This is a genomic window from Neisseria sp. CCUG17229, assembly GCF_047839235.1.
In the GTDB taxonomy this organism is placed as follows: domain Bacteria; phylum Pseudomonadota; class Gammaproteobacteria; order Burkholderiales; family Neisseriaceae; genus Neisseria; species Neisseria brasiliensis.
On record NZ_CP181247.1, the window covers coordinates 632,030 to 689,700 of the forward strand.

General features: G+C 49.7%; 47 protein-coding genes, 4 tRNA genes, 1 pseudogene and 1 riboswitch (2 of these 53 running past the window's edge). Of the genes and pseudogenes, 37 read left to right on the forward strand and 15 right to left on the reverse strand.

Annotated features, from left to right (window positions below; translation table 11 throughout):
- Both ACM67B_RS02965 and ACM67B_RS02970 read right to left on the reverse strand, forming a co-directional pair.
- On the reverse strand, positions 1-495 hold the start of the coding sequence (locus ACM67B_RS02965) for an NADH:ubiquinone reductase (Na(+)-transporting) subunit B (protein WP_416190090.1). Its footprint begins 738 nt before the window's first position; only the first 495 of its 1,233 coding nucleotides appear in the window; its start codon is at positions 493-495; its stop codon lies off the left edge, out of view.
- Between the two features lie 2 nt (positions 496-497).
- Positions 498-1,841: a Na(+)-translocating NADH-quinone reductase subunit A gene (locus ACM67B_RS02970; RefSeq protein WP_416190091.1), complete on the reverse strand. Its 1,344-nt coding sequence runs from the start codon at positions 1,839-1,841 to the stop codon at positions 498-500.
- 489 nt (positions 1,842-2,330) lie between these two features.
- Here ACM67B_RS02970 and ACM67B_RS02975 point away from each other — a divergent pair, with 489 nt between their 5' ends.
- On the forward strand, positions 2,331-3,170 hold the full coding sequence (locus ACM67B_RS02975; RefSeq protein ID WP_416190092.1) for an aldo/keto reductase: 840 nt from the start codon (positions 2,331-2,333) through the stop codon (positions 3,168-3,170).
- Between the two features lie 245 nt (positions 3,171-3,415).
- Here ACM67B_RS02975 and hisD read toward each other — a convergent pair whose 3' ends face one another.
- From hisD to ACM67B_RS02990, 3 genes are all read right to left on the reverse strand, one after another.
- Positions 3,416-4,708, reverse strand: a complete 1,293-nt coding sequence (gene hisD, locus ACM67B_RS02980) for a histidinol dehydrogenase (protein ID WP_416190093.1) — start codon at positions 4,706-4,708, stop codon at positions 3,416-3,418.
- Between the two features lie 76 nt (positions 4,709-4,784).
- On the reverse strand, positions 4,785-5,441 hold the full coding sequence (gene hisG, locus ACM67B_RS02985) for an ATP phosphoribosyltransferase (protein WP_416190094.1): 657 nt from the start codon (positions 5,439-5,441) through the stop codon (positions 4,785-4,787).
- A 74-nt stretch (positions 5,442-5,515) separates the two neighbouring features.
- Positions 5,516-6,190 carry an SCO family protein gene (locus tag ACM67B_RS02990; RefSeq protein ID WP_416190095.1) on the reverse strand — a complete coding sequence of 225 codons (675 nt, stop codon included), beginning with the start codon at positions 6,188-6,190 and terminating at the stop codon, positions 5,516-5,518.
- A gap of 273 nt (positions 6,191-6,463) precedes the next feature.
- Between ACM67B_RS02990 and ACM67B_RS02995 the strand changes: the two genes are divergently transcribed.
- The 12 genes from ACM67B_RS02995 to ACM67B_RS03050 all read left to right on the forward strand — a co-directional run bounded on the left by ACM67B_RS02995 (position 6,464) and on the right by ACM67B_RS03050 (position 20,415).
- Positions 6,464-6,548: transfer RNA gene (locus ACM67B_RS02995), tRNA-Leu, on the forward strand.
- Between the two features lie 544 nt (positions 6,549-7,092).
- Positions 7,093-8,877, forward strand: coding sequence for a biosynthetic-type acetolactate synthase large subunit (gene ilvB, locus ACM67B_RS03000; RefSeq protein WP_416190096.1), 1,785 nt, complete (start codon positions 7,093-7,095; stop codon positions 8,875-8,877).
- On the forward strand, positions 8,874-9,365 hold the full coding sequence (gene ilvN, locus ACM67B_RS03005) for an acetolactate synthase small subunit (RefSeq protein ID WP_095502013.1): 492 nt from the start codon (positions 8,874-8,876) through the stop codon (positions 9,363-9,365). The genes ilvB and ilvN overlap by 4 nt, the downstream gene beginning before the upstream one ends.
- 69 nt (positions 9,366-9,434) lie before the next feature.
- Positions 9,435-9,728 (forward strand): putative quinol monooxygenase, encoded by a 294-nt coding sequence (locus ACM67B_RS03010; protein ID WP_416190097.1) that lies wholly within the window; start codon positions 9,435-9,437, stop codon positions 9,726-9,728.
- 47 nt (positions 9,729-9,775) lie between these two features.
- Complete coding sequence (gene ilvC / locus ACM67B_RS03015; protein WP_095502015.1) at positions 9,776-10,789, forward strand: ketol-acid reductoisomerase; 1,014 nt, start codon at positions 9,776-9,778, stop codon at positions 10,787-10,789.
- Between the two features lie 464 nt (positions 10,790-11,253).
- On the forward strand, positions 11,254-13,515 hold the full coding sequence (locus tag ACM67B_RS03020; RefSeq protein ID WP_416190505.1) for a 4Fe-4S binding protein: 2,262 nt from the start codon (positions 11,254-11,256) through the stop codon (positions 13,513-13,515).
- A gap of 74 nt (positions 13,516-13,589) precedes the next feature.
- On the forward strand, positions 13,590-15,563 hold the full coding sequence (gene nosZ / locus ACM67B_RS03025; protein WP_416190098.1) for a TAT-dependent nitrous-oxide reductase: 1,974 nt from the start codon (positions 13,590-13,592) through the stop codon (positions 15,561-15,563).
- 153 nt (positions 15,564-15,716) lie between these two features.
- Positions 15,717-17,066: a nitrous oxide reductase family maturation protein NosD gene (locus ACM67B_RS03030; protein WP_416190099.1), complete on the forward strand. Its 1,350-nt coding sequence runs from the start codon at positions 15,717-15,719 to the stop codon at positions 17,064-17,066.
- Between the two features lie 61 nt (positions 17,067-17,127).
- Entirely contained in the window at positions 17,128-18,018 is an 891-nt protein-coding gene (locus ACM67B_RS03035) for an ABC transporter ATP-binding protein (protein WP_416190100.1), read from the forward strand.
- Positions 18,015-18,845 (forward strand): ABC transporter permease, encoded by an 831-nt coding sequence (locus ACM67B_RS03040; RefSeq protein WP_416190101.1) that lies wholly within the window; start codon positions 18,015-18,017, stop codon positions 18,843-18,845. The genes ACM67B_RS03035 and ACM67B_RS03040 overlap by 4 nt, the downstream gene beginning before the upstream one ends.
- Entirely contained in the window at positions 18,842-19,339 is a 498-nt protein-coding gene (locus ACM67B_RS03045) for a nitrous oxide reductase accessory protein NosL (RefSeq protein WP_416190102.1), read from the forward strand. Before ACM67B_RS03040 ends, ACM67B_RS03045 begins: the two co-directional genes overlap by 4 nt.
- 68 nt (positions 19,340-19,407) lie before the next feature.
- The gene (locus tag ACM67B_RS03050; RefSeq protein ID WP_416190103.1) at positions 19,408-20,415 is read left to right on the forward strand and encodes an FAD:protein FMN transferase; all 1,008 of its coding nucleotides are present in this window, start codon (positions 19,408-19,410) and stop codon (positions 20,413-20,415) included.
- Between the two features lie 199 nt (positions 20,416-20,614).
- On the opposite strand, the gene ACM67B_RS03055 is transcribed toward ACM67B_RS03050, so the two are convergent.
- A complete protein-coding gene (locus ACM67B_RS03055) occupies positions 20,615-21,952 on the reverse strand; it encodes a sodium-dependent transporter (protein ID WP_416190104.1) in 1,338 nt (445 codons plus the stop codon).
- Positions 21,953-22,269: 317 nt separating this feature from the next.
- On the opposite strand from ACM67B_RS03055, the gene ACM67B_RS03060 reads away from it, so the two are divergent.
- Positions 22,270-23,232, forward strand: a complete 963-nt coding sequence (locus ACM67B_RS03060; protein WP_416190105.1) for a calcium/sodium antiporter — start codon at positions 22,270-22,272, stop codon at positions 23,230-23,232.
- Positions 23,233-23,343: 111 nt separating this feature from the next.
- On the opposite strand, the gene ACM67B_RS03065 is transcribed toward ACM67B_RS03060, so the two are convergent.
- Positions 23,344-23,419 (reverse strand) — tRNA-Ile (locus ACM67B_RS03065).
- A 310-nt stretch (positions 23,420-23,729) separates the two neighbouring features.
- Between ACM67B_RS03065 and ubiD the strand changes: the two genes are divergently transcribed.
- The 6 genes from ubiD to ACM67B_RS03095 all read left to right on the forward strand — a co-directional run bounded on the left by ubiD (position 23,730) and on the right by ACM67B_RS03095 (position 31,827).
- Positions 23,730-25,208 carry a 4-hydroxy-3-polyprenylbenzoate decarboxylase gene (gene ubiD / locus ACM67B_RS03070; protein ID WP_416190106.1) on the forward strand — a complete coding sequence of 493 codons (1,479 nt, stop codon included), beginning with the start codon at positions 23,730-23,732 and terminating at the stop codon, positions 25,206-25,208.
- A 166-nt stretch (positions 25,209-25,374) separates the two neighbouring features.
- Entirely contained in the window at positions 25,375-26,526 is a 1,152-nt protein-coding gene (locus ACM67B_RS03075; RefSeq protein WP_416190107.1) for a quercetin 2,3-dioxygenase, read from the forward strand.
- 244 nt (positions 26,527-26,770) lie between these two features.
- Complete coding sequence (locus tag ACM67B_RS03080) at positions 26,771-28,225, forward strand: DASS family sodium-coupled anion symporter (protein ID WP_416190506.1); 1,455 nt, start codon at positions 26,771-26,773, stop codon at positions 28,223-28,225.
- A 128-nt stretch (positions 28,226-28,353) separates the two neighbouring features.
- Positions 28,354-29,646 (forward strand): PqiA/YebS family transporter subunit, encoded by a 1,293-nt coding sequence (locus tag ACM67B_RS03085; RefSeq protein WP_416190108.1) that lies wholly within the window; start codon positions 28,354-28,356, stop codon positions 29,644-29,646.
- Positions 29,636-31,312, forward strand: coding sequence for an intermembrane transport protein PqiB (pqiB, locus tag ACM67B_RS03090; RefSeq protein ID WP_416190109.1), 1,677 nt, complete (start codon positions 29,636-29,638; stop codon positions 31,310-31,312). Before ACM67B_RS03085 ends, pqiB begins: the two co-directional genes overlap by 11 nt.
- A complete protein-coding gene (locus tag ACM67B_RS03095) occupies positions 31,312-31,827 on the forward strand; it encodes a PqiC family protein (RefSeq protein WP_416190110.1) in 516 nt (171 codons plus the stop codon). The genes pqiB and ACM67B_RS03095 overlap by 1 nt, the downstream gene beginning before the upstream one ends.
- A gap of 49 nt (positions 31,828-31,876) precedes the next feature.
- On the opposite strand, the gene ACM67B_RS03100 is transcribed toward ACM67B_RS03095, so the two are convergent.
- Entirely contained in the window at positions 31,877-32,446 is a 570-nt protein-coding gene (locus tag ACM67B_RS03100; RefSeq protein ID WP_100564638.1) for a TIGR00645 family protein, read from the reverse strand.
- A gap of 179 nt (positions 32,447-32,625) precedes the next feature.
- On the opposite strand from ACM67B_RS03100, the gene ACM67B_RS03105 reads away from it, so the two are divergent.
- On the forward strand, positions 32,626-33,387 hold the full coding sequence (locus tag ACM67B_RS03105) for a sulfite exporter TauE/SafE family protein (RefSeq protein ID WP_416190111.1): 762 nt from the start codon (positions 32,626-32,628) through the stop codon (positions 33,385-33,387).
- A 64-nt stretch (positions 33,388-33,451) separates the two neighbouring features.
- Here the strand turns inward: ACM67B_RS03105 and ACM67B_RS03110 are convergent, their stop codons facing one another.
- The 3 genes from ACM67B_RS03110 to ACM67B_RS03120 form a co-directional block, all read right to left on the reverse strand.
- Positions 33,452-35,050, reverse strand: coding sequence for a peptide chain release factor 3 (locus ACM67B_RS03110; RefSeq protein WP_100564575.1), 1,599 nt, complete (start codon positions 35,048-35,050; stop codon positions 33,452-33,454).
- A 245-nt stretch (positions 35,051-35,295) separates the two neighbouring features.
- Complete coding sequence (locus ACM67B_RS03115; RefSeq protein WP_416190112.1) at positions 35,296-36,216, reverse strand: c-type cytochrome; 921 nt, start codon at positions 36,214-36,216, stop codon at positions 35,296-35,298.
- A gap of 245 nt (positions 36,217-36,461) precedes the next feature.
- Positions 36,462-37,910: an NAD-dependent succinate-semialdehyde dehydrogenase gene (locus tag ACM67B_RS03120; protein ID WP_416190113.1), complete on the reverse strand. Its 1,449-nt coding sequence runs from the start codon at positions 37,908-37,910 to the stop codon at positions 36,462-36,464.
- A 330-nt stretch (positions 37,911-38,240) separates the two neighbouring features.
- On the opposite strand from ACM67B_RS03120, the gene ACM67B_RS03125 reads away from it, so the two are divergent.
- The 15 genes from ACM67B_RS03125 (at position 38,241) to trhA (ending at position 53,827) form a co-directional block, all read left to right on the forward strand.
- Positions 38,241-40,712: a TonB-dependent hemoglobin/transferrin/lactoferrin family receptor gene (locus ACM67B_RS03125; RefSeq protein WP_416190114.1), complete on the forward strand. Its 2,472-nt coding sequence runs from the start codon at positions 38,241-38,243 to the stop codon at positions 40,710-40,712.
- Between the two features lie 78 nt (positions 40,713-40,790).
- The gene (locus tag ACM67B_RS03130) at positions 40,791-41,423 is read left to right on the forward strand and encodes a biliverdin-producing heme oxygenase (protein WP_416190115.1); all 633 of its coding nucleotides are present in this window, start codon (positions 40,791-40,793) and stop codon (positions 41,421-41,423) included.
- A gap of 174 nt (positions 41,424-41,597) precedes the next feature.
- A riboswitch (TPP riboswitch) is annotated at positions 41,598-41,691 on the forward strand.
- Between the two features lie 116 nt (positions 41,692-41,807).
- Positions 41,808-42,605 carry a hydroxyethylthiazole kinase gene (gene thiM, locus ACM67B_RS03135; protein ID WP_416190116.1) on the forward strand — a complete coding sequence of 266 codons (798 nt, stop codon included), beginning with the start codon at positions 41,808-41,810 and terminating at the stop codon, positions 42,603-42,605.
- Positions 42,606-42,691: 86 nt separating this feature from the next.
- Complete coding sequence (gene thiD, locus ACM67B_RS03140; RefSeq protein ID WP_416190117.1) at positions 42,692-43,498, forward strand: bifunctional hydroxymethylpyrimidine kinase/phosphomethylpyrimidine kinase; 807 nt, start codon at positions 42,692-42,694, stop codon at positions 43,496-43,498.
- A 481-nt stretch (positions 43,499-43,979) separates the two neighbouring features.
- A complete protein-coding gene (locus tag ACM67B_RS03145; protein ID WP_416190118.1) occupies positions 43,980-44,396 on the forward strand; it encodes an OsmC family protein in 417 nt (138 codons plus the stop codon).
- A gap of 416 nt (positions 44,397-44,812) precedes the next feature.
- Positions 44,813-45,559, forward strand: coding sequence for a GntR family transcriptional regulator (locus ACM67B_RS03150; protein WP_416190119.1), 747 nt, complete (start codon positions 44,813-44,815; stop codon positions 45,557-45,559).
- A gap of 58 nt (positions 45,560-45,617) precedes the next feature.
- Positions 45,618-46,520: a lysine exporter LysO family protein gene (locus ACM67B_RS03155; protein WP_416190120.1), complete on the forward strand. Its 903-nt coding sequence runs from the start codon at positions 45,618-45,620 to the stop codon at positions 46,518-46,520.
- A 79-nt stretch (positions 46,521-46,599) separates the two neighbouring features.
- Complete coding sequence (locus tag ACM67B_RS03160; RefSeq protein WP_095503034.1) at positions 46,600-47,379, forward strand: DeoR/GlpR family DNA-binding transcription regulator; 780 nt, start codon at positions 46,600-46,602, stop codon at positions 47,377-47,379.
- Between the two features lie 10 nt (positions 47,380-47,389).
- Positions 47,390-48,007, forward strand: a complete 618-nt coding sequence (locus tag ACM67B_RS03165) for a glutathione S-transferase (protein WP_416190121.1) — start codon at positions 47,390-47,392, stop codon at positions 48,005-48,007.
- 115 nt (positions 48,008-48,122) lie between these two features.
- Complete coding sequence (locus ACM67B_RS03170; RefSeq protein ID WP_416190122.1) at positions 48,123-49,814, forward strand: glutamine--tRNA ligase/YqeY domain fusion protein; 1,692 nt, start codon at positions 48,123-48,125, stop codon at positions 49,812-49,814.
- A 192-nt stretch (positions 49,815-50,006) separates the two neighbouring features.
- A complete protein-coding gene (gene rho / locus ACM67B_RS03175; protein ID WP_416190123.1) occupies positions 50,007-51,269 on the forward strand; it encodes a transcription termination factor Rho in 1,263 nt (420 codons plus the stop codon).
- 86 nt (positions 51,270-51,355) lie between these two features.
- Positions 51,356-52,714 carry a deoxyguanosinetriphosphate triphosphohydrolase gene (locus ACM67B_RS03180; RefSeq protein ID WP_416190124.1) on the forward strand — a complete coding sequence of 453 codons (1,359 nt, stop codon included), beginning with the start codon at positions 51,356-51,358 and terminating at the stop codon, positions 52,712-52,714.
- 133 nt (positions 52,715-52,847) lie between these two features.
- A tRNA-Arg gene (locus tag ACM67B_RS03185) sits at positions 52,848-52,924 on the forward strand.
- Between the two features lie 20 nt (positions 52,925-52,944).
- A tRNA-Glu gene (locus ACM67B_RS03190) sits at positions 52,945-53,019 on the forward strand.
- A 181-nt stretch (positions 53,020-53,200) separates the two neighbouring features.
- Positions 53,201-53,827 (forward strand): PAQR family membrane homeostasis protein TrhA, encoded by a 627-nt coding sequence (trhA, locus tag ACM67B_RS03195; RefSeq protein WP_416190125.1) that lies wholly within the window; start codon positions 53,201-53,203, stop codon positions 53,825-53,827.
- A 66-nt stretch (positions 53,828-53,893) separates the two neighbouring features.
- Here trhA and ACM67B_RS03200 read toward each other — a convergent pair whose 3' ends face one another.
- Positions 53,894-55,321: an alanine/glycine:cation symporter family protein gene (locus ACM67B_RS03200; protein WP_416190126.1), complete on the reverse strand. Its 1,428-nt coding sequence runs from the start codon at positions 55,319-55,321 to the stop codon at positions 53,894-53,896.
- A 412-nt stretch (positions 55,322-55,733) separates the two neighbouring features.
- On the opposite strand from ACM67B_RS03200, the gene ACM67B_RS03205 reads away from it, so the two are divergent.
- Positions 55,734-56,459 carry a YebC/PmpR family DNA-binding transcriptional regulator gene (locus ACM67B_RS03205; RefSeq protein WP_416190127.1) on the forward strand — a complete coding sequence of 242 codons (726 nt, stop codon included), beginning with the start codon at positions 55,734-55,736 and terminating at the stop codon, positions 56,457-56,459.
- 102 nt (positions 56,460-56,561) lie between these two features.
- Here ACM67B_RS03205 and ACM67B_RS03210 read toward each other — a convergent pair whose 3' ends face one another.
- The 3 genes and pseudogenes from ACM67B_RS03210 to ACM67B_RS03220 all read right to left on the reverse strand — a co-directional run.
- Positions 56,562-57,059: a disulfide bond formation protein B gene (locus tag ACM67B_RS03210; RefSeq protein WP_416190507.1), complete on the reverse strand. Its 498-nt coding sequence runs from the start codon at positions 57,057-57,059 to the stop codon at positions 56,562-56,564.
- 124 nt (positions 57,060-57,183) lie between these two features.
- Positions 57,184-57,340 (reverse strand): annotated as a pseudogene (locus ACM67B_RS03215) (lipoprotein signal peptidase).
- A gap of 7 nt (positions 57,341-57,347) precedes the next feature.
- A protein-coding gene (locus ACM67B_RS03220) for an AsmA family protein (RefSeq protein ID WP_416190508.1) crosses the window boundary here: on the reverse strand, positions 57,348-57,671 show its final stretch. Its footprint extends 1,722 nt past the window's final position; the window shows 324 of its 2,046 coding nt (coding positions 1,723-2,046); its start codon lies off the right edge, out of view; it ends in the stop codon at positions 57,348-57,350.

Here is a 57,671-nt window from a genome sequence, read left to right on the forward strand (position 1 = left end):
GATTAAGGCAAACAAAATCGAAGTCACGAAGAAACCTTCGTTGATTTCGTGTTTGCGGATCATGGCGAACAATACTTCCCAGAAACCGCCGACGATAAATACGGTGGCGTAAATCGGCACAAAGAAAATTGCACCGAAGAGCATTTTGCTCAACCAGCCCGCATCGGCTGCCATATTGATGCCTAAGGCATTGGCCAAGGCATAATGCCAATCATTGGCGATGCTTTGTTGCAATAATTCCGGTGTCAACACGCTGAATGCTTGCGCACCCACGTTGTACATGCCGTAGAACATGGCCGGAAACAGAGACAGCCATACCAAAGTCATCATGCGTTTGGAACTTAATTCATCGCGCACGTGGGTGATTTTACGGGTCACATCGCCGGTTGTATAAAGGATAGTGGACACTGCTTCATATAAAGCGTACCACTTTTCGTATTTCCCGCCCGAGTGGAAGGCGGGTTCGATTTTCTCTAAGAAATGTTTCAAGCCCATAATCAGCCTTCCTTCTCAATAGTGGTTAATACATTGCGCAGCAGTGTGCCGTATTCGTATTTACCCGGGCAAACAAAGCTGCACAAAGCCAAGTCTTCTTCATCCAATTCTAGGCAGCCCAGATTTTGCGCACTGTCAGTGTCGCCGACAATTAAATCACGCAAAAGCAGAGTAGGCAGAATATCCAGAGGCATGATGCGTTCGTAAGTGCCAATCGGTACCATCGAACGGTAGCCGCCGTTAAGTGCCGTATTGAAGTTGAATAATTTGCTTTTGAGGAAGTGGCCGAGAGTGGTACGTGTTATGGTAAATTTATTCGGTTGGGGCGTAATCCAGCCGAAGAATTCTTTCTCCCGGCCTTCTTCTAATACCGACACTTGATTGTGATAGCGGCCGAGATAGTCGTGTGGGCCGGTGGCAATGCCGCCGTTTAACACGGAGCCGGAAATCACGCGGTTGTCGCCATTCACCAATTCACCGGCTGTGAGTTGGGAAAGGTTGGCACCCAATACGGTACGCAACAGACGCGGTTTGTTGACTTGCGAACCGCCCAAAGCGACCACGCGTTCGGTATTCAGACGGCCTGTGGTAAACAATTGACCAATGGCAATCACATCTTGATAGTTGATGGTCCAAACGGTTTTGTTCGCGCCGACAGGCTCGATAAAGTGGATGTGTGTGCCGCTCAAGCCGGCCGGATGTGGGCCATCGAATTCGTGTACGGCGATATTGGCTGCGCTTTCAGACGGCACATTAGCACCGGCTGCTTTACACACATGCACCGTGCGCTCAGTCAATCGGCTTAATACACGCAAGCCGTTGGTGAAGTCAGCCGCTTTTTCAGCGATGATCACGGTTGGATCTGCAGCCAAAGGATTGGTGTCCATGGCGTTGACAAAAATCGCCGCAGGGTTGGCGTCAACTGCAGGTGTTTTGCTGAACGGGCGGGTACGCAATGCTGTCCACAAACCTGATTGGATCAGATTGGCGCGGACTTGCTCGCTGCTCAAACCCGACAAGGCTTCGGCAGAATATTGCTCGAAGGTGATTTCATCGTTGCCTGAAACAGAAATCACCACAGATTGCAAAACACGTTTCTCACCACGGTTGATCGCCGTGATGGTGCCTGAAGCCGGAGCGGTAAATACCACGCCCGGATTTTTCTTGTCTTCAAACAATACTTGGCCTTTTTTGACGACATCGCCTTCCTTGATTTTCATCGAGGGACGCATGCCGACATATTCTTCGCCAAGCAACGCGACTTCGGTAATGGCCGGACCATCATAGATGGTTTGCTCCGGTCGGCCTGCAATAGGCAGGTCTAAGCCTTTTTTTATCTTAATCATAGAGATGCGTTACTTCTTACTAGGTTAAAAAACTGGCAAGCCGATGGCGTTGAGTGTAACCACCGACGTCGGTATTTTGGAAAAAGACACATTTTTCTTCAAAATCAAATCAGTTTATTCGGTCATCAGCCTAATGGCTAATCTTTGTTTTTATTATTAAATAATGGACGATAGCTGATAGAGGTCGTCTGAAACCGAGTTTCAAAGAAAAAACGATTTAAAAATATTCAAATGGCTGAATAAATAAAATCTTTGGGATTTTAACAGGAATGGACGGATTTTTGTCACATTCCGCCAGATTTTTTCACTTATAAGGCTAATTCAGTAAGCCATAATAACTAATAAATTATGATATAAAAATAATACCTTAAGAAACGATATGGATGAAAAAGAGTTGGGGCCGTCTGAAAAGAATAGGCCGATGAATAAAGCAACCCCACAAAAATCAGACTAAAATAAGCCAGTATTCAACTCAATCGGAGAGTCATCATGGCAAAAAGTACACTGCTCAATCACGGTAAATTAGGCATGGGAACATGGTATTTAGGCGACCGTGCTGCCACGCGCCAAGAAGAAATTGCCGCATTGCGTTACGGCTTGGAACACGGCGTGTCGATTATCGATACTGCCGAAATGTATGGCAACGGGCGTTCGGAAAATCTAGTCGGCGAAGCGATTCAGCCGTTTGCGCGAGACAGCATTTACCTGATTTCCAAAGTGTTGCCGAGCAATGCCAACCGCCACAATTTAGAGCGCAGCTTGGATGCTTCGTTGCGCCAACTGCAAACCGATTATCTGGATATGTATCTTTACCATTGGCGTGGCGCTACGCCTTTGGCAGAAACGGTTGAGCTGATGGAAAACATGGTACAAAAGGGCAAAATCAAAACATGGGGCGTGTCGAACTTTGATTTGGAAGACATGCAGGAATTGCATGATGCAGGCGGCACCAATTGCGAAAGCAATGAAGTGCTCTATCACTTGGGCTCGCGCGGTATCGAATTTGCGCTGAAACCATGGCAGGATGCCCACGCGATTTCAACCATTGCTTATTGTCCGCTGGCGCAGGCCGGTGATTTGCAGGACGATTTGCTGCATCATCCGGCAGTTCGCCAAGTGGCGGCTGAACTCAACATCAGCGTGTACCAAGTGTTGCTGTGTTTTACTTTGGCGCAGCAAAATATGGTATCGATTCCGCGCACCGGCAAAACAGCGCACATGAAAGAATTGGTCGATTGCTTGGCTATCCGTTTGTCGCCTGAGCAATATGCGGCTTTGGATGAAGCTTATCCTGCACCGCAATGGCGCGTGCCGCTGGATATTCAATAATCAGATGAGGCCGTCTGAAATATTCATTTTCAGGCGGCCTGAGACCTTTGTAAAACTCAATTTGAACTAAGAAAACTATGCTCGTCATTCCCGCGCAGGCGGGAATCCAGACCTATCGTTTTCAGGAATATTTAACTATTTCAGAAGTTTAACATTCTTGATTCCCGCCTGCGCGGGAATGACGGTTTAAAGGTTTCTGAAAATTGACGAGTTTTGCAAACGTCTCGGCCTTGTTATTTACGCCATCAATCTTTCAAACGGAATTCCGCGGCACGGGCGTGGGCGGTGAGGCTTTCGCCGTGTGCCAATACGCTGGCGATTTTGCCCAGTTTTTGTGCACCGGCTTCGGAAACCTGAATCAGGCTCGAGCGTTTTTGGAAATCGTATGTGCCCAATGGTGACGAAAAGCGGGCGGTGCGGCTGGTCGGCAAGACGTGGTTCGGACCTGCGCAATAATCGCCCAAGCTCTCGCTGGTGTATTTGCCCATGAAAATCGCACCGGCATGGCGGATTTTTTGCGCCCATGCTTCGGCGTTTTCAACCGATAATTCCAAATGCTCCGGCGCAATGTAGTTGGCAATCTCGCAGGCTTCGTCCAAATCTTTGGCCAAAATCATGGCGCCACGGTTGCCCAAGCTGGCTTCGATGATGTCGCGGCGCGGCATTTCTTCAATCAGCTTGTCCATGGCAGCTTTCACTTCGTCCAAATACGCTTGCGACGTGCCGATTAAAATGGCTTGTGCAATTTCGTCGTGTTCGGCTTGACTGAACAAATCCATCGCCACCCAATCGGCAGGCGTGGAGCCATCGGCAATCACCAAAATTTCAGACGGCCCTGCCACCATGTCGATGCCGACCACGCCGAACACACGGCGTTTGGCGGCGGCAACAAAAGCATTGCCGGGGCCGGTGATTTTATCGACTTGCGGCACGGTTTCGGTACCATAAGCCAACGCTGCCACGGCTTGTGCACCGCCGACGGTAAATACTTTGGTCACGCCGGCCACATAAGCAGCGGCCAAAACGATGTCGTTGCGCTCACCTTTCGGTGTCGGCACCACCATGATGATTTCTTTCACGCCGGCCACGTGCGCAGGCATGGCGTTCATAATCACGCTGCTCGGATAGGCTGCTTTGCCGCCCGGCACATAAATACCCACGCGGTCGAGTGGGGTAATTTGTTGGCCGAGCAGGGTGCCGTCTTCATCGGTATATTGCCACGATTCCATTTTTTGGTGTTGGTGGTAGCTTTCTACACGCTTGGCTGAAGTTTGTAAGGCCGTCTGAACTTCTGCCGGAATGCGGTCAAACGCGTTTTTCAAATCGTCTTGGGTTAAGGTCAAATCGGCAATGGTTTGCGCGGACGTGCCGTCAAATTTATTGGTGTATTGGATTAAGGCTGCGTCGCCGCGTTTTTGCACATCGGCGCAGATGTCGGCCACGATTTGATCGACTTTGGGGTCTTGGGCGGTTTCAAAAGCCAGCAGGGCTTTGAGTTCGGCTTGGAAACTGTCGGATTGTGTGTTGAGAAATTTCATGACTTGCCTTTATTTTCATAGTAAAAAATTGTGTTTCAGACGGCCTATATAAATGATAAAAGGCCGTCTGAAAATATTATTTTTCGCCGTTCACCACGCCGGCAAAGGCTTGGATAATCGGCTCGAGCAGGGTGTGTTTGGTTTTCAGTGCGGCTTTATTCACCACCAAGCGGCTGGAAATATCGATGATGTGTTCCACGGCCTCGAGGTTGTTGGCTTTGAGCGTGCCGCCGGTGGAAACCAAATCGACAATCGCATCGCTCAAGCCGACCAGCGGTGCAAGTTCCATCGAACCGTACAGTTTGATAATGTCAACGTGTACACCTTTAGCGGCGAAATGCTCGGCGGCGATATTCGGGTATTTGGTGGCAATACGCAAGCGGCTGCCCGGTTGGGAAACGTTTTTGTAATCAAAACCTTTGCGTACGGCAACCATCATGCGGCATTTGGCAATCTGCAAATCGAGTGGTTGATACAGGCCATCGCCGCCGTGTTCGATTAACACGTCTTTACCGGCAATACCGAAATCGGCCGCACCGTATTGCACATAAGTCGGCACATCGCTCGCGCGCACAATCACCAAGCGGATATTTTCATGATTGGTGTCGATAATGAGTTTGCGTGATTCTTCAGGGTTTTCGGTCGGGACGATACCGGCGGCGGCCAGTAGGGGAAGGGTTTCTTCGAAAATCCGGCCTTTGGAAAGGGCAATGGTTAATGCGTTGTCAGTCATTGTGGATTCTGCTCTATTTGGGGTGTGTGGATAGCGAAAGGCCGTCTGAAAAAACTTTTCAGACGGCATGAATATTATAATAAAGTGCGGATGTCGGCAGCAACGGCATCAGGTTCGGTGCCGTAAGGTGAGAAGATGGCGACTTCGCCTTCTTTATCAATCAAATACGCGCCTGAAGTGTGGTCAACCAGATAGTTGGTGCTGTCTTCTTTTTGGTTGACTTTAGCCGATACCACGCGGTATTGCTGCTTGATTACCGGTAGTGTTTGGCCTTCGGTGGCGGTAATGCCGATGAAATCAGGATGGAATTGTTTGGCGTATTTACCAATCAACTCCGGCGTGTCGCGCTCAGGGTCAACGCTGGCGAATACCACTTTCACATTTTTGGCATCGTCGCCCAATTGTTTTAAAGTGTCGCTGTAAGTCAGCAATTCAGTCGGGCAAACGTCAGGGCAGTGGGTATAACCAAACGACAATACCACCACATTGCCTTTCAAATCGCTGAGTTTAAATGGTTTGCCGTCGCCATCGGTCATTTCAAAATCACCGCCGATGTCTTCTTTACGCATATCAGTGCCGTTGATTTGACCCGATACGGCTGCTTTTTTCGCAGGCGCGGCTTCGGCGCTTGGGGTGGTAGAAGCAGACGCTTCAGGTGCTTTTGGCGCGGCTTCTTCTTTAGGTTGGCACGCAGACAGGGCGGCTAAGGCAAAAATGCTGACAATAAACTTTTTGGCTGTGATGGGCATGGCATTCTCCGATTGAATTAGGTGTTGCAAGACAATATCCCGTATCTTAACGCTTTTATCCATTGAAATGTAGCATTTCTCGTGAATTTTATAGAAAACTCATCAAAGTTTGATATAGATGCGTATTAAACGCTGACATTAAGATCGAATGAAAGTTTATTTTTGTAAATATAATTTTTTGTTTAATCAATAAATTATAAATAAATCGCCAAGAAAATCATTCGAAGCACTTTACAATTTTTTTTTGCGGGCTATAATAGCGACTTCTTCACCGCCCAGGTGGCGAAATTGGTAGACGCAGGGGACTCAAAATCCCCCGCCGCAAGGTGTGTCGGTTCGAGTCCGACCCTGGGCACCAAATTCTAAAATAGCCGCTTTTTATAAGCGGCTATTTTTATGTTATAGAATCCTTCTCTAAATGAAGTGCACTGTTGGGTATGAGTAATCCGTTGGGCGGAACTTCCTTTGTGCATTTTAAATAAGCCATCGGTGGGGTGCCTTGAAGTATGCATAGGCCGTTAGAAAGATTTGAATCTTCCTGACGGCCTTGTTTGTTAACTTTGAGTGCTTATGCAAACTGCAAGCCATTGTGGCAGAAGAATCAAAGAAACATAGTTAGTTGATGGATATTTATTTTATAAAAATCAAATGCTAATTAAATTTAATAAAAATAATGTTAAAAGATGAAAGTTTTTGTCTTGCCTGAAAACGCAGATTAGGTTATTGTTGGGCTTCTTCATTTTCATAAACTCTGAGCCTTAATCCAATTGTCCAAACGGATTGGCTGTCGTCGTGTCCTAGCAATGTGCGTACCCTAAATCGCTACTTGATAGGCTTGCATTACAGGTGCTGTGACGAAGCTGCTGTTGCTGTTGGTTTAACGCCCTATAAAAGAGGTTGTTATGCAATTATCAGGCGCACAAATCATTGTGCAAAGTCTCAAGGCAGAAGGCGTTGAATACGTTTTCGGCTATCCGGGCGGCGCAGTTCTCGAAATCTACGACGCCATCTACCAGCTCAATAAATTCAAGCACATCCTGACCCGACACGAACAGGCAGCCGTTCATGCAGCCGATGCGTATGCGCGCACCAGCGGTAAAGTTGGCGTGGCTTTGGTGACTTCAGGTCCCGGAGCAACCAATGCAGTAACCGGTATTGCCACGGCTTATTCGGATTCGATTCCGATGGTCATCATCACCGGTCAGGTCGGCACGCCCGCCATCGGCAGTGATGCCTTCCAAGAAGTGGACACCATCGGCATTACCCGCCCGTGTGTGAAACACAATTTCTTGGTGACCGATATCAACGATTTGGCCAACACCATCAAAAAAGCGTTCCAAATTGCCGCCAGCGGTCGTCCGGGTCCTGTGGTAATTGATGTGCCAAAAGACGTGACGCAGGCGATGGCGAAATTCAGCTATCCGCAAGAAGATATTTTTATCCGCTCTTATCAGCCGGTGGTGCAAGGCCATGCCGGTCAGATTAAAAAAGCGGTGCAGATGTTCGCTTCTGCCAAACGTCCGATTATCTATTTCGGCGGCGGTATCGTATTGGGTAACGCCAGCCAAGAATTGGTGGACTTGGTACACGCTACCGGCGCGCCATGCGTCGGCACCTTGATGGGTTTGGGTGCAGTACCTTCCAGCGACCGTCAATATCTCGGCATGCTGGGCATGCACGGCACGTATGAAGCCAACTTGGCCATGCAGGATGCCGATGTGGTGTTGGCTGTCGGTGCGCGATTCGACGACCGCGTGGTGTCTGTGCCATCCAAATTCTTGGAAAAACCGAAAAAAATCATTCATGTTGATGTTGATCCATCGAGCATTGCCAAACGCGTTAAAGCCGACATTCCGATTGTGGGCGACGTGAAAAATGTATTGGCCGAAATGGTTTGCTTGGTGAACAAGCAGCAATCCGTACCGAGCCGCGAGCATTTGGATAAATGGTGGAAAAACATCGAATCATGGCGCAGCCGCGATTGCTTGTGGTTTGATCAAGACGAAGAAACCATCAAGCCGCAGTTTGTGGTGAAAAAATTGGCGGAAATCACCAATAATTCAGCCATTATCACATCCGATGTCGGTCAGCACCAAATGTTTGCTGCGCAATATTATCCGTTTGAGCGTCCGCGCCAATGGTTGAATTCCGGCGGTTTGGGCACCATGGGTGTCGGTTTGCCTTATGCGATGGGTGCGAAACTGGCCGCACCGGAGCAGGATGTATTCTGTATCACCGGCGAAGGCTCGATTCAGATGAACATCCAAGAATTATCGACCTGCTTCCAGTATAAAATTCCGCTGACTGTTGTGACCTTGAATAACGGTTATCTCGGTATGGTGCGCCAATGGCAAGAGCTTTACTACAGCAACCGCGAATCGGAAACTTATTTTGATTCGTTGCCGGATTTTGTGAAACTGGCGGAAGCTTACGGCCATGTCGGCATTCGTGTGACCAAGCCGTCTGAGGTAGAAGGTGCTATTCGTCAAGCGCTGCAACACAACCGCGAAGGCCGCTTGGTGTTTATCGATTTCATCACCGATAAGAAACAAAACGTGTTCCCGATGGTGGGCAACGGCAAAGGTCTCGACGAAATGGTGCTGCCGGTACACATGCGCGAAACCAAAGCCGACAGCGACGTGAACGATGTCAATGACCGTGATTACGATACAAGGAGCGTGCCATGAGACACATTTTGTCCATTCTGATGGAAAACGAATCCGGTGCGATGAGCCGTGTGGTGGGTCTGTTTTCAGCGCGTGACTACAACATCGATTCATTGTCGGTGGCCGCGACCGAAGATCAAACCTTGTCGCGCATGACCATCGTGACCCACGGTGACGACAGCGTGCTGGAGCAGATTACCAAGCAGCTTAATAAGCTGGTAGAAGTGATTAAAGTAGTCGATTTGAACGAAAGTCGTTTTGTCGAACGCGAATTGATGTTGGTGAAAGTGCGTGCAGCGGGTAAAGACCGCGACGAATTTTTACGCCTGACCGAGATTTATCGTGGTCATGTGGTTGATGTAACCGACCGCAGCTATACCATCGAAATCACCGGTTCCAGCGACAAATTGGATTCTTTCTTAGAAACCGTAGGGCGTGCACAAATTTTGGAAACTGTGCGCACAGGCGCAGCCGGTATTGGCCGCGGCGAGCGTATTTTGAAAATTTAATGCCACGCTTGTTCAGACGGCCTGCTAAAAGATTTGAGGCCGTCTGAAACCAATACAGGAGAAGTTGAGATGTCGATTATTAAGATTGTTGCCTTGATTACCGTGAAACCTGAATACCGCGACACATTGTCTGCCCAATTCGCCCAGTTGGTTCAAGCCAGCCGCGCCGAAGAAGGGAACAACAGCTATGATTTGCATCAGGATATCCAAAATTCCAACCGCTTCGTGTTTGTTGAAAGTTGGCAATCGCAAGCGGCGGTGGATGAGCATAATGCCAGTGAGCATTTTCAGGCATTTGTTCAAGCCATCGAGGGCAAAACCGATCATCTTGAAATCGTGATGCTCAACGAGCTCTCCATCTGATTTTTTAAAGTTAACTCAACAAACCTATTCAAATAAAAGGAATTGAAATGCAAGTTTATTACGATAAAGACGCCGACCTGTCATTGATCAAAGGCAAAACAGTTGCCATTATTGGTTATGGTTCACAAGGCCATGCCCACGCTGCCAACCTGAAAGATTCAGGTGTAAACGTAGTGATCGGTTTGCGTCAAGGCACTTCTTGGGATAAAGCGGTTAAAGCCGGCCACAACGTGAAAACTGTTGCTGATGCCACTAAAGATGCCGATGTTGTGATGATTTTGTTGCCGGATGAAAACCAACCGGTTGTGTACAAAAACGAAATCGCACCTAACCTGAAAGACGGCGCGGCTTTGGCGTTTGCGCACGGCTTCAACGTACACTACAACCAAATCGTGCCGCCATCAAATGTAGACGTGATCATGGTTGCGCCTAAAGGCCCTGGCCACACTGTACGCAGCGAATTCTTGAAAGGCGGCGGCGTACCTTCATTGATCGCCGTTTACCAAGACAATTCCGGTAAAGCACGCGACATCGCCTTGTCTTACGCAGCAGCCAACGGCGGCACCAAAGGCGGCGTGATTGAAACCAACTTCCGCGAAGAAACCGAAACCGACTTGTTCGGTGAACAAGCTGTATTGTGTGGTGGTGCGGTTGAATTAGTGAAATGCGGCTTTGAAACTTTGGTTGAAGCCGGTTACGCCCCAGAAATGGCTTACTTCGAATGTTTGCATGAATTGAAATTGATCGTAGATTTGATGTACGAAGGTGGTATTGCCAACATGAACTACTCAATTTCTAACAACGCCGAATACGGTGAATACGTGACCGGCCCTGAAGTGGTGACTCCTGCAACCAAAGAAGCGATGAAAAAAGCTTTGTACCGCATTCAATCTGGTGAATACGCGAAAATGTTCATCCAAGAAGGCGCAGCCAACTATGCTTCAATGACTGCCCGTCGTCGCTTGAATGCTGACCACCAAATCGAGAAAGTTGGTGCGCAATTGCGTTCGATGATGCCTTGGATCGCGAAAAACAAATTGGTAGATTTGGATAAAAACTAATTTTTAACCCTATCTTTTACAAAATGCCGTCTGAAATGTTCAGACGGCATTTTTTTATGCTGAATCATTTAAATACATTTAACTTATATCAAGGCGGTCTGAAAAAACCGTTGGTAGTATTTCAGGCGGCCTATTTTATTTAGCGTTCAATCAAAATAAATCAAATTTAATTGAAATAAAATGAATCTTATACTGGGTATATGAAGAATCAATCAATGATTTGTAATTTATAGTTTTATTTGTATCTTATTTAACTATAAAGAATTATTGCACTAATATAAATACGCTTTAAGATTTGTAAACTTGATATACATCAAATTATGGATAGTAGATGATTCATATAATATTAGTGTTTTGAGTAATCGAGTCATCGGGGATAGGTTATGTCCGGTTTTGATAGGGATGGAGCAGAGAATAACAGTCTGCTCAAATGGGTGGTTGTGGTCGCGCTGGCATTGGTTTTGATGGTGATCAGCCTACCGGTTCATGCAGAGCGTCTGCCGGAGTTTCTGAGCAAAGTACAGCCGTCTGAAATTTTTCCAACGGCCGACCGTTACGGTGAGCCTGAAGGCAAGCCGATGGTGGCACGTGTGTACAAAGGCGACGAGCAATTGGGCTTAGTCTTCATCACTACTGATGTTGTCAATACTCGCGGCTATTCGAGTAAACCCATCGATACCATGGTGGCCTTAGCCAATGACGGCACCATTAGCGGCGCCAAGTTGGTGGCGCATAACGAACCGATTATGCTCATCGGCATCCCGCAATCGCGAGTGGATAAATTTATTGATGACTACATCGGCCTGAATTTCATTACCACGCCGCCGAAACCGGGTGTGGCACTTTCCGACATCATCAGCGGCGCAACCGTGACGCTGATGGTGATTAACGACAGCATGCAGCGCTCGATTAAAACCATTGCCCAACAATACCAATTGGGCACAGTAGGTGCGACAGCGGCTGTGGCTGCCGATGGTTCTACTGTTGCACAAGCAGCGGTGCAAACCCGTCCGCGTCGTGCTGTTGGTATGGATAAACAAGACATCCAATCATGGAATGCCTTACTGGAACAAAAAGCCGTCACCAAGCTGCACATGACGGTGGATGAAGCTAATAAATTATTTGAGCAAAGCGGCAAAGAAGGCGTTGTCGAGCACGCCGAAGAAGGGCCGGGGGATGATACTTTTGTTGATATGTATGTGGCGGTGGTGAGCCAGCCTTCCATCGGTAAGAGCTTATTGGGTGAGGCAGGTTGGAATAATTTGCAACGCCGTCTGAAACCGGGTCAACAAGCGATTATGGTTGCCGGTGAGGGTCGTTATTCTTGGAAAGGCTCGGGCTATGTGCGTGGCGGTATTTTTGACCGCATCGAGATGATTCAGGGCGACAACAGTTTCCGCTTTACCGATGCGCAACACGAGCGTGTGGTGGCTTTGGCCGCAGAAGGCGCGCCGGCATTTAAAGAAGTATCTTGGTTCACCATTCCGGAAGATGTAACATTTGATGCTGCCGAGCCGTGGCGCTTACAGTTGATGATTCAGCGCGTATTGAGCGTGAATGATAAAGCGTTTGTTACTGCTGATTTGGCCTACGAATTGCCGCAAGGCTATTACGTTGACGACCCTGAAGCCGAACCGGTAACCATCACTGCGCCGATTGAAGCACCTGCCGCCGAAGGCCGAAAATTAGCCAATCAAACTGCCGGTACTTTGGATGCAGCCACTGATGACGGCGTATCCAGCCAATTGTGGAAACAGATCTGGCAGGCGAAAAAAGCGCAAATCATCGTGGTCAGCATTGCGTTAACCATTTTGCTGCTGGTGTTTTTGTTCCAAGACTGGATTGTGCGCTACGAAAAATGGTATGACCGTTTCCGCATTGCCTTTTTGACCTTCACTTTGGTTTATATCGGCTGGTACGCGCAGGCGCAATTGTCGGTGGTGAATACCTTAACGCTGTTTTCCGCCATCTTGACCGATTTCCACTGGGAATTTTTCCTGATGGATCCGCTGGTATTCATTTTGTGGCTGTTTACGGCGGCGACCATGCTGCTGTGGAACCGTGGTACTTTCTGTGGCTGGTTGTGTCCGTTTGGCTCTTTGCAGGAGTTGACCAACCGCTTGGCGAAGAAATTGGGCGTGAAACAAATCACCGTGCCGCATTTGCTGCACACACGCTTGAGCGCGATTAAATATGTGATTTTCTTCGGTTTGCTGGCGCTTTCGCTCTACGATTTGGGCTTGGCCGAACATTTTGCCGAAATCGAGCCGTTTAAAACCGCGATTATTTTGAAATTCATGCGTGAATGGTGGTTTGTATTGTTCGCTGTGGCATTGCTGGCAGCCGGTTTGTTTATCGAACGTTTCTTCTGCCGCTACTTATGCCCGCTGGGTGCAGCGATTGCGATTCCGGCACGCTTCCGCATTTTTGACTGGCTGCGCCGCTACAAAATGTGTGGCAATCCGTGTCAGATTTGTACACACGAGTGTCCGGTTCAAGCGATTGCGCCGGAAGGGGATATTCACCCGAACGAGTGTATCCAATGTCTGCACTGTCAAGTGATGTATCACCATGAAACGCGTTGTCCGCAAGTGGTGGCAACGAACAAGAAAAAACAACGCCAAGCCGCGGCCAAATCGGAACACGAAGCCGAACAAACCGCTAAAACCAATGAACATGTGGTGCACTTTGTGAAACCCGGTGCAAAAATCACCGTTGAAAAGTAAAGAATTAGTTTCCCTTATCCCACGGTAGGCCGTCTGAAAAGACAAATACCGAATTTCATCCCAAGGAGAGTTTTATGTCAGACGAAAAATTAGAACAAAACGGCTTAAGCCGACGTTCATTCTTAGGCACTGCCGCGGCTTCTGGTGCCGGTATTGCCGGTGCGGGCTTGTTGGGTTTGGCTGGTTGTTCCAATGCCGAGAGCGATAAAGGCGCAGCTTCCGGTGCAGGTTCTGCACCTGCGGCCAAAGCCGATGCGCACGGTAGCGAAGGCGGCCAGTCTGTTCATGTTGGTCCGGGCGAGCTGGATCAATACTACGGCTTCTTGTCAGGCGGTCAATCCGGTGAAATGCGCTTGGTTGGCTTGCCTTCTATGCGCGAACTGATGCGTATTCCGGTATTTAATATGGACAGCGCCACCGGTTGGGGTCGTACCAACGAGAGTTTGCGTATTCTGAACGAAAAAAATACTGCTGAAACCAATGCTTTCCTGAAAGCCAGCGGTCTGAAATGTATCCCGAATGGCGACTTGCACCACCCGCACTTGTCGTTTACCGACCAAACTTACGACGGCCGCTATGCTTACGCCAACGACAAAGCCAATAACCGCGTGTGCCGCGTGGATTTGGAAATCATGAAAACCGATAAAATCGTTGAGATTCCAAATGCTTCCGGTATCCACGGTTTGCGTCCGCAACGTTATCCGAAAACCGGCTATGTATTTGCCAATGGCGAACACATCGTACCGGTAGACGGCGTTGGCAATCTGAATGACCCGAAAACTTGGAATGCGGTATACACCGCCATCGACGGTGAAACCATGGAAATCGCATGGCAAGTGTTGGTAGACGGTAACTTGGACAACGGTGATGCCGACTACCAAGGTAAATATTCATTCTCTACCTGCTACAACTCTGAGCGTGGTTTGACCGTGCAAGCCGCTTCTGCCAACGAGCAAGACTGGGTCGTTGTGTTCAACTTGGCAGCAATTGAAGAAGGCATTAAAAACGGCGACTTTAAAGAAGTCAACGGTGTGAAAATGGTGGACGGCCGCGCCGAAGCCAATTCGAAATACACCCGCTACATTCCGGTGCCAAACTCACCACACGGCTGTAACGCATCACCTGACGGCAAATACATCATGCTCAACGGTAAGCTGTCGCCAACTGTGACCGTATTGGATGTGAGCAAATTGGATGATTTGTTTGCCGACAAAATTCAGCCGCGCGATGTGGTAGTCGCAGAGCCTGAATTGGGCTTGGGTCCGTTACATACCGCATTTGACGGCCGCGGCAATGCCTATACCACGCTGTTTATCGACAGCCAAATGGCGAAATGGAACATCGAAGATGCGATTAAAGCTTATGCGGGCGAGAAAATCGACCCAATCAAGCAAAAAATCGACGTTCACTACCAACCGGGTCACAACCACACAACTATGGGCGAAACCAAAGAGGCCGATGGTAAGTGGTTGGTGTCACTGAATAAATTCTCGAAAGACCGTTTCTTGAATGCCGGTCCGTTGAAGCCTGAATGTGACCAGTTGATTGACATTTCAGGCGATGAGATGAAGCTGGTGCACGACAACCCGACCTTTGCCGAACCACACGACTTCTGTTTGGTAGCAGCGTCTAAAGTGAATCCGGCTAAAACTTGGGATCGCACCAAACATGCTTGGTGGTGGAAAGATGCTGCTGACATGGCTGCCAAAGATGGCGTGGAATTGGAGAAAGCCGCCAAAGTGGTGCGCGAAGGCAATAAAGTACGCGTGTACATGACTGCTGTTGCGCCAGCATTCAGCGTGCCACAATTCGAAGTGAATCAAGGTGATGAAGTGACTGTGGTGGTGACCAACGTAGAAACCATCGAAGACTTGACCCATGGCTTCACTTTGGAAGGCTACGGCATTGCGATGGAAGTCGGCCCGCAACAAACCAGTTCGGTTACCTTTACCGCCCACCGTCCGGGCGTGCATTGGTACTACTGCCAATGGTTCTGCCACGCATTGCACATGGAAATGTCAGGCCAAATGATTGTAAAACCTAAATAATCTTCCCTGATATCAACAAGCAGGCCGTCTGAAACGGTAATTCCTTTTCAGACGGCCTTTATAACAAAGCCATTTGAAAATCGGGCAGATGGTTTTGTTATAATGTCAAACTTGTCGCGCCGACACAGGCCGTCTGAAAACAAGAGAAACCACATGCACACTCTATTTCATGTCAAAACGCTGCAATACGCTGTTTGTGCGCTGCTCACCGTAGTAGGGTTTCAGACGGCCTTTGCCGCCGTGATTACCGTTTCACCCACAGATAATCTCAATCAAATCATCGCCCAAGCCCAAGCAGGTGATACGCTCAAGCTTGCTTCGGGCGTGTACCAAACCAAAATCCACATCGACAAACCCTTAACCTTAGAGGGGCCGGCAGACCGTTCCGCCAACATTCAGGGTGATAGAAAAGGCCGCACGATCAGCGTGCATGCGCCTGATGTCGTGATTCGAAACCTTACTGTCAACGGCTCGGGCATGAGTCTGCCGGATATGGACGCCGGCATTTATCTGGAAGAAACTGCCACCAATGCTTTGGTGGAAAAAAACGATATTCTCGATAATTCCGTTGGCGTGTATTTGCACGGTCCTAAAGATGCCATGGTGCGCGACAACAAAATCGTCGGCAATGCTGAATTGCGCGTGAATGAGCGTGGCAACGGCGTAACCGTGTGGAACGCGCCCGGTTCGCAAGTGATCGGCAACGACATTTCCAAAGGCCGCGACGGCATTTTTTCCAACGCCAGCACCTTCAATATTTATAAGGGCAACCGTTTTCACGATGTGCGCTTTGCCGTACATTATATGTACACCAACGACAGCGAAGTCATCGACAATATTTCCATCGGCAACAACATCGCCTACGCCATGATGTTTTCCGACCGCATCAAAGTACGAGGCAACATCGCCGTGATGAGCCGCGATCAAGGCATCATGCTCAATTACGTCAACCAATCGGAAGTGCAAGACAACGTGATTTATCAGGCCGACAAATGCCTGTTCGCCTACAATGCTAACAACAACAAAATCTTTGGCAACCATTTCGAGCAATGCAAAATCGGCATCCATTTCACCGCCGCCATTGAAGGCACGGAATTGACCGACAATTCGTTTATCAATAACGAAAGCCAAGTCAAATACGTCAGCACGCGTTTCTTGGATTGGTCGGAAGACGGGCGCGGCAATTATTGGAGCGACAACAGCGCATTCGACCTTAACGGCGACGGCATCGGCGACAGCGCTTACCGCCCCAACGGCATTACCGACCAAATCATTTGGCGCGCACCTGTGGCCAGGTTGCTGATGAACAGTCCGGCGGTGAGCATTGTGAAGTGGGCGCAAAGCCAGTTCCCCGCAATTATGCCGGGCGGTGTGATTGACAGTAAACCGCTGATGAAGCCATATCAAAACCCGACTATGCCGTATTATCTGCAACACAAAGCGGAAATGTTGCAAGCAGCCAAGCAAACTAAATCGGCATGGGCAGCGCAGGCAAACGAATAAAAGGCGTTCAGACGGCCTTATGTTGAAAAAGGCCGTCTGAACAAACACACAAGGAAACACCATGAGCAATCATGTTGAATTGAGAAACGTAATCAAACAATTCGGCGAGCAGCGTGCGGTCGATAATGTCGATTTGGTGCTGAAAGCCGGTGAAAGCGTGGGTTTGGCCGGGCACAACGGCGCGGGTAAATCGACGCTGATGAAGCTGATACTCGGCTTGATTACGCCAACGCAGGGCGAAGTGATGCTGCTGGGTGAGAAAACCGGCAGCAAAGCCGGTGCGGCGGTGCGCAGCCAAATCGGGTATTTACCGGAAACGGTGGCGCTGCACCCATCGATGACCGGTTTGGAAACCTTGGCTTTCTACGCCAAACTGAAAAAGCAGCCGCTGAATAAAAACCAAGATTTGCTTGAACGCGTGGGCATTTCCCAAGCAGCCAAACGCCGTGTCGGCACTTATTCAAAGGGTATGCGTCAGCGTTTGGCTTTGGCGCAGGCGTTGTTGGGCGAGCCGAAGGTATTACTGTTTGACGAGCCGACTACAGGTTTGGATCCGGCTTCACGGCAAATGTTTTATGAAGTAGTGCGCGAATTAAACGGTAAAGGCGCAACTGTGTTGCTCAGCACCCACGCTTTGGCCGAACTCGACGGCCATGCAGACCGCGTGGTGGTGATGAAAAACGGCGCCAAAGTCGCCGATGGCAGCATGGACGAACTGCATGTGCAAAGCGGTTTGCCACTCACGGTGAATGTGCGCCTGAAACATGGCAAACCTTTGTCATCACGCTGGCAGTCTTCAGACGGCCTCAATTTCCGTGCGCAATGCCAAGCAGACGAACGCATGGCTTTGTTGGCCGAATTAGGCGATTTAAACGATTTGGCCTATCTCGACATCCATACGCCGACGCTCGATGAAATGTATGCACAATTCTTGAAAAGGGAAGACGTATGAACCCGATTTTGATTATCACCGGCAAAGAAGTGCGCGACAGCCTGCGCAACCGCTGGGTGTTGGCGGCGGCATTGCTGCTGGCGGCATTGGCTTTGTCGCTGGGGTTTTTGGGCAGCGCGCCAACCGGTTCGGTGAAGGTCGATCCGCTCACGGTTACGGTGGTGAGCCTGTCGAGCCTGTCGATTTTCCTGATTCCGCTGATTGCCATGCTCTTGGCCTACGATGCCTTGATTGGCGAAATCGAGCGCGGTACGATGGGTTTGTTATTAAGCTACCCGATTTCGCGCAATCAAATTTTAGCGGGTAAGTTCTTGGGGCACTTGATTATTTTGACTTTGGCGACGACTGCCGGTTACGGCTTGGCCGGCATTGCGTTGCAGTTGGCCAATGGCGGCATCAACATCGCCGCATGGAAACCGTTTGCCGCTCTGATTGGCGCTAGCGTGATTTTGGGCGCGGCGTTTTTGGCCTTGGGCTATTTAATCAGCGCGAAAGTGAAAGAACGCGGCACGGCGGCAGGCATTGCCATCGGCGTGTGGCTGTTTTTCGTGGTGATTTTCGACATGGCCTTGCTTGGCGTGTTGGTGGCCGATACGCAGCAAACACTCACTGCGCCGATGGTGGAAAGCATTTTATTGTTCAACCCGACCGACATTTACCGCCTGCTCAACCTGACCGGCTATGAAAACACCGCCATGTATTCGGGCATGGCCGGTTTGACCGAGCAAATCAGCCTCACGCTGCCGGTGTTGCTGACCGCGCAGGTGTTGTGGGTCATCATTCCGCTGCTGTTGGCGGCTTGGATTTTTGGAAAGCGACAAATATGAAAACATTTGCCTTAACAATCTGCACCGCCTTGCTGCTCGCGGCTTGTGGTGCCAAAGAAAACACCGCGCCGCCGCCTACTCCGGCGCCGATTACCGCACAATCGACCGGCCATTATTGCACCATGAACCTGATGGAACACGACGGGCCGAAAGCGCAGCTGTATCTCAACGGCAAGCCCGATAAGCCGGTGTGGTTCTCGACCATCCGCCAAATGTTCGGCTACACCAAGCTGCCGGAAGAGCCCAAAGGCATTCATGTGATGTATGTCACCGATATGGGTGAAGTGACCGATTGGGCGCAGCCGAATGCCAATGACGCGTGGATTGATGCCAAAAAAGCATGGTATGTTATCGAAAGCGGCTTTATCGGCGGCATGGGTTCGGAAGATGCGTTGCCGTTTGCGGATAAAGCCAAGGCCGAGCAGTTTGCGCAAGAGAAGGGCGGCAAAGTCGTGAACTTTGATGAGATGCCGGAAGCATATATTTTTAAATAATGTGAATAGGCCGTCTGAAAAGGGTGTTAAGCTTTCAGACGGCCTGAATTTTATTTTCAAAAAAAAACATGAATATCCCCTTAAATCGCCGCCGTTTTTTGGCGATCAGTGCCATTGTGGCCGGTGGCGCGATTTTGCCGTTTGCACTAAACCGCCCAACCGATAAGCCTAATCCCGATGAAGCCGAGCCGTTTGTTTGGAAAGGTATTGCTTTGGGTTCGGGCGCGCAGTTGCGCCTGTATCATGTTGACCGCCGCCAAGCTGATGATTTGGTGAATAAGGCATTGGCGGAAGTGGCGCGTCTGGAAAAGATTTTCAGCTTATACCGTGACGACAGCTTGATTGTGCAGCTTAACCGTGAAGGCCGTCTGAACAATCCGCCGCAGGATTTGTTGGTATTGTTGAGCATCAGCCAAGAAGTTTACCGGCTCACTCAAGGTGCGTTTGACCCGAGCATTCAGCCGCTATGGAACTTTTATGCCGATTATTTTAGACGGCATCCCAATACCGATACGCCGCCGTCGCAGGCGGATATGAATCGAGTCTTGCAGCAGGTCGGTTTTGATAAAGTGGAATTTGACGATACCTTTGTCCGCTTTCACGGGCGGGATATGGGCTTGTCGTTTAACGGCATTGCCCAAGGCTACATCACCGATAAAGTGGTGGAATTGTTGCAGCAAAACGGCGTGGAACAAGCCTTGGTGGATATGGGTGAAATCCGCGGCTTGGATACACGCGGTGAACGCACTTGGCAGGTGGGTATCCGCGATCCACAAAATGAGCAAGGTGTATTGATGAATGTGCCGCTGCAAAACCAAGGCTTTGCCACGTCGGGCGGCTATGGCACGGTGATGGATGAAGCGGGTAAGTTTACCCATTTGTTTGACCCACGTTCGGGGGTGAGCACACCGCGTTACCACAGCATGAGCGTAATGGCGCCAACCGCCGCGCTGGCCGATGCGTTTGCTACGGCGTTTTCGGTGATGTCGCCAGATGAAATCCGGCAAGCGGCGCGGGCTAAGCAGGCTAAAGTGTGGCTGGTGATGCCGGATAGGCAGATGAAGGTTATTGAATAGAAGAAAAAACAGTTTTCATCATGTTTGCATTGCGAATATCTCAAGGAAGCTTGAATTGTTGATGCAGTGCGTGCTGTTTTCACTGTGAAATTGAATCTCAAGCTCATCTGAGAAACTGAAAAACGTAAAAGCCGTCTGAAACCATTACCTGTTTCAGACGGCTTTTGTATGAATATTAGCTGATTATCATTTGGCGGATTTAAATCCAACCCAATGAATTGATGAAAACGATCAGGATGGCAATCGGCGCTAAGAAGCGTAAGGTATTAAGCCATAATTGAGTCACGGTTTTCGGTACGGAGCTACCTTCGCTGATATTTGCCAAAACCGATTGTTTGTTGCGCACCCAGCCGGTGAAAATGGCTACACTCAATGCGCCGATCGGCATAATAATGGCGGAAATCATGTAATCCCACAAATCGAACACGGTTTTGCCGAATATTTTAAATTCGCCTAATACGCCAAACGATAAAGCCGAAGGAATACCAACGATAAAAATGGCCGCGCCGATTAGCCAAGTGCGGCTTTTGCGTTTGCTTTCGTCTTGGCGGATGGTGGCGGCAATCACGGTTTCCAGCATGGAGAATGCAGAAGTGAGGGTGGCAAACACCACCAGCAACATAAAGATGGCAAAGAGGATGGTGCCGAACGGGATTTTCATAAACACTGCAGGCAACACAATAAAGATTAAGCCCGGGCCTTGTGAGGGTTCAAAGCCGAATGCAAACACCGCCGGAAAAATCACCAAGCCGGCCAGCAGCGACACCAATAAGTTCATCCACATGATGCTGTTGCCCGAGCGGAATAAATCCTGCTTTTTACTCAGGTAAGATGCATAAGTAATCATGGTGGATACGCCGATACTCAAGGCGAAAAATGCCTGACCCAAGGCCATCAGCATGGTTTGCGGCGTGAAGTAAGACCAATCGGGTTTCAGCAAAAACGATACGCCCTGCATGGCATTGGGCAGCGTCATCGAGCGGAGGGCCAGCATAATAAACAACACAAACAAAGCCGGCATCAGATAGCGGTTGGCTTTTTCAATGCCGTCTGAAATGCCGCCTTTCACCACCCAAATCGTCATCAGCATAAATAAGCCTTGATAAAGCAATACGCTCCAAGGGTTGGCAATGGTGGCGCCGAACAAGGCTTCAAAGTTGGCTTCGGGGTGGATTTGACCGGTAAATGCGTGCACCACATAATTCAGCACCCAACCGCCGACCACACTGTAAAACGACAGCAACACAAAACATGCCGCCACGCCCATGCGGCCAACCCACGGCCATTGCGAACCGGGTGCCAGCGTTTTGAACGCATCGACCGCGTTTTTACCACTGGTTCGGCCGATGTAAAACTCAGCCAGTTGTACCGGTAGCGCAACTAAGATGGTAAACAGCAAAAACAATAAAAAGAATACGGCGCCGCCGTTGGTGCCGGCGGTGTAGGGGAATTTCCAAATCGCGCCCAAGCCAATCGCTGAACCGGCTGCAGACAGGATAAAGCCCAATTTGGATGACCAAGAAGCAGAAGTATTCATAAATGTATCGAAATGTAAAAATAATGGCTGATTGTAGCAAAGCTGTTATGCATATTGGAGTGGGTAAAGCTGGGATTGTGGGATTAAGCACGGAAGGTGCGGGGAATAGATGGCATAGGGTGTAAACTATCAAAAATTTGATAAGGTTAAGAATTAATGAAAAGAAAATAGTTGAAAATAGAAATATTATGCCGTCTGAAAGCGGAATATCATCTTGGCGTATCAATTTTTCAAACAGGTCTCAGCGCCGTCTTGGAAACCTTAGGAAAGCTGCTACAATAGCCTCCTTTTGAAACACACCAAACACAAGGAAAATAATGCTTTACGCTATCATAGCCATTATCGTCGGCCTCGTTTTACTGGTTTGGAGCGCCGACCGCTTTATTGATGGTGCGGCTGCTACCGCCCGCCATTTCGGCATGTCGCCATTATTAATCGGTATGGTCATCGTCGGCTTCGGTACATCTGCGCCGGAAATGGTCGTCTCCGTCATGTCTGCCTTAGACGGCAGCCCCGGTATTGCTTTGGGCAACGCCTATGGTTCTAACATCACCAATATCGCCCTGATTCTGGGTATTACCGCCTTAATCAGCCCGATTATGGTGCAAAAACAAATCGTTAAAACTGAAATGCCGGTATTGCTGGTGATTACCGCTTTAGCCGCGTTTCAATTGTTTGATGGTTATTTGAGCCTGATGGACGGCGTGATACTGCTGCTGGTGTTGCTCGGCTATATGGGATGGACGGTAAAAACCAACTTGAAAGGTGCTGATAACTTCGTAGAAGATATTTCCGATGAGTTGGAAAACAGTGAAATGCCGCTGAAAAAAGGCCTGTTTTGGTTGATTTTGGGTTTGGTGGTGTTGGTACTCAGCTCGCGCCTGCTGGTGTGGGGTGCAGTAACCGTAGCACAAAGCATGGGCGTCAGCGATTTGATTATCGGCCTGACTGTAGTGGCCATCGGTACATCATTGCCAGAGTTGGCTTCCTCTGTAGCCGCCGCGCGTAAAGGTGAACACGACATCGCCATTGGCAACGTGGTCGGTTCCAACTTATTCAACACCTTATCCGTAGTCGGCTTGGCTTCAGTGATTCATCCGATGGAAGTGGCACCGGAAATCCTTACCCGCGACGTCGCCATTATGTCGGGCTTGACTGTGTTGCTGTTTGTCTTCTGCTTGGGTAAAGGCGGCGCAGGTCAGATAGGTCGTCTGAAAGGCTTCATTTTGCTGGGTTCGTATGTGGCTTATACAGGCTATTTAATCAGCACCAGTTTTTAAGCTATATTTTATATATAAGGAAAAAAGAGCAGGGTGAATCCTGCTCTTTTTGTTGCTAGGCCGTCTGAAAGCAAAACCGGATATGCCAAGCGACATATCCGGTTTTTAATTTGGTGGGTCCGGTGGGTTTCGAACCCACGACCAAGGGATTATGAGTCCCCTGCTCTAACCCCTGAGCTACAGACCCGTCAGAAGTAGGGGCGTATTGTATCATAATTTAACCGCTTCGCAAGATTGTGGCATATCGGTAAGCCAACACGCTTGAATCCCGCAAAACGCGTTATAATCAGGCTCATTGTTTCGGCAAAGCTTAATCAAAAGGCTGAGACCTTTGCAATATCCCTATCTTTGGCACATTTCTTCGTTGTGCGCTGCTCGAAAGCTTGCCTATCTAAGTGATATGTCTGCGCTGCTACAACTTTGAACTGTGCTCAAATCTAGGGTTTTGCAAAGGTCTCAGGCCGTCTGAAAAAACATTCGGCTGAAAGAGAGTCAAAATGAAATACAAAGACTTACGAGATTTTATCGCGCAGCTTGAAGCGCAAGGCAAGCTCAAGCGGATTTCTACGCCGGTATCGCCGGAGTTAGAAATGACCGAGATTGCTGACCGCGTGTTGCGCGCAGAAGGGGCGGCGTTGCTGTTTGAAAATCCGGTACGCGCCGATGGCACGCGCTACGGCTATCCGGTGTTGGCCAACTTATTCGGCACGCCCGAGCGTGTGGCGATGGGCATGGGCGAAGACAGCGTATCCAAGTTGCGCGAAATCGGCCAAACGCTGGCTTATTTGAAAGAACCCGAACCGCCAAAAGGCATTAAAGATGCGTTTTCTAAATTGCCTTTGTTAAAAGACATTTGGAGCATGGCGCCAAACGTGGTGAAAAACGCGCCTTGCCAAGAAATTATATTAGAGGGCGATGCGGTCGATTTGTACCAACTGCCGATTCAGCATTGTTGGCCGGAAGACATCGCGCCTTTGGTGACATGGGGCTTGACCGTGACCCGCGGGCCAAATAAAAAACGTCAAAATCTCGGCATTTACCGCCAGCAGTTAATCGGCAAAAAGAAGCTGATTATGCGCTGGTTGTCGCACCGTGGGGGTGCGTTGGATTATCAGGAATTCCGCAAGCAAAATCCCGATACGCCGTATCCCGTTTCCGTGGTGTTGGGTTGCGATCCGGCGACCATTTTGGGCGCGGTCACGCCGGTGCCCGATACCTTGAGCGAATATCAGTTTGCCGGTTTGTTGCGCGGCTCGCGTACTGAATTGGTAAACTGTATCGGCAACGATTTGCAGGTGCCGGCGCGGGCGGAAATCGTGTTGGAAGGCGTGATTCATCCGAATGAAACTGCGTTGGAAGGCCCTTATGGCGACCACACCGGCTATTACAACGAGCAGGATTGGTTCCCCGTGTTTACCGTCGAGCGCATCACCATGCGCAAAGACCCGATTTACCATTCCACCTACACCGGCAAACCGCCTGATGAACCGGCTGTGCTCGGCGTGGCGTTGAACGAAGTGTTTGTGCCGCTTTTGCAGAAACAATTCCCCGAAATCGTTGATTTCTACCTGCCGCCGGAAGGCTGCTCTTACCGCATGGCGGTGGTGTCGATGAAAAAACAATACGCCGGACACGCCAAACGCGTGATGATGGGTTGCTGGAGCTTCCTACGCCAGTTTATGTACACCAAATTCATCATTGTGGTCGATGAAGATGTGGACGTGCGCGACTGGAAAGAAGTCATCTGGGCAGTCACCACGCGGATGGATCCGGTGCGCGATACCGTTTTGGTGGAAAACACGCCGATTGATTACTTGGATTTTGCCAGTCCGGTCAGTGGTTTGGGCGGTAAAATGGGCTTGGATGCTACCAATAAATGGCCGGGCGAAACTGACCGCGAATGGGGCAGGGTGATTGAAAAAGATCCTGCCACCGTGGCCAAGGTGGATGCTATGTGGAAAGATTTGGGCTTGTAACAATGGTATGGTAAGGCCGTCTGAAAAAATATTTTTTCAGACGGCCTTTTATTTTGTTTATAAACCGTAGAATTTATACATACAGTTTAGTAAAACATTCTGCTTACACGTTTTCAAACTTGCTGCTATATTAACAAATACATAAATCAACTCTAAAGGAGAAACCATGAAAGCTGCTGTTTTTATCAAGCATACACTGGCTGCCGCCTTGTTGTCGGTGGGTTTGAGTGCCGTTGCTGCGCCATCGCCGCAAGCCAAGCAGCCACCGCAAGACTTTTCAGCCATTCAAGCCGTGACCTTGGAGAACAAATTACCGGGGCGCAAGATTCCGTATTTTATCCGCAATGACGAAGGCGAGCGCCGTTTGGTTGGTGGCATGGTGTTGAACACCATTGCGCGCGCGGTTGATACCGATGGCGATTATGAGATGATGACTTGGGTGGGCGGTAAGGAAGCCGGTTTGCCGTTGTATAGTCTGAAAAATTCGCATCAGGCATTTTATGTGATTGAGGGTAAAGTTGAATTTTGGCTGGACGGCAAATATTACCTGCTCACGCCGGGTGATTATGCCAGCGTACCGCCGGGTGTGAAAGCCGCATTCCGTTTCCAAAACCAACGCAATAAAATCTTGTTGTGGGCAACCGGCAGCGATATGTACCAATCCTTCAGCCGCATGGGTGAGCCGTTTAGCGGCTATGTTCAGCCTGAAACAGCCAAAGCCGGTTTCAGCCGCGAGCAATTGTTGGCCGCGACCACGCAAAACGGCAGCTTAACTTGGTTTGGTGAGCCTAAAGCCAAACGCCAAGCCGCCAAAATGACTCTGGATAAAGCACCAAACCGTGCCCAAGCGTATGTATTGGCTGAAGGAGCGGGCGAACGTTATGTGGTGGGCGACCAAATGTTTACTTATTTGGGCGATGCCAAAGCCAGCGACGGCCGCTTTATCGCCTTGTTGACCGAAGGCCCGAAAGGCGATTTGGTGCCGCCGCATTTTCATGGTGAACACACCGAGATTTTCTATCCGCTGATTGGTCGCGTGAATATGTTGGGCAACAAGCAGCAGCTTGAAGCGCAACCGGGCGATGCGGTGCACATTCCTGCCGGCGTGGTACACAGCTATCAAATCAAAGACCATTACACCAAGTTTATCGGCTTCTTAACGCCGGCGGTGTTCGATAATTTCTTCCGCACTTTAGGCGATCCGTATCAAGGCCGCGTGTATCCGAGCCAACCGGGGCCGGTACAATTCCAGCGCGTGATTCAGAATATCGACAAGTTGGATATTTACCTGCAAGGCGGCAAGCCTGAAGGGAAGTAATAAGCGGTTATTGATCTAAACTTAAGAGGCCGTCTGAAAGGTATTTTTTCAGACGGCCTTTGGTTTTTGTTCACGCATGTTGCCCAAAATCAAGTACTTTTTAAATCAGAATATTTATATCAAAATAATATTGAATTTGTTGTGATACATCAAAGTTAGAGGGTAGGGAGTTGGGATTATACTGTTGCTAACAAATATTAAATCCCGATTTCACGCATACAGGAGCTTGATGATGGACAAGAAAATAGGTTTTAAGCCGATTCCGACTGCGGTTGCGGTGGCGTTGGCTTTGTTGATTTGGTTTGTGATTCCTGTGCCCGAAGGGGTAACGCCCGACGGCTGGCATTTGTTGGCCATGTTTGTCGGTGTGGTGGCAGCGATTATCGGCAAAGCTATGCCGATTGGTGCGATTGCGATGATTGCCATTACCTTGGTGGCGCTTACCGGTGTCACCAACGACACGCCTTCGGGTGCGATTAAAGATGCGCTGTCGAGCTTCTCCAGCTCACTGATTTGGCTGATTGGTGTGGCGATTATGATTTCGCGCGGCATTTTGAAAACCGGTTTGGGCGCGCGCATCGGTTATCTGTTTATCGCCGTATGGGGTAAAAAAACCTTAGGCATCGGCTATAGTTTGGCTTTGTCTGAATTGCTGTTGGCGCCGGTGACGCCGAGCAACACCGCACGTGGCGGCGGCATTATCCATCCGGTGATGAAGGCGATTGCCTCAAGCTACGATTCCGATCCGGAAAAAGGCACGCAAAACCGCATGGGTAAATACTTGTCGCTAGTGAATTACCACAGCAATCCGATTACCTCGGCGATGTTCATCACCGCCACCGCGCCCAATCCGCTGGTGGTGGAGTTGGTGGCCAAGGCAACCAACAGCGATATTGAACTGAGCTGGGGCACATGGGCGCTGGCGATGTTTGTGCCGGGTTTGATTGCCATGATTTTGATGCCGACGGTGCTGTATTTTATTGCGCCGCCGGAAGTGAAAGAAACCCCCAATGCCATGCAATTTGCCAAAGACCGCTTGAAAGAGCAGGGACCGATGAGCCGCGGCGAATGGATTATGCTGGGCATTTTCGGCATTTTGCTGTTTTTGTGGGCAGGTATTCCGGCATTGCTGCTGGGCAAAGCGTATGCTGTTGACGCGACAACCACCGCGTTTATCGGCTTGTCGCTGCTGCTTTCGGGTGTCTTGACGTGGGATGACATCCTGAAAGAAAAAAGTGCGTGGGACACCATCACTTGGTTTGCCGCCTTGGTGATGATGGCTACCTTTTTGAACAAGCTCGGCGTGGTGACCTGGTTTTCAGGCTTGTTGGAAAGCGGTATCGCCAGCACCGGCATGGGCTGGATGGGCGCATGTGCGTTGCTTTTACTGGCTTATTTATACGCGCACTATATGTTTGCCAGTACCACTGCCCACATTACCGCTATGTTCGGTGCCTTCTACGCAGCCGGTATTGCCTTGGGCGCGCCGCCGATGCTGTTTGCTTTATTGATGGCTGCCGCTTCTAACATCATGATGACCTTAACCCATTACGCCACCGGCACCGCACCGATTATCTTCGGTTCGGGCTATTCGACGCTGGGGGAATGGTGGAAAGTCGGCTTTATCATGAGCGTGGTCAATCTGCTGGTATTTGTGGTGATTGGCGGTATTTGGTGGAAAGTATTGGGCTATTGGTAAGGTAATTGGCTATTGAGGCCGTCTGAACATGATTGTTCATACGGCCTTTTACAATGTTTCGCTGCTATCAGCTTGTTTTTGCTATATAATGCCGACCTTGATAAAGTTTTTATTCCACACCCGATTTCATGAAACTGTTTCCGACCTACCGACGCTGGTGGCGTTTTAAATCGTTCCGCAACGATGCCACTTTACCGGCGCACACGGTGGATTGTCCCGATTGCGGTAGCCGCACTGACATTCCGCGTTTGCAGCAGGGGCAGGAAGCGCATTGCCCGACGTGCAACCATGAAATCGTGCAGATTGAAAAAAATCCCTATATCGCACCATTGGCCTATGCAATTACATCGCTGATTTTAATGGCTTTTGTGTACAGCATGCTGTTTATGAAGATCGAGATGATCGGGGTAGTGTCGATTTTGACTTTGCCGGAAATGATGCGGCTGCTGGTGTTGCAGGAATTCGGTTTCTTGGCCGAAGTGATGTTTATTCTGACGTTTGGCACGCCCTTGCTGTTTTTACTGATGTGCGTGTATGTGTATTCGGCATTGGCCATGGAAAAAATGCTGCCGGCGCTGTTTTATTGCACGCGCGTGCTGGTGCGCTTGCGGCATTGGATTATGGTCGATGTGTTTTTTGTGTCGACACTGGTGGCGTATATTAAATTGTCGTCGGTGTCGGAAGTGACATTCGGGCCGGCTTTTTATCTGATGCTGGTGTTGGCGGTGATGCTGATTCGCACATCGGTGTCGATTCCGCAGCACTGGGTTTATTATAAAATTCATCGCATTTTAGGCCATAATGCTGTTCAGACGGCCTCTGAGGATAAAATCTGCTGCAGCCGCTGCCTGTATTTTCGCGATGCCGGCGAGCAGACCTGCGGCGTGTGCGGTGCGGATTTATACCGCCGCCGTCCGTATAGTTTGCGTATTTCGCTGTGTTTTCTAATCGCGGCGGCAATTTTGTATGTGCCGGCGAATTTGCTGCCGATTATGATTTCGTCCAACCCGACCGCGCTGGAAATCAACACCATCATGAGCGGCATCATTTATATGTGGCACGATGGTGATAAGCTGATTGCGGCGATTATTTTCAGCGCCAGTATTTTGGTACCGGTGTTGAAGATTGTGGCGATGGCGGTGTTGATTGCCTCTGCCTATTTCAAGCCGCCACTTGATGCGCCTTGGATGTCGGTGATGTATCGGATTACCGAATCGGTCGGCCGCTGGTCGATGATTGATATTTTTGTGATTATTATTTTGATGAGCGCGTTTCACACCAATATGGCACGGGTGGTGCCGGGAGAAGCCGCTGTGTATTTCTGCTTGGTGGTCTTGCTCACCATGCTTTCTGCTTATTTTTTTGATCCGCGCCTGATTTGGGACAAAGTTTCAGACGGCCATAATGAATATGAACGATAATTTAAACCAACCTGACAACGATTTACCGCCTCCGCCCCCACCGGCACGTATTAAAAAAACCAACGTATTCACGTCGGTGGTATGGCTGATTCCGCTGATTGCCCTGATTGCTGGCGGTTGGCTGCTGATGAAGCAAATCCGCAATACTGGCCCGACCATCACGCTGCTGCTTGACAGCGCTGATGGCATTGAAGTCAACAATACCGTGATTAAAGTGTTGAACGTAGATGTCGGCCGCATCACCAAAATTAAATTGCGCGAAGACCGCAAAGGCGTGGAAGCCACGGCGCAATTGAGTGCCGATGCGCAAGATTTAATCCGTAAAGACACGCAATTTTGGGTGGTCAAACCGCGTATCGATCAGAGCGGCGTGACCGGCTTGGGTACGCTGCTTTCCGGCTCATACATCGCCTTTACTCCTGGTACCAGTGCGGAAGAAGAATCGGTGTTTAAAGTGTTGGATATTCCGCCGATTGCCGCCATCGGCCAACGCGGCCTGCGTTTAAAATTGGTCGGCTCCAACGACAAAATTTTGAGCGTGAGCAGCCCGGTTTTGTATGAAAACTTTATGGTGGGTCAGGTGGAAAGTGCGCGTTTTGATCCCGATGATCAAACCGTGCATTACACTATTTTTATTCAAAGCCCGAATGACAAACTGATTCATGCCGAAAGCCGTTTCTGGCTGGAAAGCGGCATCAATATTCAAACATCGGGCAGCGGCATCCAAGTGCATTCCGCGCCGCTTCCGGCATTGCTTTCGGGCGCGATTGCGTTTAGTTCACCGAAAACCGATGATGCGCAATCGGTTAAGAACGAAGACACCTTCACGCTTTACGACAGCCGCAGCGAAGTGGAAAACCTGCCGGACGACCGCTCGCTTTATTACACCGCCTTTTTTAAACAATCCGTTCGTGGTTTGAGCGTGGGTGCGCCGGTGGAATACAAAGGCATCAACATCGGCGTGGTGTCTGATTTGCCGTATTTCGCCCGCAACGACAGCCTGCAATTGTTTGCCAACGGCTGGATTCCCGTACGCATCCGCCTTGAGCCGTCGCGTTTGGAAATGAATGCCGACATGCAAAGTAAAGCGCATTGGCAGCAGCAGTTTCAGATGGCCTTAAACCGCGGCTTGACTGCCACCATTGCCAGCAACAACCTGATTACCGGCAGCAAATTGGTCGAGCTGACCGATGAGCCGTCTTCCTTGCCGAAGCTGAAACCGCATACCGTATATGGTGGCGATACCGTGATTGCCACGCGCGGCGGCGGCTTTGATGATTTGCAGGCACAATTGGCGAACTTGTTGGAAAAATTCAATAAGCTGCCGCTGGAGCAAACCGTCGGCAACCTGAATACATCGATGGCCGAATTGAAAACCACTTTGCAATCCGCCACCACGACGTTGAATTCGGTGGATAAACTGATCGGCAAATCGCAAACGCAGAATATTCCGAACGAAATCAACCAAACCTTAAAAGAATTGCGCCAAACCCTGCAAGGCGTATCGCCGCAATCGCCGATTTACGGTGATGTGCAAAACACCTTACAGAGCATTGATAAAACACTAAAAGACGCGCAGCCGGTGATTAATACCTTGAAAGAAAAACCAAACGCGTTGATTTTTAACAGTAATACCAAAGACCCCATCCCGAAAGGAAGCCGATAATGCGCCTTTTAGCCTTAAGCTGCGCCGTATTGCTCGCCGCTTGTAGCACACCGCAAAGCACCCGATATTTTGTGCTGCCCGACAGCCAATACACCCAGCCGCGCCAAGGCAGTGAAATAGCGGTAAGAGTGTATCTGGCCGAGCCGTTGAACCAAGGCGGGCTGGTATATCAAACCGACGCGCATCACTTGAATTTTGCCAAAAACCATTTGTGGGCAAGTCCGCTCGATAGCGCATTGACCAACAGTTTGAGCAACAAACTCAACCGTTTAAACCGCCAATACACCTTTATCCCTTCCTGCCGCAGTCAAAGCAGCCAAGTGTTGAAAGTGTATATCGAAGCGTTCAACGGCAGCTACCAAGGCCAAACCGTGGTCAGCGGCTACGCACTGTGGCCGAACGGGCAAAGCAAGCCTTTCCATGTCGAAACGCCACAGCAGGGCGACGGCTATGCGGCCATGGTCGATTCCTTGGAAGCCGGTTTGAACCGCGCTGCCGAATTAATGGCTTATTAAAAATGAAGGCCGTCTGAACATTTCGGACGGCATTTTTTTTATAGAAAAATCAATGGTGTTTGTGTGAGGTGCTGTACACAATCTTATCGGTCCACGCCATGGCGACGGCGGAAACCAAGAAGCCCATGTGAATGATGAATTGCCACATCATTTGTTTTTCAGTGAGGTTGGCGGCATTGATGAAGGTTTGCAGCAAATGAATTGATGAAATGCTGATAATCGACATCGACAGCTTCACTTTCAACACTGAAGCATTCACATGGCTGAGCCATTCGGGCTGGTCGGGGTGGTCGTCAACGCGCAGTCGTGAAACAAAGGTTTCGTAGCCGCCAATCAATACCATCACCAACAGGTTGGCAATCATCACCACGTCAATCAGGTTGAGAATCGTCAACATGATGGTGTTGTCGTCCATTTGGTTCAGGTTGACCACCAAATGCCACAGCAATTTCAAGAATTTATAGGCGTAAATGGCTTGCACTACTGCCAAGCCCAAATAAATCGGCAGTTGCAGCCAGCGGCTGGCAAAAATCAGGCTGCCCAAGAAATTACGCTGTGGCTGAGGTCGGTAGGACTGGTGTGGCGGCGGAGTGTGTGGTTCGTGTGTGTGTTCGCTCATGTTGGTCAGTAGTAAAACAATCAAAAGGCGCGTATTTTAAATGAATTTTGGCTAAAAATCCAATCTCTTATCATGAATGGGCAGGTGAGGCCGTCTGAAGGTTTCAGACGGCATTGTGTATAGACGATTAAGGTTGATTTCATTAAAATATTCAAAATTTTTATTCAGACTGCCTGTTGATGGAAACGACATTTTACTTTTTGATTATTATCGGTTTTTTGGCCGGATTGATGGATGCGGCAGTAGGAGGCGGCGGCTTGCTGCAAATTCCCGGGCTGTTTAATATCCTGCCGGGCACGCCGGTGCCGACCGTGTTGGGTGTGGGAAAAGTGGCATCGTTTTCCGGCACGGTGACCGCAACATGGCAATACGTGCGCAAAATTCCCGTGCCGTGGAAAATGCTGCTGCCGGCTGCGGTGTTGGCGTTTATCGCTTCGTATTTGGGCGCCAAATCGGTGGCATTTTTCCCAACTGAATACATGAAGCCGATTATGCTGGTCATTATGATTGTGATGTGTATTTATACCTTTTTAAAGAAAGATTTAGGTCAAATCCAGCGTACTGCCAAACTCACACGCAAAGAAACTTTATGGGGCTTGTTTTTCGGCGCATTAATCGGTTTTTATGACGGCATTTTCGGGCCGGGTACAGGCAGCCTGCTGGCGTTTATTTTCGTGCGTTTTTACGGCTATGATTTTCTCACTGCCAATGCTTCAGGCAAGGTCATTAACACCACCACCAATTTTGCCGCGCTGACATTTTTTGTGCCGCACGGTCATGTGGTGTGGGCATGGGCGATTCCGCTGGCCGTAGCGAATTTGTGCGGTGGCATCATTGGTGCACGGTTGGCAATACGCGGCGGCACCAAGTTTCTGCGCTATGGTTTCATGTGTTTGCTGGTGTTGATTATCGGCAAATTTGCTTGGGATTTGTGGGTGTAAATTGGCATCAAAAAAGGCCGTCTGAAACATTTTGTTTCAGGCGGCCTTGCTTATATTCATCTCATCAAGCGTTCAAATTCACCGCATGTTCGCGTGTTTCATGGAACACAATGTCTGGCCAGCGTTCTTGGGTCAAGCCAAGGTTCACGCGGTTGGGTGCGAGGTAGGCGAGGTTGCCGCCGGCATCGATGGCTAAATTGCCCGCATTGGCTTTTTCAAATTCGGCCAGTTTTTTCTTGTCGTCGCACGAAACCCAGCGCGCCGACCAAATCGATGCGTTGTCGAACACGGCTTCTACACCGTATTCGGCGGCCAAGCGTGAGGTCACGACTTCAAACTGCAACACGCCGACCGCGCCCAAAATCAAATCCGCGCCCGATTGCGGTTTGAAGACCTGCACTGCGCCTTCTTCGCCAAGCTGCTGTAAGCCTTTTTGCAGTTGCTTGATTTTCAGTGGATTTTTAATGCGCACGCTGCGGAACAATTCCGGTGCAAAAAATGGAATACCGGTAAACGCCAGTTGCTCGCCTTCGGAAAAGCTGTCGCCGATTTGGATATTGCCGTGGTTCGGGATGCCGATGATGTCGCCGGCGTAGGCTTCTTCGACCAATTCACGGTCGTGCGACATAAACGTCACCACGCTGGAGGCGGCGATGTCGCGGTTGATACGCAGGTGTTTCATCTTCATGCCGCGCTCGAATTTGCCGGAGCATACGCGCAAAAAGGCGATGCGGTCGCGGTGTTTCGGGTCCATATTGGCTTGGATTTTGAACACAAAACCGGAGAATTTCTCTTCGGTCGGCTCAACCACGCGCACGGTGGCATCTCGGCCTTGCGGTGCCGGTGCCCAGTCGATTAAGGAATTTAAGATTTCTTGGATGCCGAAATTGTTAATCGCCGAGCCGAAGAATACCGGCGTGAGTTCGCCCGCCAAAAATTCTTCCAAATCAAACTCGTTAGACGCGGCTTGCACCAATTCGATTTCATCGCGCAACTGTTGGATTTCCAAAGGAAAACGGCTTTCCAGCTCAGGGTTGTCGATGCCTTTAATCACGTCAAATTCGTGCGGCAAACGCTCGCCGCCGGCTTCGAATAGATACACTTCGTCATTCAGAATGTGATACACGCCTTTGAAGTTTTTGCCCATGCCGATCGGCCAAGTCACGGGTGCACAGCGAATTTTTAAGATGTTTTCCACTTCGTCGAGCAATTCCAACGAATCGCGCACTTCACGGTCGTATTTGTTCATAAACGTGACAATCGGCGTGTTGCGCAGGCGGCAGACGTTTAAGAGTTTAATCGTTTGTGCTTCCACGCCTTTGGCGGCATCAATTACCATCAAGGCGCTGTCGACCGCAGTCAATACGCGGTAGGTATCTTCCGAGAAGTCTTGGTGGCCGGGGGTGTCGAGCAGGTTGACGGTGTGGTCGTTGTAGTCGAACTGCATCACCGATGAGGCCACGGAAATGCCGCGTTGTTTTTCGATGTCCATCCAGTCGGAGGTGGCAAATTTGCCGGTTTTCTTGCCTTTCACGGTGCCGGCACTTTGAATCGCACCTGAGAACAACAACAGCTTTTCGGTCAGCGTGGTTTTACCCGCATCGGGGTGGGAAATGATGGCAAAAGTGCGGCGGTGGCGCACTTGTTCGGGGATATTCGACATAATGATTTTTCTAAAAATTTCAGGCCGTGCTTCAGACGGCCTGTTGAATAATAAAAGACGCGCAATTGTACAAAAAAACGCTTAAAGATTCAATGCTTGGATACAAGGAGGCCGTCTGAAAACTGGGTTTTCAGACGGCCTGAGAGCTTGATTCATCTCCCGAATTCGGCATATGGCTTTGCGTGGGCTAAGCTATGCTTAATATTCGGGACGCTGCCAAGTTTTCGTCTGGTGTCAACATTCAATCAACGGCGTACATCTTTCGGCGCATCACCTTTTGGCCAGTCTTTGTGTTTGTGGGCAAACACCGGTCGATCCATGTGGCTCATGAAATCAGCCACGTCAATTGCCTCTTGGTCGGTCAGGCTGTTGGGTTGACCAAACGGCATATTGCCTTTGATAAACGCGGCGGCAGTGTAAGTGCGCGCCATGCCGGCGCCGTCGTTGAAGGAATTTTTACCGGCAACGGCAGGGTAGATATAACCGCTGTTACCCGGCTGCAACATGCCTTCGCCTTGTTCGCCGTGGCAAACCACGCATTTTTGTTCAAAAATGGCTTTACCGTTGACACGGTTTGACACCAAATTTTTGTCGATTTCAACAAAGCCGCGGCCTTCGGGGTTGTGGCCGGGCGGGATGTCTTTAGAAAGCCAAGTCATGTAGGCAATCAGATTGCGCATTTCGGTGCTGTCGTCTGCCAAAGGTTTGCCGTTCATCGAGCGCATAAAGCAGCCATTGATGCGCTCTTCGATGGTATCCACTTTGCCGCTGCGTGCGCGGTATAGCGGGAACAAGGCCGGTACGCCGTTCCACGGTGCGGCGTAAGGCGTAGAGCCGTTGCCCAAGTGGCAACTGGTGCAGTTTAAGTGGTTGCCGACGTGGTCGGGAACGCGCAGGGCGGTGCGGGTGGCAATATCCAAACCATCGCGAATGGCATCGCCTTCGGCGCCTTCCGGAATGGTTTTGACATCAACCAAGGTCACTTTGATGGTTTCGGTTTTGGCCGGTGCAGCAGGTGCGGAAGCTTTGACAGCTTCGGGCGCGGTAGCCACGGCAGACGCCGCCGGTTCGATTGGCTTCGCTTGCTCGGTTTGGCTGGTGTTGTTCGGGCTGCAGGCCGTTAAGCCGATACCGGAAATCAGTAAAAATAGGGTAAGGTTCCGCATGATCTTCTCCTTTTTTGTTATGGTTTTAATCGCTTAATCCATGATTCAAAACAAGTTTGTTATGGTAATTTATTTTTAGCATATATTTCTTTATATAACAAATAAATTATATTATTTTTTATCAATGCGTTATGTGGAATCATTTCATAAGAAATAAATATAGTAGAATCAATTGCTTGATTAGATAATAAAAAGCCGTCTGAAAACCCAGTTTTCAGACGGCTTTAAAAATAGATTGTTTATATTTAGCGGCTCACACCAGCAGTAACGATGTATTTCATTTCCAGATAATCATCCATGCCGTATTTCGAGCCTTCGCGGCCGATGCCCGATTGTTTGATGCCGCCAAACGGCGCGGCCACGTTGGATAGGCCGCCGGTATTGACCGCGACCATGCCGTATTCCAAGGCTTCTTGGGTGCGGGTGATACGGCCGATGTCGCGGCTGTAGAGATAGGCGGCTAAGCCGAATTCAGTGTCGTTTGCAAATTTCACCGCTTCTTCATCGCGGCTGAAACGGAACACCGGCGCGAGCGGGCCGAAGATTTCTTCTTTGGCAAACTTCATGTCCTGCGTGGCATCGCGCAATACGGCAGGTTGCATAAACAGGCCGTCTGAATCGCCGCCGCACAATAATTTGCCGCCTTTTTGCTCTGCATCATCGATGAATTCTTTGACTTTTTTTATTGCTTCTTCGTCAATCAACGGGCCGATGTCGGTGCCGTCTTCCCAGCCGTTGCCGACGGTGAGTTTTTGCACGGCGGCGGTGAATTTTTCAACAAATTCTTCATACACGCTATCTTGCACATAAAAGCGGTTGGCGCAGACGCAGGTTTGTCCGGCGTTGCGGAATTTGCTTGCTACCGCGCCTTTGACCGCTTCGTCGATGTCGGCATCGTCCAACACGATAAACGGCGCGTTGCCGCCCAGTTCCAAGGAGATTTTTTTCACGCTGTCGGCGCATTGTGCCATCAGTTTGCGACCGATTTCGGTCGAGCCGGTGAAACTGAATTTGCGCACGCGCGTGTCTTGCGTCAACACGCCGCCGATGTTGCGCGATGAACCGGTAACGATGTTCAACACACCTTTCGGAATGCCCGCGCGTTCCGCCAATTCGATAATCGCCAGCGCGGAAAGCGGCGTTTTGGACGCAGGGCGGATGACAAACGTGCAACCGGCAGCCAGCGCCGGTGCCACTTTGCGCGTAATCATGGCGTTGGGGAAATTCCACGGCGTAATCGTGGCGCACACGCCGACCGGTTGGCGGATGACCTGCACGCGTTGGTCGGCCGATACCGCCGGAATGGTGTCGCCGTAAATGCGCTTGGCTTCTTCGGCAAACCACTCGATATACGACGCGCCGTAAGCGATTTCACCTTTCGCTTCGGCCAAAGGCTTGCCTTGTTCCATGGTCAGAATCATGGCCAAATCGTCTTGGTGTTCCATCATCAAATCAAACCAGCGGCGCAAAATGCGGCTGCGCTCTTGCGCAGTTTGCGCCGACCATTCGGGCAGAGCGGCATAGGCGGCATCGACCGCTTCGCGCGCTTCTTGTTCGCCCATGTCCGGCACTTCGCCGACGGTTTCACCATTGGCCGGATTGGTGACGGGTATGGTTTTTCCGCTTTTGGCCGGCAGCCATTGGCCGTTGATGTAACACAAGTTTTTCAATAAGCGTGGATCGTTGAGTTGCATGGGATAGTCCTTTGAAAAGTTTCAGACGGCCTCAAGTGGCAATGGCCTAAAACTACGCTTTCAAATCGGGCTTGTCAATGAGATAGGGGATATGCAGATTCAAGCATGGGCTTGTCATTTAAGCAGCAAATATTTGCCAAATTAAGAAATCAAATTTTTATATGTTTTAAAAAATTATCTTATTATTTTAATCGAGTTATTTTAGTTTTTAATTATTAAATTTAATATTTAATTAAAATGATATATATTCGCATTTTGTTAAATGAAGTATGTAGTTGTTAATTTATATAAACCTAATAACAGTATCATATTAGATAATAGAGATAAGAAATGAAACCAAAACAATTGCGCTTATTACCGATTGCGGCCTGTATTGGCATGGCTTTTAGCTGCTCGGCTTATGCAGCAGATGATGTCGCCCAATTGGTTGCCGATGATGCCAATCAGGCGGTGGATTTGAAAGAAGTGCGCGTGAAGGGCACGCGCGTGGTGCGTACGGAAACCATCGAGCGGGCTGATCGCGAAGTGTTAGACCGCGAAATGATTCGGGACAACCGAGATTTAGTACGCTATTCGCCTGACGTGGGTGTGGCAGACCAAGGCCGCCATCAAAAAGGTTTTGCCATCCGCGGCGTGGAAGACAACCGTGTCGGCATGAGCATTGATGATGTGGCACTGCCGGATTCGGAAGAAAATTCTCTATATAAACGCTACGGCAATCTGAATACATCGCGCCAAAGCATCGACACTGAGCTGGTGCGCTCGGTAGAAGTGGTGAAGGGCGCCGATTCCTTTAACCAAGGCAGCGGAAATTTGGGCGGTGGCGTGAATTACCGCACTTTAAACGCTTCCGACATTATCACTGATGACAACAAATTCGGCTTGATGCTGCGCAGCGGTCATGCCACGCGCAATCGTGAATGGACGCAAACTGTCGGCACTGCTTATCAAGGTGAGCAAGCTGAAGCGGTGGTGTTGTATTCCAACCGTCGCGGCCATGAAATGAAAAGCGCGGGCGGTTTTACCATTCCGGAAGACAGCTTAGGCACGCGCATCAGCGGCAGCAGCCGTCAAATTCCCGATTCTTCCAAGCATCAAAATCATAGTTTCTTGGGGAAATTCTCTTGGAAATTCAATGAGAATAACCGTGTTGGCGTATCGCTCAACGGCCAGCAGGGCAGCAATTATGTGATTGAAGATTCGGCCACGTCTTTCAATACGCAATGGCGTGAAGCGGACGACCAATTCAAACGCCGCACCGCCAATGCGTTTTACGAATACACGCCTGATTCCGATTGGCTCTCGCGCGTGAAAGTAGATGTTGATTACCAAAAAGCCGTCACCGAATCGCTCAATTACGAAGGCACGCGCGCGCATACCAAGATCTGGGGGCAGGTTGTGCAGGTTGTGCCGTGGGAACCGAGCGACAACAATTTCCGCACCTTTACCAGCAAAATGAAGCGTTTGTCGCTGCGTGCTGACAGCCAGCCGTTACCGATTGCCGGTACCGACAATACTTTTTCGTTTAACGCGTCGGCGATGAATAAAAAGTTCGACATTTTGCATGAAGACACATTCTATGTATCGCCTAATTGGGTCGACCCGAAAGAATGGACTGAACCGGTTTTTGAAACCATGATGTATCCGGTGAAAACGCGCCAATATCATTTCTCACTGAAAGACCGCGTGAAATTCAATGATACTTTCTCCGGCCATGCCGGTGTCCGTTACGATTATGCCAAGGCTCAGCCGCAAGATTTGGGTGACTTAACCTGCCGCAATTGTTTGAAACCGAAACCGGCCGACAGCACATTCAAAGGCTGGACATGGACTTTAGGCGCGGATGCCAAATTGAATGAAAACTGGAAACTGGCCTACAACATCGGCACCGGTTTCCGCATTCCGAACGTATCGGAAATGTATTTCGATTACCTCGGAAATGCCGCTGGTGCATGGATGTCGAATCCAAACCTGAAAGCCGAGCGCAGCTTGAGCCAAGCCTTGTCTTTGGGTGGTAATGGTTCATACGGCAAATTGTCGGCCAGCCTGCACCATACCCAATATAAAGATTTTCTGTATGAGCAGGAAACGTGGGAAGAATACCAAACTGGTAACGGTGTACGATGGCGGCCTGTGCAGCAAATGCAAAATGTGGACAAAGCCAAGATTTACGGCCTTGAGTTGACCGGCACACTCAATCTCGACCGCGTGACACCGCTGCCGGAAGGCTTCCGCTTCTTCGGCTCGCTCGGTTGGAACAAAGGCAATATGAGCAACGGCGCCGATTTATTGTCGTTGCAGCCGCTTAAAGCCATTGTCGGTTTGGATTATGAAGACCCGAACGGCAAATGGGGCATGTTCTCACGCTTGACGTACATGGCTGAGAAAAAAGCCAAAGATGCCAAATATTTGGCCACGGCGGAAGAGCGTTGCACCGCCTACACCGAACGCGATAATCCATATTGGCCGTATTGGGGCAACGGCCCGACCGAGCGCACCTGCAGCAATTATGCGCACGATACCGAGCTGAAAACCTGGCCGCATTTAAACAAAAAAGCCTTTGTGTTTGACTTGTTCGGCTACTACAAACCGACCAAAAACCTGACTCTGCGTGCCGGTGCATACAATATTTTCAACCGCAAATACCACACTTGGGACAGCTTGCGCGGCATCAACATCACCGGCGGCTTGGTCAACAGCGTGGGCAGCCGGCCAAATTCCACTTACGGCGGCTATCCGGGTTTGGAACGCTTCTACGCGCCCGGCCGCAATTATGCCGTATCGCTGGAATACAAATTTTAAAATCAGCCGTTTTCAGACGGCCTGATGAAGAAGGCCGTCTGAAAACATTTGGATGGACTACATAATAGGAAGATAAACATGAGCAACGAAAACCTAACTTTTGCCGAACGCTTAAAAGAAGACAACCGCACCGTGCACGACAGCGTCGATAATCTGGTGATGTCGGTCGGCCCTTTCGAGAGCGAAGAAAATTATATTAAGTTTCTGAATTTACAATCAGTTTTTCATAAAATTGTCGATAACATCTACAAAAATCCCGAGTTGAACCAAAAAATCCCTGCGCTAGCTTCTATGGCGCGCTACGATGCGGTGGTGCAGGATTTAGCCGACTTGAAGCAGCCGGAATATGTGCATCAAGGCGAATTGCCGAAACCGGAAGGCAACAAGGCCATCGGTTGGCTGTATTGTGCGGAAGGTTCCAATTTGGGCGCGGCATTTTTGTTTAAAGCCGCCAAGCAGAAATTGAGCTTTGACGAAAATCACGGTGCCCGCCACTTAGATGCCCATCCTGAAGGCCGTGGCAAACATTGGCGCGAATTTCGCGAACATTTGAATAATTTGGGCTTGGACAAAGCCGCGCAAGACGAAGCGGTGGAAGGCTCAAAAGATGCGTTTGCGTTTTATAAAGTGATTTTGCGTGAAGTATTCGATTTGCCTAAAGATGCCGAAGCAGCGACCCAAGGCGCGGTGCATGATTACCAATTGCCGTAATGTTTGCTTGAATCGGAGAAGCATTTAATCGCTCAGGCCGTCTGAAATTCAGACGGCCTGTTTTGATGGCTGTTTGAGATTGATGGCAGTGTGGTTTGTTGCCAAGCTGTATATACTGCGCAAAACATTGCCACAGAACCGCAATGTAGGCTAAGATAACATCACGATTTAATTTAGTTAGAGTCGGGGTGCAGCGGAATGCTGCTGAGAATATACCCGTGAACCTGATACAGTTTGCACTGGCGTAGGAAACTCATCACAAGCATTGATTGCTATGAAGGCACAACCCGCGCATCAGCGGGTTGTGCTTTTTTCAGGCTGGATAAAGTTTCAGATGGCCTTGCAAAGCTCAAGGCCGTCTGAACGATTGTTAAGGAAACCATCATGAATTTTGCCTGTTTAGACCACATGCGCGCGCGCAATCCTTTGGTGCACAGCATCACCAATACCGTGGCCGCGCATTTTACCGCCAACGGTTTGCTGGCGGCGGGGGCTTCGCCGATTATGGCCAATGAGCCTGATGAAATGGCGGATATGGCGGCGATTTGCGATGCCTTGCTGATTAACATCGGCACGTTGGAACAATCCACCATCGCGGCGATGTTTGCCGCCGGAAAAGCGGCCAATGCGCGTGGCATTCCGGTGGTGCTCGACCCTGTGGGCGTGGCGGCGACACCGTTGCGCCGAGAAACCGTGGCGCGTTTGCTCAAAGAAATCAAGTTTGCAGCGATACGGGGCAATGCGGCGGAAATTGGTTTTATTGCCGGAGAAGCATGGCAGGGCAAAGGTGTGGATGCGGGGCAAGGCGCGGTCAACGCGGCGCAGATTGCGGCAGCGGTGGCGCAGAAATATCAATGTATTGTGGCGGTAAGCGGCGAGACGGATTATGTTTCAGACGGCCAATCGACATTTGCCGTGAACAACAACACGCCGCTGTTTCCGAAGATTACCGCGTCAGGCTGTTTACTCGGTGCCGTGATTGCCGCATTTTTGGCAACGGAGCAGGGCGATGATTTGGCTGCGGTCACAGCGGCTTGCACCTTTTACGCCATTGCTGGTGAAACCGCCGCGCAGGGTTTGAATGAACGCCAAAGCGGTACGTTCGGCGTGAAGCTGATTGACAGCTTGGCCATGACGAGCGCGCAAGATTTGGCCGACAAAGCGCGTGTTGAGGCCGTCTGAACAGGCAAACGCATGATTATATTTTGAAACAATTTTTCAGACGGCATGTTTAATAAGGCCGTCTGAACGATTTAAGGAGAATAAAAATGGCAGAAACATTCGTACAAAGTTTAACCATCGCCGGTTCCGATTCGGGCGGCGGCGCGGGCATTCAGGCCGATTTGAAAACCTTTCAGATGCGCGGCGTATTCGGCACCAGCGTGCTGACCGCGGTGACGGCGCAAAATACCTTGGGCGTACACGGTGTGCATTTCGTGCCGACCGACATCATCACCGCGCAAATCAAAGCGGTGGCCGATGATTTCGACATCCGCGCGTTCAAGCTCGGTATGCTCGGTACGGCGGAAATCATCGAATGCGTGGCGGATAATCTGAACAATTGCCGCTTCGGCCAGATGGTGCTCGATCCGGTGATGATTGCCAAGGGCGGCGCTTCTCTGCTGCACAATTCGGCAGTGGAAGCAATGAAAAAACATTTGTTGCCGCGCACCGATGTGCTTACGCCCAACCTGCCCGAAGCCGAAGCCTTGACCGGCGTGAAAATCGACAACCGCCAAGATGCCGAACGCGCCGCGCGGCTGCTGCAAGAAGCGGGCGTGAAGCATGTGGTGATTAAAGGCGGCCATCTGAACAACAGCCAAAGCGAAGTCTGCACCGATTGGCTGTTTACGCCCAATGATGTGGTTGAAATGGAAAGCCTGCGTTTCCCAACGCCGCACACCCACGGCACCGGCTGCACCTTCTCTGCCTGTATTACCGCCGAACTGGCCAAAGGTTTTGCCGTAGAAAAAGCCGTGCAAACCGCCAAAGACTACATCACCGCCGCCATCAGCCAACCGCTTAACATTGGCGCAGGTCACGGGCCGGTGAACCATTGGGCTTATAAAGATTGATTGTGATGGTAAAAGGCCGAGACCTTTGCAAAACTCCTTGAAAAACCATTGCACAAAGAACCGACGTCATTCCCGCGTAGGCGGGAATCCATTTTTGAAAATAGCAGGCTATTGAATAAATTAAGTTTCTGAAATTTTGAGATGGATTCCCGCCTACGCGGGAATGACGGCTGTTTGGGTTTTTACTAATGATTAATGAGGTTTTGCAAAGCTCTCAGGCCGTCTGAAAATCCGTTTTTCAGACGGCCTTGAGTATGGATATTTCATGAAGAAACACCATATACCTCATAACATCATGCTTTAAACGAAAACCTCATGGCGAGAATATTGCCTGATGTTGTTTTAAGCGCAGCATCTTTTTGCGCATCAAAAATTATTACACTATCAGCAGCATTGGTAATTTGGCATGGAATTGTTTACAATACGCGACATCTAAGCCGCATCCAAATCCAGTGCGGCGCTTATTAAGAAAGTATAGAATATGCAAGTTACATCAAAATGGTTGGACGGAATGTGTTTTGTCGGCACCACTGAGGGCGGAAACAGCGTGGTGATGGAAGGTGCGGCGGCGGAAGGCGCGGTGAAGCGCGGTGCCAGCCCGATGGAAATGTTGTTGCTGGGTGTGGCCGGTTGCTCCAGCATTGATGTGGTGATGATTGCCGAAAAGCAACGCCAAAAAGTAGTCGATTGCCAAGCCACGGTAACAGCCAAACGTGCCGACGAAGCGCCGCGCGTGTTTACCGAAATCCATATTCATTTCAAAGTCATCGGTCATGATTTGAAAGAAACGGCGATTGCCAAAGCGGTGGAATTGTCGGCGGAAAAATACTGCTCTGCATCGATTATGTTGGGCAAAGCGGCGAAGGTCACGCACAGTTTTGAAGTTGCCGAAGCCTGATCACTTTGCAAACTCCCTATTTGGGGCGCAGCTCAAATCTAGGACGTAGCAAAGGGCTGTGTGATTTTTCAGATGGCCTCATTTAAAAATGAATTAATCAGGCCGTTTTCAGGTAAAATAGCTGGTTAGGGCGCGTATGGTGAAATGGCGCAAAAGGCCGTCTGAACAGCATGATAGGGCAGATTGAATCCGTATGGCGCAACATCTGCCTGCAAATCGCCCATCAAAAAAGCAGATATATTCAAGCTGTATCTTGAATATATCTGCCGATTTGAACCTTTTCTCTCTATTTAACCGCCTTGTAATACTTGGCTTTTCTTTAGAGTTATTGTGCAATTTATGCTCTGAATTGTCAACAAATTTTATTAATATTATAAATAATCCGTTTGTGCGAGCAAAATTGCTAGGAAAATCAAATGAATAATCAAAATAAATCAAATCATAACGCAACCAATACTGCACCGGCGACGTCTTCATTAATTTTGGAAGAGCGACACGATTCCGAGCTTTTCCGTGTTTATGCGTCTATTTTGGATGCCATTACCGACCACGTTTTGCTGCCGGGCAAGAAGTTGACCGAATCTGATTTGTGCCGCCAGATGGTGTGTTCGCGCAATACCGTGCGCAGCGCGTTGTCGCTGTTGGCGCACGATAAAATTGTTGATTTGCAGCCCAATCGCGGCGCATTCGTGCATGTGCCGGATTTGAAAGAAATTCAGGATGTGTATAAGTCGCGCATCGAATTGGAAACGATGATTTTCAATTTGCTGCTTGAATTGCCGGATTTGGAAACGCGTCTGCAACCAATGTATGACATGATTGAACGTGAAGCGGAAGCGTCGATGAATGGCGACAGCGTGGGCTGGAACCGCTTGGCCAATGCCTTCCACGTTGAATTGGTGCGCCTGTTGGATAACGATGTATTGTTTGAAATCATGAATACCTTGTGCGCCCGCTCATCGCTGATTGTGGCGGTATTTGGCGAACGCAGCCACGGTCACGGCCACCGCACCAGCGGTCACACCTATAATGAGCATCGCGAAATTTTGGATTTGCTCGCCGCAGGCAAACGCACGCGGGTGTTGAAACTATTGCGCCGTCACTTGGGCGGCTGTATCGAGCGCTTGGAAGGCAAATACGAAGCGCACAACGAATTGCATTGATGAATCTGAAACAGAGGCCGTCTGAAAGGTTTTCAGACGGCCTTTGATGTGGGAAAAAATGGAAAGTTTGACAACCTTATTGTCGGTGTTGGTGCCGATGTTTCTCGGCTTTTTTATCCGCCTGCCCAAACCTTATTTGGCCTTAGTGGATAAAATGCTGGTGGTGCTGGTGTATGCTGTGCTGTTTTTAATCGGCGTGTCGCTCGCGCGCGTGGAGAATTTGGGCTCGCAACTCAATACCATCGTGCTGACGACTTTATTGCTGTTTGCCTGCACCATCGGCATGAATTTACTGGCCTTGATGTGGTTTGACCGCCGCTTTCCGTGGCAGGCCAAAGGTTCGGGTAAAAAAGCCAATGTCAGCCTGTCGGGCAGCGTGAAACAACTCGGCTGCGTGGCCTTGGGTTTTGTGTTCGGCAAATTAATGGCCGATGTATGGCTGCCGTCTGAAAACTTGGGCATGTATTGCCTGATGGCGCTGGTGTTGCTGATCGGTATCCAATTGAACGGCAGTGGCGTGAGCTTGCGCCAAGTATTGATTAACAAACGCGGCGTTCAGACGGCCATGATCATGATGGCATCGTCGCTGGCCGGCGGTTTGCTGTTTGCCGCGTTGAATGAAGATGTTTCGTGGCTGAAGGGCTTGGCTCTGGCTTCGGGCTTTGGCTGGTATTCTTTGTCTGGCTTGGTGATGACCGAAGCTTACGGTGCGGTGTGGGGCAGCATTATGCTCTTGAACGATTTGGGGCGCGAATTTTTTGCGCTGGTGTTTATCCCGATGCTAATGCGCCGCCATCCGAGCGCGGCCGTGGGCGTGGGCGGGGCGACCAGCTTGGATTTTACCTTGCCGATTATCCAAAGCTCCGGTGGGTTGGCCGCAGTGCCGCTGGCGATTAGTTTCGGCTTTATTGTCAATGTGGCGGCGCCATTTTTAATGGTGGTTTTTTCTTCATTCGGTTGAAGTAGTTAACAAAATTTGGCAAAATTCTAAGAATATTTGGCATAAGAACAATACAGCAGGCCACACAAAAGAGAACACCATGAAACCACGAATCCAAAGACACGAAAAAATTATCGAATTGGTGCGCGCGCAGCATTATATGTCCATCGATCAATTGGCCAAAGAATTGGACGTAACGCCGCAAACCATCCGCCGCGATATTAATTTATTGAGCGAAGAAAACGTATTGCGCCGCTATCATGGCGGGGCGACTTTGGGCGATGTGTTAGAAAGCGAATTGCAGCAAGGCAAGCGCAACAGCCATCAGGAAGAGAAAAACGCCATTGCGCAACTGATTGCTGACCAAATTCCCGATAATGCCTCGCTGTTTCTCAGTATCGGCACCACCATGGAAGCCGTGGCCGCCGCGCTGATTAAGCAGCGCCGCAACTTACGCATTATCACCAATAATATTTACGTCGCCTCAATGGCGTCTTCACGCAGCGACTATATTGTGATTATCACCTCCGGCGTGGTGCGCCCGATTGACGGTGGCGTGACCGGCGTGGCCACCGTGGATTTCATCAATCAATTTAAAGTCGATTATGCGGTGATGAGTACGCACGGCGTGGAAGAAGACGGCTCGCTTTTGGATTATGACTACAAAGAAGTCAGCGTGATGCAGGCGATGATGAATAATGCACGTGTGAAGTTTTTGGGCGTGGATCACACCAAATTCAACAGCAATGCCTTGGTGCGCTTGGGCAGCATTACCGAATTCGATAAAGTCTTTACCGACCGCGCACCGGCTGACAATATGCGCAAAATTCTCGACAGCGCCGGCGTGGAATGGCTCACGCCGCCTACGCGCTCATCTTAAGGAGCAGAACATGAAATTATGGTATTCCAATACCAGCCCGTATGTGCGCAAAGTGCGTGCCGTGGCCGCTTATCACGGCTTGGATGCGCAGATTGAAGCCCATCTCATCAGCGGCGCAGCGTTTTCCGAACAAGCCGAACACAACCGCGATACACCGCTCGGCCGCATTCCGGTGTTGCAAACCGATGACGGCACATGGCTTTACAGCAGCAATGTCATCGCCGAATACCTTGATGCACACGGCAGCAAAGATAGTTTATATCCGCAAGGTGACAATCGTTGGGCGGTATTGAATCTGCACGATTTGGCCGCGGGTATGCTGGACAACACCATTGATATGGTCGGTGAAAAGCTGTTGCGCCCCGAAGCTGAATGGTGGCAGTCGCGCCATGCCCAGATTATGCAGCGCAATACGCGCACGCTGCCGGTGTTGGCCGAAGCCATTCAGCCATTTGGCACAGAATTGAATATCGGCACACTCAATGCCGTGTGTGCGATTGATTTTCTCCGTTTCCGCAACGCCTTGACAGCGGCGGACAAGATGGCAGGATTTGCCGAATTGGCTGCGTGGGCAGACGAAATGAATGCGTGCCATGCTTGCTTGGCAGCGATTCAACCTTGCGCCTAAACGATTTATCAAATCCACCATCTCAGGTACAATTCATTTTTCAAAATTTCTTTTCAGACGGCCTTTTCAAGAACAACAGGCCGTCTGAATCCTTATCTTTCATAAAGACGATTTTATGCTGAATAAAGAACAATTTGCGGACAACCATTTCATCCGTACCATCATCGAAGACGACTTACAAAGCGGCAAACACAGCGCCATTCAAACCCGTTTTCCGCCCGAGCCAAACGGCTATTTGCACATCGGCCATGCCAAATCCATCTGCCTGAACTTCGGTTTGGCTTATGTTTATGACGGCTTGTGCAACCTGCGTTTTGACGACACCAACCCCGAAAAAGAGAGCGACGAGTACGTCAATTCGATTAAAGAAGACGTGCGCTGGTTGGGCTTTGAATGGTCGGGCGAGCCGCGTTATGCCTCGAATTATTTCGACCAACTGTTTGATTATGCAGTCGGTTTGATTAAAGAAGGCAAAGCGTATGTCGATGATTTGACTGCCGAAGAAATGCGCGAATATCGCGGTACGCTGACCGAGCCGGGCAGAAACAGCCCTTACCGCGACCGCAGCGTGGAAGAAAACTTGGATTTATTCTACAAAATGCGCGACGGCGAATTCGCCGACGGCAGCAAAACCCTGCGCCTGAAAATCGACATGGCCGCGGGCAACGTCAACCTGCGCGACCCTGTGATTTACCGCATCCGCCGCGCACATCACCACAATACCGGTGACAAATGGTGCATCTACCCGATGTATGACTACACCCACGCCATTTCCGATGCGATTGAAGGCATTACCCATTCGCTGTGTACGCTGGAATTTGAATCACACCGTCCGCTGTATGATTGGGTGCTCGACAATATCCCCGCGCCGCATCCGACCCGTCCGCGCCAATACGAATTTTCACGCTTGGAATTGCTGTATTCCATTACCTCGAAGCGCAAACTGAACCAATTGGTTTCAGACGGCCATGTATCCGGCTGGGACGACCCGCGTATGCCGACCATTTCCGGTATGCGCCGCCGCGGCTACACGCCCGAAGGCTTGCGCCTGTTTGCCAAGCGCGTGGGCATTTCCAAATCAGAAAATGTGGTGGACATGAGCGTGTTAGAAGGCGCGATTCGTGAAGAACTGGAAAACTCCGCCCCGCGCCTGATGGCGGTGTTGAACCCGTTGAAAGTGACCTTGACCAACTTTGAAGCCGGCAAAACCCAAAGCCGCCGCGCCGCTTACCACCCGAATCACGAAGAAATGGGTGATCGCGAAGTGCCGGTTTCACAAACCATTTACATCGAAGCCGACGACTTTGCTGAAGAGCCACCAAAAGGCTGGAAACGCTTAACCCTAGGCGGCGAAGTGCGCCTGCGCCACGGCTATGTGATGAAGTGCGATGAAGTGGTTAAAGATTCAGACGGCCATATTACCGAGCTGAAATGCAGAATCGACCACGACACACTGGGCAAAAATCCCGAAGGCCGCAAGGTCAAAGGCGTAATTCACTGGGTGTCTGCCGAACATGCCGCCGAAATCAAAGTGCGCCTGTACGACCGTCTGTTTACCGAGGCGCGCCCCGCTGCCATCCGTGGTGAAGACGGCGAATACCTGCCGTTTACCGATTTCCTGAATCCCGATTCGGTGAAAGAAATCACCGCCTACGCCGAGCCAGTGGCCGCTACCTTGCCACCCGAAAGCCGCTGGCAATTTGAGCGTATCGGTTATTTTGTGACCGACCGCAAAGACCACAGCGCCGAACAGCCGGTATTCAACCGAACCGTTACCTTGAAAGATTCTTGGCAAGCTAAGGCGTAAGATTAAGGCCGTCTGAAAGCATGTTTTTCAGACGGCCTTCTATCCTCAATCCCGACTAAATACGGATAATATTTGACACGAAAAGCCTGACCGCCTAAAATTCCATTTTCTTTCAGCATATGCCTTTCATACGGCATGATCTATTCTTTCAGACGGCATCCGTCGTCTTCAATTCTATCAAAATCACTCATTATGCACGTTTCTGAATTACAAACATTACACATTTCCAAATTGTTGGAAATGGCCGAAGAGCATGGCATCGAAAATGCCAACCGTTTACGCAAGCAAGACCTCGTTTTCGCCATTGTGCGCCAAAAAATGAAGCAGGGCGAGAGCTTTACCTGCTCGGGCACTTTGGAAATTCTGCCCGACGGCTTTGGTTTCCTGCGCAGCGCCGATACTTCTTATCTGGCCGGCCCTGACGATATTTACGTTTCGCCAAGCCAAATCCGCCGCTTCAATCTGCACACAGGTGACACCATCGAAGGCAGTGTGCGTGTGCCGAAAGACAACGAGCGCTATTTCGCTCTTGTGCGCTTGGATACCATCAACGGCGACGATCCGGAAGCGTGCAAACACAAGATTTTGTTTGAAAATTTAACGCCTTTATTCCCAACCAAACAATTCAAGCTCGAGCGCGACATCAAAGCCGAAGAAAACCTTACCGGCCGCGCGATTGATTTGGTGTCGCCGATTGGCCGCGGCCAGCGCGCTTTGTTGGTGGCGCCGCCAAAAACCGGTAAAACTGTGATGCTGCAAAACATTGCCCACGCGATTACGGCCAATAATCCGGAAGTCGAATTAATCGTATTGCTGATTGACGAGCGCCCGGAAGAGGTGACTGAGATGAGCCGCAGCGTGAAAGGCGAAGTGGTGTCTTCTACGTTTGATGAGCCGGCGCAACGCCATGTGCAAGTGGCTGAAATGGTGTTGGAAAAAGCCAAACGTATGGTTGAACACAGAAAAGATGTGGTGATTCTGCTCGACTCGATTACCCGCTTGGCGCGTGCTTATAATACCGTGGTGCCGACTTCCGGCAAGATTTTGACCGGTGGTGTTGATGCCAATGCCTTGCACCGCCCGAAACGTTTCTTCGGTGCGGCGCGCAATGTGGAAGAGGGCGGTTCGCTCACCATCATCGCCACCGCCTTGGTCGAAACCGGCAGTCGCATGGACGACGTGATTTACGAGGAATTTAAAGGCACGGGCAATATGGAATTGCATCTCGACCGCCGCATGGCTGAAAAACGCCTGTTCCCGGCCATCAGCATCAACAAATCGGGCACCCGCCGCGAAGAATTGCTGGTGCCGAACGATCAGTTGCAACGCATGTGGCTGCTGCGCAAATTCTTACATCCGATGGACGAAATCGAAGCCACCGAGTTTTTGGTGGGCAAGTTGAAAGATTCCAAAGACAACAACGAATTTTTCGAACTGATGCGCGGTAATAAATAAGTGGTTGTTGTGAGGCCGTCTGAAACTTTCAGACGGCCTCGATTTATTGTATAGTCAAATCATTCAAGCTGATACGGAACCTACTCATGCAGGCAAAAATGAACTGGCAGGATTTATTGTCCACCCAACGCTTTCGCGTGAAAGACGGCGGTATTGTGCCGACGGTAACGCCGTCCACACAAGAAGGCATGGATGCCTTGCGCACCGATTTCCACATCGATTACGACCGCGTGGTGTTTTCCGGTTCGTTCCGCCGCCTGGGGCGCAAAACGCAAGTTCACCCCTTTGCCGAACACGATTTGACCCACAACCGCTTAACCCACAGCGTGGAAGTGGCCAGTGTCGGCAGAAGTTTGGGCAACCGTGTCGGTATGATGTTGCAAGCTGGTGAGTTTTTGCCTTTAGGCAATACGCCGAGTGATATTGGTGCGGTGGTGCAGGTCGCGTGTTTGGCGCATGATGTGGGGAATCCGCCGTTTGGTCACACCGGTGAAGACGCGCTGCGTGATTGGTTCCGTAATCCGCAACACAGCCGCTATCTGCAAGGCTTGAGCGAAATTGAGCGCAATGATGTGCAAACCTATGAAGGTAATGCCCACAGTTTGCGCATTTTGGCGACGTTGGAAATGTACCGCAATCGCGGCGGTATGCGACTGACCGCGGCGACCATCGGCGCTTTATTGAAGTACCCGTGGACGACGCTGCACCCCAACGGCAGAAAAAAATTCAATATTTACCAAACCGAGTTGCCTTTTATTCAATGTGTGGCCGAAGAATTAGGTTTGCTGCAATTGGGCAAAAACCATTGGGCGCGCCATCCTCTGTCTTATCTGATGGAAGCGGCTGACGACATTTGCTACGCCTTGTTGGACTTGGAAGACGCGGTCGAGCTGGATTTGCTCAGCGATACCGAAGTCGAAAGCATATTATCCGAGCTGACCTTTGCTGAAAGCACATGGTATGCCCAATCCAGCCGCCAGCGTTGTGCCATGTTACGCGGTATTGCCATCGGACGGGCGATTGATGATGTCGCGCAAACCTTTATGAAACACCAATCCGACTTGCTCAACGGCGAATTCAAAGGCAAAGACTTAATTGCTTTGTGCAGCCCTGAAGTGCAAAATACGCTTGAGAAAGCCAAAGATTTGGCGCGCACGCGCATTTTTCGTCATCACACCAAGCTCATCACTGAAATTGCCACGTTCCCCTGCTTGGGCTCGATTTTGGATTTGCTGGTGCCGGCGGCTTATGCGTATTTGGTGGATAAGCATGTTGATTCGCGCCAATCCTTGGTGTTGGAATTGCTCAAAAATGCGGATCCTATCACGGAAACTGACACGCTTTATCAAGCTTACATGAAAATTTTGGATTTTGTCGGTGGCATGACTGACAATGCCGCGGCCAAGATGGCGCAAGATTTATCTGGCTTAGGCATGTTGCGTTAAAATTTATTTAATTTTATTTCAATTGTTTATTAAAAATATCAAAAAATAATGGAAAATACACTAGACAGTATTCAGTAAATTCTTTATTATTCGGTCTTCTTGATTCACAGCGCAATAGCGAAGTGATGAGGATGCACCCGTAGCTCAGTTGGATAGAGTATCTGGCTACGAACCAGAGGGTCGGGCGTTCGAATCGCTCCGGGTGCGCCATTAAGAAAATCCTTTATTCCGCGCCCATCGTCTAGCGGTTAGGACATCGCCCTTTCACGGCGGTAACCGGGGTTCGATTCCCCGTGGGCGTGCCATATAATTAACAAAAGCCTTACTGGATTCAGTAAGGCTTTTGTTTTATCCTTAAATGATTTATTTAAATATCATTCATTTGATAAAAAAGAGCGGTTAACTTATTTTTATCTTTCAGACGGCCTTTTATTCAAGGAATCGGCGTACACTGTTGGCTGTCATCCATGATGAGAAATAAAGCTTATGTATCAAGGTGAGCGTTTTAATGCGTATAGCCATTTGGTCGGTGCGCTGCTGGCGTTGACCGGTGTGGTGTTGCTGATTGTGAAGGCGGTTGAGGATTTTGATCCTTACAAACTTGCCAGCGCGATTACTTATGGCGTGTGCTTGCTGCTGTTGTATTTGGGCTCGACGCTGTATCACAGCATTCCGCAGCCGAAAGTGAAAGCAGTGTTGCAGAAGGTAGATCATTGCATGATTTATCTGCTGATTGCAGGCAGCTACACGCCGTTTACGTTGGTGACGCTTAAGGGTGGTTGGGGCTGGTCGCTGTTTGGCGTGTCGTGGGGATTGGCCTTATTCGGTATCATTCAGGAATTGACCATTGGGCGTAAGAGTGAAAAACGTTTGTTGTCGATGATTATTTATGTGGTGATGGGTTGGTTGATTTTGGTGGCGATGTATCCGCTGGCAATGAGCTTGTCGGCAGTGGGACTGTTTTGGCTGGCTTTAGGCGGTGTGTTATACAGCGTCGGGATTTACTGGTTTGTGAACGATACCAAAATCAAATATGGCCACGGTATTTGGCATTTGTTTGTGATGGCAGGCAGCCTGGCGCAGTTTATTTGTATTTATTTTTATGTTTTATAAGTTTCAGACGGCCTTTATGAAAACTAAAAAAACCTCTCCATTTAACACGGAGAGGTTTTTGTTTGGCTATTGTTTATCGTGGAATTCATGGAATTCGTATTGGTAAGACAATGGTTTGCCGGCTTTGGTTTGTGCCAAATAATCGTCGTACACCGCGCGGATTTCTTTGCGCAGCAGGAAGAGGGCGATTAAGTTGGGAATCACCATAAAGCCGTTAAACATATCCGACAAATCCCACACCAAATCCACTTTGCCCAAGGTACCCAACACAATCGCAATCAAAACCAGCGTGCGGTAAAAACCCAAGTGTTTGCCACGGAATAAAAAGCGGATATTGGATTCACCAAAATAATACCAGCCGATGATGGTGGTAAAGGCAAAGAAAGTCAGGCACACGGCCAGCAGTTGGCCCCCGAAATCGCCGAATGCAATGATAAAGGCTTGCTGGGTTACCGCCGCGCCTTTCAAACCTAAAGTATTGGCATCGGTGAGCAGAATAATCAGCGCAGTAGCGGTGCAGACCAATAAGGTGTCAATAAATACGCCGACAAATGCTGCCATGCCTTGCTGTACAGGGTGTTTCACATTGGCGGTAGCATGGGCGTGCGGAGTCGAACCCATACCGGCTTCATTGGAGAACAAACCGCGTGCTACGCCGTAACGGATGGCTTCACGCATACCGATACCGGCCGCACCACCTAAAACCGCGCTCGGGTCGAAAGCGGCTACAAAAATATGTTGAATCATCGGGCCGATATGGGTGGAGAATTTAATCAGAATGGCCACCGCGCACACAATGTAAATCACTGCCATAAACGGCACCACAAACTGCGCCACATTGGCAATGCGGTTGACGCCGCCGATCACAATCAAACCGGCTAACACCGCCAGCACAATGCCTACTGCCAATGCCGGCACATCAAATGCCACGGTCACTGCCGAAGCAATCGAGTTTGCTTGCGTGGCGTTGCCGATAAAGCCCAAGGCGATGATGATGGCGATGGAGAAAAAGCCGGATAAAAAGCGGGCGGCAGGGCGGCCGATTTTTGGGGTTAAGCCGTGGGTAATATAAAACGCAGGGCCGCCGATGTATTTGCCGTGACTGATGACGCGGTATTTTTGCGCCAAAATCGCTTCGGAAAAAATGGTCGACATGCCAAACAAAGCCGACAGCCACATCCAGAAAATTGCTCCCGGCCCACCGGCGGTCAGCGCGGTGGCGACACCGGCCACGTTACCCGTGCCGATTTGGGCGGAAATGGCGACAGCCAAGGCTTGAAATTGAGACAGCGATTTTTGGTCTTTATCGGCGCCGTCTTTTTTGCTGAACAAACCGCCGAAAACCGACTTGAAACCCGCGCCGAGCTTAGTAAGCTGCGGCACACCCAAATACACCGTGAAAAACAAGCCGATGCCGATTAAGGCATACATCAGCAGGTAATCCCACAGCACTTTATTGACCGCGCCCACCAGCGCAGACAATGTTGCTTCCATAATAAACCTCGAAAAATAAAAAGTTAATCAACGTGCGGCACACAGCGGCAACTACTCCGCTTTAATCCCATTTGATCACCTCGGGCGAGCAGGCCGTTGGTTGAGTAAGAGATTATCCGAATGCTCTTTATGCGTTCTTTAATAAAGAAACATTTTTGGCATCATACGCCTAATCTTGGTTCAAGAAAATACAAAAACTGAATGGATATAACGAAATTTAACATTAAATTGATTTAAACCAAGCCAAAATACAGGCCGTCTGAAAGTTTTCGGCGGTAAAAAACTTATGATAAAATACGCGTTTTTCAGAACAAAATGACTCTTGTGTGGGGTGATTGATTAAAATAAGAATGGCACAAATCCATGCTTACTTTAATCGGTTATCAAACGCAAAAAATCGAAAGGAATCCACATGGCAGGCCATAGTAAGTGGGCGAATATCCAGCACAAAAAAGCGCGTGTCGATGCGCAACGCGGCAAAATTTTTACCAAATTAATTAAAGAAATCACCGTTGCGGCCAAATTGGGCGGCGGCGATCCGGCAGCCAATCCGCGTTTGCGTTTGGCCATGGACAAAGCATGGGATGCCAACATGCCGAAAGACAACGTGCAACGCGCGATTGACAAAGGCACGGGCAATCTGGAAGGCGTGGAATACATCGAATTGCGCTATGAAGGCTATGGCATCGGCGGCGCAGCTTTGATGGTTGACTGCATGACCGACAACAAAACCCGCACCGTGGCCGACGTGCGCCATGCGTTCACCAAAAATGGCGGCAATCTGGGCACCGACGGTTGCGTGGCGTTTAACTTTGAGCACCAAGGTTATTTGGTTTTTGCCGATGCCGACGAAGATGCTTTGATGGAAGCGGCTTTGGAGGCCGGTGCGGAAGACGTGATTGTCGATGAAGAAGGCATGATTGAAGTCATTACCGCGCCAAACGACTGGGCGGGCGTGAAAGCCGCATTGGAAGAAGCCGGTTTTACATCAGTAGATGGCGACGTCACCATGCGCGCGCAAAATGAAACCGTGTTGACCGGCGAAGATGCCGTGAAAATGCAAAAGCTGCTCGATGCGCTGGAAAGCTTGGATGACGTGCAAAACGTTTACACTTCCGCCGTATTGGATTTGGAATAAATCCTGTTGGGTAGTAAGCATGAGAAAAAAGCAGACTGAAATCAGTCTGCTTTTTTTATTGGATAGGCCGTCTGAAAAATTTCAGACGGCCTTGAATTTATCTCAAACACGTGTTTGACGGGTTTTAAACCACATGCACCACACCAATACTACCACAAAGCCAAAATACAAAATGCTCCACACCGGCAAGGCAACGCCGAAAACGTAATCCGGTTCGGCACAATTGCCAAAACCGCGAATAATCGGCTCATACCAGTCAAACAGCGGCCAATCACGCAGGCGGAAAGTCCATGGTGCGCCGCAGGCAGGGGCAGTACCGGCGGGCAGACTTTGAATCCAGATTTGGTAAATGGCCACGCCCATACCGTAAAGTGCCGGAATGCTGACCAACAATGCGCTGATGGTGCGGGCGGCGGCGGATAGTTGGCGGTTGAATGCGGTAAGCAAAGCAACCAAGCCGACGGCCAATACCATTAAACGCTGCACAATACACAGCACGCAAGGATTCATGCCGATGATGTATTGCAAAATAAACGAACCACACGCAGCGGCGGCGGACAGGGCGACAATGCCCCATAAGGTTGAGCGGAATAAGTTCATCATCCTAAAGCCGTTTCAGACGGCCTATTCAATAGTTAATATATTTTTGATTATAACGCTTTGGGTGTGTTGGTGGAATCGAATGTCAAAATAATGAGGCCGTTTGAACGTAAAATATTGGCTTTCAGACGGCTTGAGACCTTTGTAAAATCCCCAGATTTGAGTGCAGTTCGAAGTTAGAGCAGTGCAGAAAGCGAAGACATATCATTAAGATAGGCGAGCTTTCGAGCAGCGCATAACGAAGAAATGTGCCAAAGATGGGGATTTTGCAAAGGTCTCAGTCTATCTTTATTTTCGCCTTGGAATCAACCAATTCCATTGCTCGCGGAATGTATCTTCCAAGACTTTTTGCTTTTCTTGCGGGGTACTTAAACCATCAGTTAATTGTCCGTAATCCAAGGTAATCGAAGGATTATGCACCGAGCCTTTGATTTTCAACGGCACAGGGCGCGAATCGGGATTGCGGGCATTGTAGATGAGCAGCTCTTCCGATAATTCCTGCTTTTCCAAATTGGTAAAACCGCTGCTGATGACGCGCACGCTGTCGGACAATAATTCGGTGTTGATATGGTGGCTGACGCCTTTTTCAATCACGCTGTGCAGCGAAAAGCG

Excerpts from the sequence above, each read along its gene's own strand:
- ACM67B_RS02970 (WP_416190091.1), bottom strand. The coding sequence starts at position 1,841 with ATGATTAAGATAAAAAAAGGCTTAGACCTGCCTATTGCAGGCCGACCG.
- ACM67B_RS02975 (WP_416190092.1), top strand. The coding sequence starts at position 2,331 with ATGGCAAAAAGTACACTGCTCAATCACGGTAAATTAGGCATGGGAACA.
- hisD (WP_416190093.1), bottom strand. The coding sequence starts at position 4,708 with ATGAAATTTCTCAACACACAATCCGACAGTTTCCAAGCCGAACTCAAA.
- hisG (WP_416190094.1), bottom strand. The coding sequence starts at position 5,441 with ATGACTGACAACGCATTAACCATTGCCCTTTCCAAAGGCCGGATTTTC.
- ACM67B_RS02990 (WP_416190095.1), bottom strand. The coding sequence starts at position 6,190 with ATGCCCATCACAGCCAAAAAGTTTATTGTCAGCATTTTTGCCTTAGCC.
- ilvB (WP_416190096.1), top strand. The coding sequence starts at position 7,093 with ATGCAATTATCAGGCGCACAAATCATTGTGCAAAGTCTCAAGGCAGAA.
- ilvN (WP_095502013.1), top strand. The coding sequence starts at position 8,874 with ATGAGACACATTTTGTCCATTCTGATGGAAAACGAATCCGGTGCGATG.
- ACM67B_RS03010 (WP_416190097.1), top strand. The coding sequence starts at position 9,435 with ATGTCGATTATTAAGATTGTTGCCTTGATTACCGTGAAACCTGAATAC.
- ilvC (WP_095502015.1), top strand. The coding sequence starts at position 9,776 with ATGCAAGTTTATTACGATAAAGACGCCGACCTGTCATTGATCAAAGGC.
- ACM67B_RS03020 (WP_416190505.1), top strand. The coding sequence starts at position 11,254 with ATGGTGATCAGCCTACCGGTTCATGCAGAGCGTCTGCCGGAGTTTCTG.
- nosZ (WP_416190098.1), top strand. The coding sequence starts at position 13,590 with ATGTCAGACGAAAAATTAGAACAAAACGGCTTAAGCCGACGTTCATTC.
- ACM67B_RS03030 (WP_416190099.1), top strand. The coding sequence starts at position 15,717 with ATGCACACTCTATTTCATGTCAAAACGCTGCAATACGCTGTTTGTGCG.
- ACM67B_RS03035 (WP_416190100.1), top strand. The coding sequence starts at position 17,128 with ATGAGCAATCATGTTGAATTGAGAAACGTAATCAAACAATTCGGCGAG.
- ACM67B_RS03040 (WP_416190101.1), top strand. The coding sequence starts at position 18,015 with ATGAACCCGATTTTGATTATCACCGGCAAAGAAGTGCGCGACAGCCTG.
- ACM67B_RS03045 (WP_416190102.1), top strand. The coding sequence starts at position 18,842 with ATGAAAACATTTGCCTTAACAATCTGCACCGCCTTGCTGCTCGCGGCT.
- ACM67B_RS03050 (WP_416190103.1), top strand. The coding sequence starts at position 19,408 with ATGAATATCCCCTTAAATCGCCGCCGTTTTTTGGCGATCAGTGCCATT.
- ACM67B_RS03055 (WP_416190104.1), bottom strand. The coding sequence starts at position 21,952 with ATGAATACTTCTGCTTCTTGGTCATCCAAATTGGGCTTTATCCTGTCT.
- ACM67B_RS03060 (WP_416190105.1), top strand. The coding sequence starts at position 22,270 with ATGCTTTACGCTATCATAGCCATTATCGTCGGCCTCGTTTTACTGGTT.
- ubiD (WP_416190106.1), top strand. The coding sequence starts at position 23,730 with ATGAAATACAAAGACTTACGAGATTTTATCGCGCAGCTTGAAGCGCAA.
- ACM67B_RS03075 (WP_416190107.1), top strand. The coding sequence starts at position 25,375 with ATGAAAGCTGCTGTTTTTATCAAGCATACACTGGCTGCCGCCTTGTTG.
- ACM67B_RS03085 (WP_416190108.1), top strand. The coding sequence starts at position 28,354 with ATGAAACTGTTTCCGACCTACCGACGCTGGTGGCGTTTTAAATCGTTC.
- pqiB (WP_416190109.1), top strand. The coding sequence starts at position 29,636 with ATGAACGATAATTTAAACCAACCTGACAACGATTTACCGCCTCCGCCC.
- ACM67B_RS03095 (WP_416190110.1), top strand. The coding sequence starts at position 31,312 with ATGCGCCTTTTAGCCTTAAGCTGCGCCGTATTGCTCGCCGCTTGTAGC.
- ACM67B_RS03100 (WP_100564638.1), bottom strand. The coding sequence starts at position 32,446 with ATGAGCGAACACACACACGAACCACACACTCCGCCGCCACACCAGTCC.
- ACM67B_RS03105 (WP_416190111.1), top strand. The coding sequence starts at position 32,626 with ATGGAAACGACATTTTACTTTTTGATTATTATCGGTTTTTTGGCCGGA.
- ACM67B_RS03110 (WP_100564575.1), bottom strand. The coding sequence starts at position 35,050 with ATGTCGAATATCCCCGAACAAGTGCGCCACCGCCGCACTTTTGCCATC.
- ACM67B_RS03115 (WP_416190112.1), bottom strand. The coding sequence starts at position 36,216 with ATGCGGAACCTTACCCTATTTTTACTGATTTCCGGTATCGGCTTAACG.
- ACM67B_RS03120 (WP_416190113.1), bottom strand. The coding sequence starts at position 37,910 with ATGCAACTCAACGATCCACGCTTATTGAAAAACTTGTGTTACATCAAC.
- ACM67B_RS03125 (WP_416190114.1), top strand. The coding sequence starts at position 38,241 with ATGAAACCAAAACAATTGCGCTTATTACCGATTGCGGCCTGTATTGGC.
- ACM67B_RS03130 (WP_416190115.1), top strand. The coding sequence starts at position 40,791 with ATGAGCAACGAAAACCTAACTTTTGCCGAACGCTTAAAAGAAGACAAC.
- thiM (WP_416190116.1), top strand. The coding sequence starts at position 41,808 with ATGAATTTTGCCTGTTTAGACCACATGCGCGCGCGCAATCCTTTGGTG.
- thiD (WP_416190117.1), top strand. The coding sequence starts at position 42,692 with ATGGCAGAAACATTCGTACAAAGTTTAACCATCGCCGGTTCCGATTCG.
- ACM67B_RS03145 (WP_416190118.1), top strand. The coding sequence starts at position 43,980 with ATGCAAGTTACATCAAAATGGTTGGACGGAATGTGTTTTGTCGGCACC.
- ACM67B_RS03150 (WP_416190119.1), top strand. The coding sequence starts at position 44,813 with ATGAATAATCAAAATAAATCAAATCATAACGCAACCAATACTGCACCG.
- ACM67B_RS03155 (WP_416190120.1), top strand. The coding sequence starts at position 45,618 with ATGGAAAGTTTGACAACCTTATTGTCGGTGTTGGTGCCGATGTTTCTC.
- ACM67B_RS03160 (WP_095503034.1), top strand. The coding sequence starts at position 46,600 with ATGAAACCACGAATCCAAAGACACGAAAAAATTATCGAATTGGTGCGC.
- ACM67B_RS03165 (WP_416190121.1), top strand. The coding sequence starts at position 47,390 with ATGAAATTATGGTATTCCAATACCAGCCCGTATGTGCGCAAAGTGCGT.
- ACM67B_RS03170 (WP_416190122.1), top strand. The coding sequence starts at position 48,123 with ATGCTGAATAAAGAACAATTTGCGGACAACCATTTCATCCGTACCATC.
- rho (WP_416190123.1), top strand. The coding sequence starts at position 50,007 with ATGCACGTTTCTGAATTACAAACATTACACATTTCCAAATTGTTGGAA.
- ACM67B_RS03180 (WP_416190124.1), top strand. The coding sequence starts at position 51,356 with ATGCAGGCAAAAATGAACTGGCAGGATTTATTGTCCACCCAACGCTTT.
- trhA (WP_416190125.1), top strand. The coding sequence starts at position 53,201 with ATGTATCAAGGTGAGCGTTTTAATGCGTATAGCCATTTGGTCGGTGCG.
- ACM67B_RS03200 (WP_416190126.1), bottom strand. The coding sequence starts at position 55,321 with ATGGAAGCAACATTGTCTGCGCTGGTGGGCGCGGTCAATAAAGTGCTG.
- ACM67B_RS03205 (WP_416190127.1), top strand. The coding sequence starts at position 55,734 with ATGGCAGGCCATAGTAAGTGGGCGAATATCCAGCACAAAAAAGCGCGT.
- ACM67B_RS03210 (WP_416190507.1), bottom strand. The coding sequence starts at position 57,059 with ATGAACTTATTCCGCTCAACCTTATGGGGCATTGTCGCCCTGTCCGCC.